Annotated in this window: 50 protein-coding genes and 1 pseudogene; 25 read left to right on the forward strand and 26 right to left on the reverse strand. The window is 64.0% G+C overall.

The features are described 5' to 3' along the window. Positions 1-184: 184 nt before the first annotated feature. From FJ423_RS22535 to FJ423_RS22565, 7 genes and pseudogenes are all read right to left on the reverse strand, one after another. Entirely contained in the window at positions 185-946 is a 762-nt protein-coding gene (locus FJ423_RS22535) for an ABC transporter permease (RefSeq protein ID WP_140845276.1), read from the reverse strand. After that, positions 943-1869: an ABC transporter ATP-binding protein gene (locus FJ423_RS22540; protein ID WP_140845277.1), complete on the reverse strand. Its 927-nt coding sequence runs from the start codon at positions 1867-1869 to the stop codon at positions 943-945. Before FJ423_RS22540 ends, FJ423_RS22535 begins: the two co-directional genes overlap by 4 nt. 617 nt (positions 1870-2486) lie before the next feature. Next, positions 2487-4187 carry a phospholipase D-like domain-containing protein gene (locus FJ423_RS22545; protein WP_140845278.1) on the reverse strand — a complete coding sequence of 567 codons (1701 nt, stop codon included), beginning with the start codon at positions 4185-4187 and terminating at the stop codon, positions 2487-2489. A gap of 977 nt (positions 4188-5164) precedes the next feature. After that, a complete protein-coding gene (msrA, locus tag FJ423_RS22550) occupies positions 5165-5908 on the reverse strand; it encodes a peptide-methionine (S)-S-oxide reductase MsrA (protein ID WP_140845279.1) in 744 nt (247 codons plus the stop codon). A gap of 311 nt (positions 5909-6219) precedes the next feature. After that, complete coding sequence (locus tag FJ423_RS22555; protein WP_140845280.1) at positions 6220-6504, reverse strand: hypothetical protein; 285 nt, start codon at positions 6502-6504, stop codon at positions 6220-6222. An 86-nt stretch (positions 6505-6590) separates the two neighbouring features. Further along, positions 6591-7298 carry a DUF1223 domain-containing protein gene (locus tag FJ423_RS22560; RefSeq protein WP_140845281.1) on the reverse strand — a complete coding sequence of 236 codons (708 nt, stop codon included), beginning with the start codon at positions 7296-7298 and terminating at the stop codon, positions 6591-6593. Positions 7299-7475: 177 nt separating this feature from the next. Then, a pseudogene (locus FJ423_RS22565) lies at positions 7476-7845 on the reverse strand (DUF559 domain-containing protein). A 146-nt stretch (positions 7846-7991) separates the two neighbouring features. On the opposite strand from FJ423_RS22565, the gene lepA reads away from it, so the two are divergent. The 15 genes from lepA (at position 7992) to FJ423_RS22650 (ending at position 23341) form a co-directional block, all read left to right on the forward strand. After that, complete coding sequence (lepA, locus tag FJ423_RS22570; RefSeq protein WP_095769428.1) at positions 7992-9797, forward strand: translation elongation factor 4; 1806 nt, start codon at positions 7992-7994, stop codon at positions 9795-9797. 285 nt (positions 9798-10082) lie between these two features. Next, complete coding sequence (locus tag FJ423_RS22580) at positions 10083-10628, forward strand: ABC-three component system protein (protein ID WP_210239572.1); 546 nt, start codon at positions 10083-10085, stop codon at positions 10626-10628. Further along, a complete protein-coding gene (locus tag FJ423_RS22585) occupies positions 10625-11146 on the forward strand; it encodes an ABC-three component system middle component 5 (RefSeq protein ID WP_140845284.1) in 522 nt (173 codons plus the stop codon). The genes FJ423_RS22580 and FJ423_RS22585 overlap by 4 nt, the downstream gene beginning before the upstream one ends. Then, a complete protein-coding gene (locus tag FJ423_RS22590; RefSeq protein WP_140845285.1) occupies positions 11133-13061 on the forward strand; it encodes an ATP-binding protein in 1929 nt (642 codons plus the stop codon). The genes FJ423_RS22585 and FJ423_RS22590 overlap by 14 nt, the downstream gene beginning before the upstream one ends. A 165-nt stretch (positions 13062-13226) precedes the next feature. Continuing rightward, positions 13227-13739, forward strand: coding sequence for a hypothetical protein (locus FJ423_RS33655; protein WP_181174871.1), 513 nt, complete (start codon positions 13227-13229; stop codon positions 13737-13739). Positions 13740-13750: 11 nt separating this feature from the next. Next, the gene (locus FJ423_RS22600; protein ID WP_140845286.1) at positions 13751-14224 is read left to right on the forward strand and encodes a hypothetical protein; all 474 of its coding nucleotides are present in this window, start codon (positions 13751-13753) and stop codon (positions 14222-14224) included. A 271-nt stretch (positions 14225-14495) separates the two neighbouring features. Further along, positions 14496-14843 (forward strand): hypothetical protein, encoded by a 348-nt coding sequence (locus FJ423_RS22605; protein WP_140845287.1) that lies wholly within the window; start codon positions 14496-14498, stop codon positions 14841-14843. 329 nt (positions 14844-15172) lie between these two features. Next, positions 15173-15544 (forward strand): hypothetical protein, encoded by a 372-nt coding sequence (locus FJ423_RS22610; protein ID WP_140845363.1) that lies wholly within the window; start codon positions 15173-15175, stop codon positions 15542-15544. 126 nt (positions 15545-15670) lie between these two features. Beyond that, a complete protein-coding gene (locus FJ423_RS22615; protein WP_348642921.1) occupies positions 15671-16228 on the forward strand; it encodes an endonuclease domain-containing protein in 558 nt (185 codons plus the stop codon). A 56-nt stretch (positions 16229-16284) separates the two neighbouring features. After that, a complete protein-coding gene (locus FJ423_RS22620; protein ID WP_140845288.1) occupies positions 16285-16911 on the forward strand; it encodes a CDGSH iron-sulfur domain-containing protein in 627 nt (208 codons plus the stop codon). A gap of 53 nt (positions 16912-16964) precedes the next feature. Then, positions 16965-17267, forward strand: coding sequence for a cupredoxin family copper-binding protein (locus tag FJ423_RS22625; RefSeq protein ID WP_140845289.1), 303 nt, complete (start codon positions 16965-16967; stop codon positions 17265-17267). Positions 17268-17598: 331 nt separating this feature from the next. Beyond that, complete coding sequence (locus FJ423_RS22635; protein ID WP_140845290.1) at positions 17599-19620, forward strand: hydantoinase/oxoprolinase family protein; 2022 nt, start codon at positions 17599-17601, stop codon at positions 19618-19620. Between the two features lie 243 nt (positions 19621-19863). Continuing rightward, on the forward strand, positions 19864-22032 hold the full coding sequence (locus FJ423_RS22640) for a malate synthase G (protein WP_140845291.1): 2169 nt from the start codon (positions 19864-19866) through the stop codon (positions 22030-22032). Between the two features lie 126 nt (positions 22033-22158). Then, on the forward strand, positions 22159-22740 hold the full coding sequence (locus FJ423_RS22645; RefSeq protein WP_140845364.1) for a DUF308 domain-containing protein: 582 nt from the start codon (positions 22159-22161) through the stop codon (positions 22738-22740). 13 nt (positions 22741-22753) lie between these two features. Then, positions 22754-23341, forward strand: coding sequence for a TetR/AcrR family transcriptional regulator (locus FJ423_RS22650; RefSeq protein ID WP_140845365.1), 588 nt, complete (start codon positions 22754-22756; stop codon positions 23339-23341). 28 nt (positions 23342-23369) lie between these two features. Here the strand turns inward: FJ423_RS22650 and FJ423_RS22655 are convergent, their stop codons facing one another. The 5 genes from FJ423_RS22655 to FJ423_RS22675 all read right to left on the reverse strand — a co-directional run bounded on the left by FJ423_RS22655 (position 23370) and on the right by FJ423_RS22675 (position 28695). Then, entirely contained in the window at positions 23370-24899 is a 1530-nt protein-coding gene (locus FJ423_RS22655; RefSeq protein WP_140845292.1) for a YifB family Mg chelatase-like AAA ATPase, read from the reverse strand. 251 nt (positions 24900-25150) lie between these two features. Continuing rightward, positions 25151-26218: a glycosyltransferase gene (locus FJ423_RS22660; protein ID WP_140845293.1), complete on the reverse strand. Its 1068-nt coding sequence runs from the start codon at positions 26216-26218 to the stop codon at positions 25151-25153. A gap of 64 nt (positions 26219-26282) precedes the next feature. Further along, positions 26283-27236: a glutathione synthase gene (gene gshB, locus FJ423_RS22665; protein WP_140845294.1), complete on the reverse strand. Its 954-nt coding sequence runs from the start codon at positions 27234-27236 to the stop codon at positions 26283-26285. An 80-nt stretch (positions 27237-27316) separates the two neighbouring features. Next, positions 27317-27691 (reverse strand): GtrA family protein, encoded by a 375-nt coding sequence (locus FJ423_RS22670; protein WP_140845295.1) that lies wholly within the window; start codon positions 27689-27691, stop codon positions 27317-27319. Beyond that, the gene (locus FJ423_RS22675) at positions 27691-28695 is read right to left on the reverse strand and encodes a glycosyltransferase (RefSeq protein WP_140845296.1); all 1005 of its coding nucleotides are present in this window, start codon (positions 28693-28695) and stop codon (positions 27691-27693) included. Before FJ423_RS22675 ends, FJ423_RS22670 begins: the two co-directional genes overlap by 1 nt. 128 nt (positions 28696-28823) lie before the next feature. On the opposite strand from FJ423_RS22675, the gene FJ423_RS22680 reads away from it, so the two are divergent. The 7 genes from FJ423_RS22680 (at position 28824) to FJ423_RS22710 (ending at position 37279) form a co-directional block, all read left to right on the forward strand. Then, positions 28824-30620: a GtrA family protein gene (locus FJ423_RS22680; protein WP_140845297.1), complete on the forward strand. Its 1797-nt coding sequence runs from the start codon at positions 28824-28826 to the stop codon at positions 30618-30620. A 246-nt stretch (positions 30621-30866) separates the two neighbouring features. Beyond that, positions 30867-32216 carry an EAL domain-containing protein gene (locus FJ423_RS22685; RefSeq protein WP_140635945.1) on the forward strand — a complete coding sequence of 450 codons (1350 nt, stop codon included), beginning with the start codon at positions 30867-30869 and terminating at the stop codon, positions 32214-32216. 268 nt (positions 32217-32484) lie between these two features. After that, positions 32485-33252: an SDR family oxidoreductase gene (locus tag FJ423_RS22690; RefSeq protein WP_140845298.1), complete on the forward strand. Its 768-nt coding sequence runs from the start codon at positions 32485-32487 to the stop codon at positions 33250-33252. After that, the gene (locus FJ423_RS22695; protein ID WP_140845299.1) at positions 33249-34184 is read left to right on the forward strand and encodes a 2-dehydro-3-deoxygalactonokinase; all 936 of its coding nucleotides are present in this window, start codon (positions 33249-33251) and stop codon (positions 34182-34184) included. Before FJ423_RS22690 ends, FJ423_RS22695 begins: the two co-directional genes overlap by 4 nt. Continuing rightward, positions 34181-34819 carry a 2-dehydro-3-deoxy-6-phosphogalactonate aldolase gene (locus tag FJ423_RS22700; protein WP_140845300.1) on the forward strand — a complete coding sequence of 213 codons (639 nt, stop codon included), beginning with the start codon at positions 34181-34183 and terminating at the stop codon, positions 34817-34819. The genes FJ423_RS22695 and FJ423_RS22700 overlap by 4 nt, the downstream gene beginning before the upstream one ends. Beyond that, on the forward strand, positions 34819-35691 hold the full coding sequence (locus FJ423_RS22705; protein WP_140845301.1) for an SMP-30/gluconolactonase/LRE family protein: 873 nt from the start codon (positions 34819-34821) through the stop codon (positions 35689-35691). The genes FJ423_RS22700 and FJ423_RS22705 overlap by 1 nt, the downstream gene beginning before the upstream one ends. Positions 35692-36226: 535 nt before the next feature. After that, entirely contained in the window at positions 36227-37279 is a 1053-nt protein-coding gene (locus FJ423_RS22710) for a D-alanine:D-lactate ligase-like protein (RefSeq protein ID WP_140845302.1), read from the forward strand. A gap of 297 nt (positions 37280-37576) precedes the next feature. On the opposite strand, the gene FJ423_RS22715 is transcribed toward FJ423_RS22710, so the two are convergent. The 9 genes from FJ423_RS22715 to FJ423_RS22755 all read right to left on the reverse strand — a co-directional run bounded on the left by FJ423_RS22715 (position 37577) and on the right by FJ423_RS22755 (position 47955). After that, complete coding sequence (locus tag FJ423_RS22715) at positions 37577-37846, reverse strand: DUF1330 domain-containing protein (protein ID WP_140845303.1); 270 nt, start codon at positions 37844-37846, stop codon at positions 37577-37579. 57 nt (positions 37847-37903) lie between these two features. Next, positions 37904-38587, reverse strand: coding sequence for an orotidine-5'-phosphate decarboxylase (gene pyrF, locus FJ423_RS22720; protein WP_140845366.1), 684 nt, complete (start codon positions 38585-38587; stop codon positions 37904-37906). Between the two features lie 23 nt (positions 38588-38610). Continuing rightward, positions 38611-39207, reverse strand: a complete 597-nt coding sequence (locus FJ423_RS22725) for an NADPH-dependent FMN reductase (protein ID WP_140845304.1) — start codon at positions 39205-39207, stop codon at positions 38611-38613. Between the two features lie 354 nt (positions 39208-39561). Continuing rightward, entirely contained in the window at positions 39562-40167 is a 606-nt protein-coding gene (gene pmtA, locus FJ423_RS22730) for a phospholipid N-methyltransferase PmtA (RefSeq protein ID WP_140845305.1), read from the reverse strand. Positions 40168-40313: 146 nt separating this feature from the next. Next, positions 40314-41441: a molecular chaperone DnaJ gene (gene dnaJ / locus FJ423_RS22735; protein WP_095769451.1), complete on the reverse strand. Its 1128-nt coding sequence runs from the start codon at positions 41439-41441 to the stop codon at positions 40314-40316. Between the two features lie 201 nt (positions 41442-41642). Further along, positions 41643-43559 carry a molecular chaperone DnaK gene (gene dnaK / locus FJ423_RS22740; protein ID WP_140845306.1) on the reverse strand — a complete coding sequence of 639 codons (1917 nt, stop codon included), beginning with the start codon at positions 43557-43559 and terminating at the stop codon, positions 41643-41645. Between the two features lie 521 nt (positions 43560-44080). Then, complete coding sequence (locus FJ423_RS22745; protein ID WP_095769453.1) at positions 44081-45049, reverse strand: substrate-binding domain-containing protein; 969 nt, start codon at positions 45047-45049, stop codon at positions 44081-44083. A gap of 18 nt (positions 45050-45067) precedes the next feature. Then, on the reverse strand, positions 45068-46363 hold the full coding sequence (locus FJ423_RS22750) for an ABC transporter permease (protein WP_095769454.1): 1296 nt from the start codon (positions 46361-46363) through the stop codon (positions 45068-45070). Continuing rightward, entirely contained in the window at positions 46360-47955 is a 1596-nt protein-coding gene (locus tag FJ423_RS22755) for a sugar ABC transporter ATP-binding protein (protein WP_140845307.1), read from the reverse strand. The genes FJ423_RS22750 and FJ423_RS22755 overlap by 4 nt, the downstream gene beginning before the upstream one ends. Positions 47956-48174: 219 nt before the next feature. On the opposite strand from FJ423_RS22755, the gene FJ423_RS22760 reads away from it, so the two are divergent. After that, on the forward strand, positions 48175-49194 hold the full coding sequence (locus FJ423_RS22760; RefSeq protein ID WP_140845308.1) for a LacI family DNA-binding transcriptional regulator: 1020 nt from the start codon (positions 48175-48177) through the stop codon (positions 49192-49194). On the opposite strand, the gene FJ423_RS22765 is transcribed toward FJ423_RS22760, so the two are convergent. The 4 genes from FJ423_RS22765 to FJ423_RS22780 all read right to left on the reverse strand — a co-directional run bounded on the left by FJ423_RS22765 (position 49184) and on the right by FJ423_RS22780 (position 53188). After that, entirely contained in the window at positions 49184-49984 is an 801-nt protein-coding gene (locus FJ423_RS22765; RefSeq protein ID WP_140845309.1) for an inositol monophosphatase family protein, read from the reverse strand. The two genes, FJ423_RS22760 and FJ423_RS22765, sit on opposite strands and share 11 nt — an antisense overlap. A 67-nt stretch (positions 49985-50051) precedes the next feature. Beyond that, positions 50052-51050: an LLM class flavin-dependent oxidoreductase gene (locus FJ423_RS22770; RefSeq protein WP_140845310.1), complete on the reverse strand. Its 999-nt coding sequence runs from the start codon at positions 51048-51050 to the stop codon at positions 50052-50054. A 3-nt stretch (positions 51051-51053) separates the two neighbouring features. Next, positions 51054-51875, reverse strand: coding sequence for an arylamine N-acetyltransferase (locus FJ423_RS22775; protein ID WP_140845311.1), 822 nt, complete (start codon positions 51873-51875; stop codon positions 51054-51056). A 146-nt stretch (positions 51876-52021) separates the two neighbouring features. Then, positions 52022-53188 carry an AI-2E family transporter gene (locus FJ423_RS22780; protein ID WP_140845312.1) on the reverse strand — a complete coding sequence of 389 codons (1167 nt, stop codon included), beginning with the start codon at positions 53186-53188 and terminating at the stop codon, positions 52022-52024. Positions 53189-53449: 261 nt separating this feature from the next. Here FJ423_RS22780 and FJ423_RS22785 point away from each other — a divergent pair, with 261 nt between their 5' ends. Further along, the gene (locus FJ423_RS22785) at positions 53450-54013 is read left to right on the forward strand and encodes a carboxymuconolactone decarboxylase family protein (RefSeq protein ID WP_140845313.1); all 564 of its coding nucleotides are present in this window, start codon (positions 53450-53452) and stop codon (positions 54011-54013) included. 138 nt (positions 54014-54151) lie between these two features. Beyond that, complete coding sequence (locus FJ423_RS22790; RefSeq protein ID WP_246680235.1) at positions 54152-54991, forward strand: helix-turn-helix transcriptional regulator; 840 nt, start codon at positions 54152-54154, stop codon at positions 54989-54991. Between the two features lie 27 nt (positions 54992-55018). Here FJ423_RS22790 and FJ423_RS22795 read toward each other — a convergent pair whose 3' ends face one another. Continuing rightward, positions 55019-56080: an LLM class flavin-dependent oxidoreductase gene (locus tag FJ423_RS22795; RefSeq protein WP_140845314.1), complete on the reverse strand. Its 1062-nt coding sequence runs from the start codon at positions 56078-56080 to the stop codon at positions 55019-55021. Positions 56081-56250 lie beyond the last annotated feature (170 nt).

Here is a 56250-nt window from a genome sequence, read left to right on the forward strand (position 1 = left end):
AAAGCTTGGCGCCTTTCCTCTCCCCCGTCGATCGGGGGAGAGGTGGCTCGGCGAAGCCGAGACGGAGTGGGGGTCGACCAGCGCTACGTTGGACAATGCTTGCGCCAAGCTGCCGTGCACGCTATCGCCAAAGGCCAGCTGCTCGGAATATGTGCATAGTGTAGCCATGGGGCGAGGAACTCCGTCAGTTTCTCAACCGGTATCCCGTCTTGAATATCCACGCGACGATCGCGATGCAGATGGCCAGGAACATCACCGTCATGCCGAGGCTGACGCCGACCGAGACGTCGGCCTTGCCGTAAAAACTCCAGCGGAACCCGCTGATCAGGTAGACGACCGGGTTGAACAGCGTGATCGTCTTCCAGATGCCGGGCAGCATGTGGATCGAATAGAAGCTGCCGCCGAGGAAGGTGAGCGGCGTGACGATCAAGAGCGGCACCAGCTGCAGCTGCTCGAAGGTCTTTGCCCAGATGCCGATGATGAAGCCGAACAGGCTGAAGGTCACCGCCGTCAGCACCAGGAAGGCGATCATCCAGAACGGATGCTCGATCCTGAGCGGCACGAAAAGCGCCGCGGTGGCCAGGATGATCAGGCCGAGCATGACGGACTTGGTCGCGGCACCCCCGACATAGGCGATGATGATTTCCAGGTAGGAGACCGGCGCCGACAAAAGCTCGTAGATCGAGCCGACGAATTTCGGGAAATAGATGGCGAAGGAGGCGTTGGAGATCGACTGCGTCAAGAGCGACAGCATCATCAACCCCGGCACGATGAAGGCGCCATAGGCGATGCCGTCGATCTCGGTGATGCGTGAGCCGATGGCCGAGCCGAAGACGACGAAATAGAGCGATGTCGAGATGACCGGCGAGATGATGCTCTGCAGCACCGTGCGGAAGGCGCGCGCCATCTCCACCCGGTAGATCGCCCATACCGCGCGCAGGTTCATGGCTCTTGCCTCAGAAGATTGACGAAGATCTCTTCGAGCGAGCTGTTCTTGGTGTCGAGGTCGCGGAACTGGACGCCGGCCGCCTCGAGGTCGCGGATCAGCGAGGCGACGCCCGGACGGTCGCTCTGGTTGTCATAGGTGTAGGTGAGCTGGTTGCCGTCGTCCGACAGCTCCAGTGAATAGTGCGAAAGCCCGTCCGGAACGGCGGCAAGCGGCGCGCGCAGCTCCAGGTTCATCTGCTTGCGGCCGAGCTTGCGCATCAGCTCGGCCTTGCCTTCGACCAGGATGACCTCGCCCTTGTTGATGACGCCGACGCGGTCGGCCATCGCTTCGGCCTCTTCGATGTAATGCGTGGTGAGGATGATGGTGACGCCGTCCTCGCGCAGACGCCGCACCATCGCCCACATGTCCTGGCGCAATTCGACATCGACGCCGGCCGTCGGCTCGTCGAGGAACAAGACGCGCGGCTCGTGCGACAGCGCCTTGGCGATCATCAGCCGGCGCTTCATGCCGCCCGACAGGGTGATCGCTTTGGAATCCTTCTTGTCCCACAGCGAGAGGTCGCGCAGCACTTTCTCGACGAAGGCCGCGTTGGGCGCCTTGCCGAACAGGCCGCGGCTGTAGTTCACCGTGGCCCAGACCGTCTCGAAGGCGTCGATGGTGAGCTCCTGCGGCACCAGCCCAATCAGGCTGCGCGCGGCGCGGTAGTCGCGGCCGATGTCGTGGCCGCCCACCGTGACAGTGCCCGACGAGCGGTTGACGATGCCGCAGACGATCGAGATCAGCGTCGTCTTGCCAGCGCCGTTGGGCCCGAGCAGCGCGAAGATTTCGCCGCGCTCGATGTCGAGATTGATTTCCTTCAGCGCCTTGAAGCCGGTGGCATAGGTTTTCGTGACACCGGAGATCGAGATGATGGATGACATGCTGAAATACGGCCGGCTGGAAAGGTGATCTCATATAGGTCGGATGCCGCCGGGTGCAACTGTCAATCGCCGCTGCTGCTGACAGTTCTGGACAGGGAGCGCCCAACTGGCCGCCTTGCGAGACCAGGTATACCGGCCGCGGCGACTGGAGCGCCGCCGCCCACGACAGATTCTTTCTCCCGATTTACGCCACGGCATGCACACAAGCGGCTGGTCTTTGGCGATAGCGTGCATGGCAGCTTGGCGCATGTATTGGCTAATGTAGCGCTGGTCGACCCCCGCTCCGTCTCGGCTTCGCCGAGCCACCTCTCCCCCGATCGACGGGGTAGAGGAAAGGCGCCAAGCTTTTTGCCGTCAATGCTCGTCCAGCAACGCTCCCTTCCTTTCCCTCCGGAGGGGGGAAAGGTGGCGCTGCGAAGCAGCGACGGATTGGGGGAACCACCTGGCAATCAAGCCTCGGCCTGATCAGTCGCGCCAGGAGAAATGCACGATAGGGCAATGAGGGGCGGCGCTGACCTGTCAGGCAGTTATGGGTCGGCGGTTAGCCGCAGATGCCGGCGCTGCCCCTCATCCGTCACTTCGTGACACCTTCTGCCCGTGGAACGGGGAGAAGGAAATCAGGTCTGCGTCCAGAACGCGATCTCCTGCGCCTTGGTCCTGAGCTCGGTCTTCAGCCACTGATCGTCGTCGTCGAGATAGCTCCACGGCGTCCTGCCTTGGGCCCGCATCTCGCGGATGTAGGAGCGGTAGCGGTAATGGCTGTAGACCGACATCGCATAGGTGGCATAGGCGGCGGCAAGCTTCCTGTGGCCGCGCACGATCACCAGGTTCTCGTCGTTCTTCTCGCTCGCCGGCGCCGAGAAATTATGGCTGCCGGTCACCACCACGCAGTCGTTCGAATGCGGGTCGGTCACCAGGATCTTCGAGTGCACGATGGCGTGGCCGATCTGCGACAGGAAGCTCCGCCGGTTGACCTCGGCGATCCACGGCCCGAGCGGCGCGTCGAGGCCCTGCGGCTGCGCCACCGCATAGCGGTCGGGCGTGAATTTCCGGTCGCTGCTCACCAGGTCGATGTCGAGGAAGTTCTGATCGGTGCCGCCCTCCTCCGCGCTCAGCGTCGAGACCACACCGCGCACATACATGCCCTTTTCCCTGGCACGCTGGCCGGCCAGCGTGTGCAGCCCCTGCTTGCCCGGCGTGAACATCAAGAACAGCACCGCCTGTTTGGCCGAGGCGATGACGTCGCGCAGCGCCGCCATGTCGGCGCCATCCGAGGTGCGGGTGAACCACACCGTCGTCTTGGCGGTCCCGACCGTGAAAGTCTTGGGCGCGTCGTTGTCCGCCATCAGCGCCGGCGTGAAATTGGCCGGGTCGGTCTTGGGCGGCGAGGCGTCCTTCAACAGGTCCCAATGCTTGCGGAAATGCGCCGCGACCGCCGCGTCCTCGATCAGCAAGCCGTTGTTGACCTGCGTGCACAGGCCGGTCGTGCTCCAGTTGGTGCTGCCGGTCCACGCCATCTTCGGCTCGCCGTCCTTGGACGCGACGACGAATTTGTTGTGGCCGAGGCCTTTCGATTTCAGCATCCGGTCGATGGTCGCGATGCCGTGGTCGTTGAGGTTCTTGCGCGCCTCCTTGTTGCCGTCGCCGCTTTTGTCGGAGCCGTTGGCGAGGATGAGATGGAGCCGCGGCCCGAGCCCGATCAGCGCCGTCTCCAGCGTCGCGTCGCCGAGCTCGTAGAGCGCGGCATGCAGCTCGTCGCCGGCGACCTGCGTCAGCCCGACCATGCGCAGCCCGAGATCGCCTTCGAGGAAAGCGCGGAATTTTGCGTCGCCATTGGTCTGCAGGCTCTTCTTGAAGGCCGCGGGCGACAGCTTGTTCTTGGCCATGTAGCGGGCGACGAATTGCGACAGCACCAGGCCGCGGTTGAAGTAGCAGGAAAAGCCGCCGCCGGCGTCGGTGGCGAGCGTCGCCCAGTCCGTCCAGTCGCTCGACACCCCCTTGGTCAGCGGCTTGCCGGGTCCGGCGCTCATCATCGCGGTCACCCGGTAGCGCACGACATTGCCGACATCGGCCGCATGGTCGGTCCAGTTGAAGCGCTGGAACGGCCAGACATCCGACGGCCTGTGGTCGCCCGATTTCGGCTTGTCCTTGGTGAAGCCGACGCGGTTCTCCACCGGCTCGATCCTCTCGCTCGCGCCGGCCTTGCGGCCGCGCTCGAGCAGAAAACCCCGGCACCCGGCGATGAAGTCGCTCGGTGCCCAGGCGACGAAGGCGTCGTCGCCATTGGTGTAGACGGAGACTTTTATGTCGATGGCCATCTGTCGTTCCTCCCCATCGTCGTCGTTCCCGAAGCGCGGCCGGCATGCCCGGCCCAACAATGCAGCCAACAAGAATCCGCCCCGGAAGCAGCGCTCCGGATCAGCTGAAACAGATTTTTCGAAAGAGTGACGGCGATGATTATGTGGCGGCAGAAGATCGGATGTCAATGTTTTGCAGCGTCAAGTATAATTCTATGAACTGCTTCACATTGTGTTCTGTTTGCCAGCAAAACAAAGGGCGATGGTTTTGCTACCATCCGGAGCCAGCCTCGTCATTCCAGGGCGGAGCAGCCGCGAAGCGGCGTCGCGCAGTCCCTGGAATCCGTGCCGTGGACCTTGATCGAAGGATGTAGCCGGGCAGAATTCTGCAGCGTTGCGGCGCTCGGACGTCACGGAATGGATCCTCGGGTCTGCGCGCGTCGCTGCGCTCCTTGCTCCGCCCGTGGATGACGATCGCGATGGGCGTTGCGGCCAATCGCCAAGGCATGCCACCCCAACGCGGACACATACCCCAGCCTCGTCATCCCAGGGCAGAGCAGCCGCGAGGCGGCGCCGCGCAGACCCTGGAATCCGTGCCGCGACCTTGATCGAAGGATGCAGCCGGGCAGAATTCGGCACCGTGAGCGGCGCTCGGAAGTCACGGAATGGATCCTCGGGTCTGCGCGCGTCGCTGCGCTCCTTGCTCCGCCCGTGGATGACGATCGCGATGAGCGTTTCGACCAATCGCCAAGGCATGCCGCCTGCCGACCGCGGACATACCTGACAGTCGAAAAATCCCAGCTTCGTCATTCCAGGGCGGAGCAGCCGCGAGGCGGCGTCGCGCAGACCCTGGAATCCATTCCGTGACCTTATGAAGGCTGCAGCGGAGCAGAATTCTGTACCGTAGCGGCGCTCATACGTCCCGGAATGGATCCTCGGGTCTGCGCGCGTCGCTGCGCTCCTTGCTCCGCCCGTGGATGACGACGAGCGGGTGTCGCTCAGCTCTTGCTGGAGGCCAGCACCAGCACCGGCTTCTCGCTGTAAAGCTTGGGGAACAGCGCCTTCAAATTCTCGATCTTGGGCAGGTCGTTGTAGACGATATAGGGATAGGTCGGGTTCAGCGTCAGGAAGTCCTGATGGTAATCCTCGGCCGGATAGAAGGTCTTGCCGGTTTCGAGCGTGGTGACGATCGGCTTGCCGAACACCTTGGCCTTGTCGAGCTGGGCGATATAGCTCTCGGCGACCTTCTTCTGCTCGTCGTTCTCGGCGAAGATCGTCGAGCGGTATTGCGTGCCCTGGTCCGGCCCTTGGTAGTTCAACTGCGTCGGATTATGCGCGACCGAGAAATAGACCTGCAGCAGCTGGCCGTAGGTGACCTTCGACGGGTCGTAGGTGATCTCGACGGATTCGGCGTGGCCGGTGCGGCCGGTGCCGACGACTTCATAGACGGCGTTTTCGGCGCTGCCGCCGGTATAGCCGGACACCGCCTTGCTGACGCCCTTGACGTGCTGGAACACGCCCTGCACGCCCCAGAAGCAGCCGCCGGCGAAGATCGCCTTCTCGGTGCCGCTTGCCGCTTTCTCGTCCAGAGCCGGCGGCGGGATCACCACCGCGTCCTCGGCCGAGCGGGCCGGTGTCTGCCACAGAGCCGCTGCCGCCACGGCCGCAAGGCCGAGCACTGCCAACGCGCTGCGGGCGAAGAATGGCGATCGCCGCGCGGCCTTTGCCTTTATGCCGTTCATGTCCTGATCTCCTGTTGTTGCTTCATTATATACGATCGAAACCGCGAAGCGGTTCTCACTTTGCCGTGCGGCCAATGGCCGAGGGCGCTCCCCCTCTCCGTCTCGGCTTCGCCGAGCCACCTCTCCCCCGCCTCTGGCGGGGGCGAGGAACCCAGGCGTACAAAGGCCGCGTCCTCCGCGATTGGCGTTTCCTCGCCCCCGCAAAGCGGGGGCGAGGTGGATCGGCGCGCAGCGCCGAGACGGAGCGGGGGCTGCGCTGCCCTGTGCGATTGCCTCGCAGGCCGGCGACGCAAGCGGATCGCAAGCTTACCTTACTGGGCGGTGGTGTCCGCTGGCTTCATGGCATCCGTCGCAGGCTTCATCGCATCCGCCGGCTTCATCGCATCCGTCGCGGGCTTCATCGCTTCGGTGCTCATCGCATCAGGCTTCATGGCATCGGCGGGTTTCATGGCGTCCGTCGCCGGCTTCATGGCGTCGGTCGCCATCGCGTTGGCGGGCTTCATCGCATTGGCCGTGTCGTCGGCGCGGGCGCCGGCGACGAAGACGGACGCGGAAAGCGCGAAGGCCAGCGCCGGCAGCGTGAGGAACTTGGACATGGGTCGTACTCCTTGGGTTTTGGCGCGTGCATGCGGCCCTGGTGAAGCGTTGCCGCGCATGCGGCCCCGCGCGAAGAGAAGGAAAATCAGTTGGCGGCCGCGGCCAGGATCGGTCCGCCGCGCGGCGCCTGCACCAGCACCGCGGTGCTCAAGCCGCCGGCGGCTGCCGGCAGCGGCAGCGTCGTCGCCGTGCCGTTCCAGCTGCCGAGCTTGGTCAGCGCATGAACGACATTGGCGTGCGGCAGCGTGCGGCCGGTGTTCTCGCCGCGCGCCACCGGCACCTCGACGACGCCTCTCGTGTAGCGCACCAGCCAGATGTCGGCGCCGCCGCCCGGCGCCTTGCCGGCGCCGATGCTGACCTTGCCCTGCCCAAGCGAAAGCTCCGGCCCCTGCGTGCGACCGCCCTTGCTGGTCTGACTTCGGGCGATCAGGCTCTGGATCTCGCCCGGCGCGGCGCCCACGCCGTCGCTTCTGCCGTTCACCACCACTTGCGGCGTGAACGGCCCGTCACGGCCGAGCGACGGCTCGTAGGTCACCTGGCGTTCCGTGAATTCCTTGCGGCCGAACGTGTCCTTCCAGCCGAGATAGTCCCAATAGGTGACGTTGAACGACAGCGCCAGCACGCCCGGCTGGTCCTTGACCTTGATCAGGTTGGCGTTGGCCGGCGGGCAGGATGAGCAGCCCTGGCTGGTGAACAGCTCGACCACGGTGAGCGGCTGCGCGGTCGCCGCGCCCATCGTGGCCGCGAGCATCGCGCCGGCGAGCAGGGCCATCCTTGTTGTCGTTCCGGCCATGGGAAGCAGTCTCCGTTGCGGGGTCATGCTTCATTTCGCCGGGATGGAGAGGTTCGTTACAGCCTCACTGGTTTGTGATGTTGAGCATTTCCCTTCTCCCCTTGTGGGAGAAGGTGGATCGGCGCGCAGCGCCGAGACGGATGAGGGGTGCTCCAGCGGAGTGAGACCTCCACCCGCTCACCGCCAGGGCTGCAGGCTAGTGTCCTTCACATAGGCGATGATCGTATCGCAGACGCCGTCCAGATCCTTCAGCACATCATCATTCCAAAAGCGCAGGATCCGAAATCCTCTCGCGTTCAATTCAGCTCCGCGGGCCAAATCCGATTCCGAGTCCGTGCTGGCTACCATCCAGCTCGACGATGAGCCGCGCCTCGAGACAAGCGAAATCGGCGACGTATTTTCCAATGGGCACCTGCCGGCGAAACTCGATCCGATCGAGCCTGCGGTCGCGCAATTCCTGCCACAGCTTGTGCTCAGCCTCCGTCATCTCACGGCGGAGCGTCCGGGCAAAGCTGCGTTTGGCTTGGGTGACGGGCTGGTGCGGCATTGCGCCAGACTAGCTGGCCGCTGAGTTCCGTCCAACACCCCTCATCCGTCTCGGCGCTGCGCGCCGATCCACCTTCTCCCACAAGGGGAGAAGGGAAAAAGGCGTTCCGCTTGCCCCTCAACCCCGCCCCTGCTAAAGCGCGCCGCATGACCACCCCGCTCGACCACATCCGCAATTTCTCCATCGTCGCCCATATCGACCATGGCAAATCCACGCTTGCCGACCGGCTGATCCAGCTCACCGGCACGCTGGAGGAGCGCGACATGAAGGAGCAGGTGCTGGACTCGATGGATATCGAGCGCGAGCGCGGCATCACCATCAAGGCCCAGACCGTGAGGCTCAACTACCGCGCCAAGAACGGCGAGGATTATGTGCTGAACCTCATCGACACGCCCGGACATGTCGACTTCGCCTATGAGGTGTCGCGCTCGCTCGCCGCCTGCGAGGGCTCGCTGCTGGTGGTCGACGCCTCCCAGGGCGTCGAGGCGCAGACCTTGGCCAATGTCTACCAGGCCATCGACAACAACCACGAGATCGTCGTGGTGCTGAACAAGGTCGACCTGCCGGCAGCCGAGCCCGAGCGCATCCGCGAGCAGGTGGAGGAGGTGATCGGCCTCGACGCCTCCAACGCCGTGCTGATCTCGGCCAAGACCGGGCTTGGCGTGCCCGACGTGCTGGAAGCGATCGTCCACCAGCTGCCGCCGCCGCGCGAGGGCGACATCGCGGCACCGCTCAAGGCCATGCTGGTCGACAGCTGGTACGATGCCTATCTCGGCGTCATCGTTCTGGTGCGCATCATCGACGGCGTGATGAAGAAGGGCCAGACCATCCGCATGATGGGCACCGGCGCGAAATATCTCGTCGAGCGTACCGGCGTGTTCAAGCCGGCCCGCGTCAATGTCGACGAGCTCGGCCCCGGCGAGTTCGGCTTCTTCACCGGCTCGATCAAGGAAGTGGCCGACACCCGCGTCGGCGACACCATCACCGAGGACCGCCGCCCGACGCAAAAGGCGCTGCCCGGCTTCAAGCCGGCGCAGCCGGTGGTGTTCTGCGGCCTGTTCCCGGTCGACGCCGCCGATTTCGAGGATCTGCGCGCCGCCGTCGGCAAATTGCGCCTCAACGACGCGAGCTTCTCATACGAGATGGAAACCAGCGCCGCACTCGGCTTCGGCTATCGCTGCGGCTTCCTTGGCCTGCTGCATCTGGAGATCATCCAGGAGCGGCTGGAGCGCGAGTTCAACCTCGACCTCATCGCCACGGCGCCGAGCGTCGTCTACCGTCTGAATCTGAATGACGGCTCGGTGAAGGAACTGCACAACCCGGCCGACATGCCCGACGTGGTCAAGATTGCCTCGATCGAGGAGCCGTGGATCCGCGCCACCATCCTGACCCCCGACGATTATCTCGGCGGCATCCTGAAACTCTGCCAGGACAGGCGTGGCATCCAGGCCGATCTTTCCTATGTCGGCAAACGCGCCATGCTCACCTACGACCTGCCGCTCAATGAGGTGGTCTTCGATTTCTACGACCGGCTGAAGTCGATCTCCAAGGGCTACGCCTCCTTCGACTATCATCTGACCGACTATCGCGAGGGCGACCTGGTGAAGATGTCGATCCTGGTCAACGAGGAGCCGGTCGACGCGCTGTCCATGCTGGTGCACCGCACGGCGGCGGAAAAGCGCGGCCGCGCCATGTGCGAGAAGCTGAAGGAGCTGATCCCGCACCATCTGTTCAAGATCCCGATCCAGGCCGCGATCGGCGGCAAGGTCATCGCCCGCGAGACCATCTCGGCGCTGCGCAAGGATGTCACCGCCAAATGCTACGGCGGCGACGTGACCCGCAAGCGCAAGCTGCTCGACAAGCAGAAAGAGGGCAAGAAGCGGATGCGCCAGTTCGGCAAAGTGGATATCCCGCAGGAGGCGTTTATCCAGGCGCTGAAGATGGGGGACTAGCTGCTTAACTAGTTCCAAAATAGAAAAAGGATGCTACATTGGGCTCGGGATCGGGAGGGTGATTCATGGCCGCAATTGCAGACTACATATCTGAAATAATAAGTTTCTTGGTAGGTGTAGGCGCCGGTTCGCTTATAACATTTCAAATTACCAAAAACCGAGCCGGTCCTGGCGGAAATGCCGTTAATCAGGCCGGAGCTACCGCTGGTCGTGACATGGTAGGACGTGACAAGTCGATCACGAAGTAACGTGTCGGTAAGGGCGCGTAGCGTGGCGGCAAGCACAGTGGATCAGTCGGGCGCCCACGCCGGTCGCGACATGGCTGGCCGCGACATCAATCATAACAACATCGCTGCAAGTCGCGTAAGCGCAGTCGAGAAACTCTTGCAGAAACTGGAGAGTGAGATTGCTCAAAATCAAGTCGCCAAGGACATGATCGACAGGCTCAAACGGTTCTACACACAGCGATCGCACGATGGTGTGCGGGGGCTGCAGGCGAAGTTGAGCATAAGCGGGCGTGACGATTCCTATGACGATGCGATCGAAATGAAGGAGATGTTTGTTAAGTTGCTGGAGCGCTGGTCTCTCTATTACTCCGCCCAACAGATAATTGTGCATTTGTTGGCAAGGGCGGAGCGTCAGTTCAACGATATAATACTTCCGCAAGTTGCTTCGTGCGATCGAGTCCAGATAAACACGTTTATGAACGACCTAATTGTGGCTCCAACTGTAGAGGATTGCGGCGCAAGTGTGTTGGAGGTTGACCACAATACCGCAATGGGCATGATTTACTGGCTGGCGGAACAATGCTTTGTGCGTTGGCATAAATGACTCAGCTTTCCTTTCAGCCTGCGTTTGATGCATTTCATGCAGTATTTAGGTTTTTGCGGTTGCGCAACGTGGCTGGATCTTCGGACGGGCTAGCCTACGATAAGTTGCGGATTCTGGATTTCTACCTTTTGTTCCCTCACAAAATCCGCGACATTAGGCTGACAGCTTCACATCAGAAGTTCAAAAAGCTCTCAGATAAATATGCTCATACCAAGCCCTACGGCGAGTTGCCCGACATAAGGCTGGTCTTTGAACGCATGCGGCCCATGCAGGCGGCTGCTATCCAAACCCTCGCCGCGAGGTCTTTGGTGAGCGCAGATGCGCTAAAACAAAGCGAGGTCATGGCGACTGAATCAACTGTCCCGCAGAGGCTCGCGCAACGAGTGGCAGAGATTAATGTGTCTCAGTCAGACCTTATGGATTTCTTAGCCACTCTCGCATCGGATTATCCGCTGCAGGGCGACAATGGGCTGAAGGCGCGAACCGGCCTAATGGAGCATCGATATGATGCGATATGAGCCCACACTAATAGTGACGCGGGTAGTGGTCGAGCGAGGTGAACTCGTCGTCTATAATGAACAATTTCACGAAGGCGTTAACGTCGTTCGAGGCGACAACTCCTCGGGTAAATCGACAGTCTTGAACTTTATTTTTTATGGCTTGGGCGGCGAGCTGGCCGACTGGAGCGCCGTGGCCCGACTTTGCACGAGAGTTGTGGTGGAGGCGCGTATAAACGGGCGCATGGTGACGCTCAGCAGAGAGATTTCCGAATCTGCTGGGCAGCAGCCAATGGAAATTTTTGGCGGCCCGTACGAGGTGGCGGTAGAAGCCCCGCGATCAGATTGGATACGCTACCCATACAAGAGTACGAGCAATCGAGAAAGTTTTTCGCAGGCAATTTTTAGCCTGCTGGGCATACCAGAGGTCTCTAGTGATCTTTCTGGAAACATAACTATGCACCAGATTCTTAGATTATTGTACGCCGATCAGCTAAGCCCAATAGAAGATATATTTCGTTTCGAGAGGTTTGACCAAGCAAATCTGCGGGACACGGTGGGTCGGCTGCTGTGTGGTGCATACGATAGTGCTCTATATGACAATGAGCAAAAGATTAAGGAATATGGTAAGGAGCTGGACAGGGTAATTGGGCAACTACACTCTCTATTTACGATATTGGATAGAGTTGGCGGGTCGGATCAGGGATTAACTGTCGAGTGGATTCAGGCGCAGCGAAATAGTCTCGAAAAGGAGAGAGATTCTGTTCAGGCGGCGATTGAACAAGCAGAAGCTGCACTTTTTTCAAGTGAGGTGAAGGACAAATTCACGCTCGACTCGCAAGAGGCAGCTTATCGCCGGGTGCAGGAGATCCAGTCGACCCTTGTGCGAGCCCGTCAAGAGCGTGATGCCCTCACATTGACGATCGCTGATTCAGATGCCTTCATAGTTAGCTTACGGAATAAGATCGAGGCGCTGAAGGACACCGAGAATGTAGCCGAAAACATTGGAGAGGTTAGCTTCCAATGGTGTCCCGCTTGTTACGCTCCGTTGGAGGATGAAGCAGCTCCACATTCCTGCCATTTGTGCAAAACGCCGTTCGACTCCGAACAGACGCAAGTGCGCATCTCCGCCCTGATCCTCGACACCAGTCTGCAGATCAATCAATCGGAGGAAATTCAACGGAGACGAGCCGACCGCCTATCTCAGCTGGATATTTCGTTGCAGCAATCGGAAGAGGAATGGCGCCGGGCATCTCAACATCTTTCCTCGGTACAGCGATTGCCTTCTACCTCATTGCGGGAGCGCATTGGAGAATTGCATAGACGGGCCGGCTATCTGGAGAGACAGGTAGAGGATTTGAACCAGAAGGCCAGGCTGGTTGACACGGTGCGCGAGCTTTCCAGTCGGCGGGAGGAACTGGAAGGGGCTATCACTGGGCTAAAATCCTTCAACGATGCCCTTCGTTCCCAGCAGCAGAGCAGGCTGTCGATTGCTTACACTCGCATCTCTGAAGAAGTTAAGGAGCTTCTCCGCAACGATTTAAGGCGACAAGACATTTTCGAGGATCCGGAGACCGTTAGCTTTACGTTTGGCCAGAACAAGGTCGCCGTCGACGGAGAGAATTACTTTTCAGCCAGCTCTAGAGCGATTCTAAAAAGCAGCTTCTACCTCGGGTTCTTAGCCGCTGCTACTAAAACGGAATTCTTCCGCCACCCCCGATTTTGTATGATCGATACACATGAGAATATGGGTGTGGAAGCAATCCGCAGTCAGAATTTCCAATTGCAAATTCTTCGAGTTTCGAAGGAAAGTAAGGTGGAGCATCAAATAATCTATGCAACTGCCATGATTGAACCTGCATTGGAAGACGATGCGTATACGGTCGGCGCATTCTCCACGAGCGACGAAAAGACAATTGGCATAAGGCTAAACTGATTTCTGGATGTCCATGGCCTACTTCCCGTACGACTGAGCAAAGGGCCACAAACGGAGATCACTCCATCCACTCCCTAGCTACGGGAGTACGATTGCTTCCTCCAGAGCCCCTTTCAGGTTGCAGCCCGCGTGGCGTATCCTGCCTCCAGCTTGGGGAGACATCACATGCGCTCCACTCTCGATCTCGCCGCTGCGATCGGCCTCGCCATCGGCGGCGCTTTTGGCATGGCGGGCACGTTCGTTGCCAGCGACGCGCTGCGCGAGACGGTCTGGGCCATTGACGGTGTCGGCATCGTCGTCGCGGCGGCGCTGCTCACGATGAAATATCAGCGGCTGGGCAATGACCTCGTCGCGGCCGGCTTCCTGACTTTCCTTGCCGGCGAAAGCCTGCTTCTGGCCGGCAACGCGGCGGGCCTGCAGGCCTCTGTGCCTTCCTATGCCGGCGGCATTGCGCTGTGGGCGGCGGGGCTGGTCATGGTCAGCGCGCAAGCCACATTCGCGCTGTGGGTGCGACTGACGGCGTCCGTCGCCGCTGTGCTGTTCGCCGCCTCGGCCCTCATGATCCTGTGGGGCGCGCCGCTTTTGCCCACCTCGGCGCCGCTGCCGGCGCTCGGCTATCCGTTCCTGGTGCTGACCTTCATCGGCTGGATCTGGACTTTGCTGAAGCCGGAGCGTTGAGCGCGAAGGCGATGGCCGCGCCGCTCGAAATCCGCAACAGCCCGTCGGGAAAGATCCTGCCCGCCGTCGGTCCGTTCCTGCTCGGCGGCATTTTCGGCTTCGGCGCGCTGCAGGGCGTGGCCTCGGGCGCGAACAGCGGGCATGTGCTGTGGATCGCGCTGCTCGGCGCCGCCTGCCTGGGCCTCGGCGCATCAATCGCGCGCGGTGCTTTCGATAGTTCGGTCAAGGTGGTGCTGGACAGCCAAGGCTTCCGCGATGCCCGCGCCGGCGACGTGCTGGTGCCGTGGAACAAGGTGCGGAGCATGCGGCTCGCCTCCGGCGGCAAGGCGCGGCGATGCTCAATTTCGAGCTCACCGAGGAGCCGCCCGACGCAATCCGCTATTCCTCCGCCAACGCCTTCGGGATCATGCCCTTTGGCCGGAACATCGTGCATATGGAAATCTCCTCGCTCGACGTGCGCGGGGAGGAACTGGTGGATGCGGTGAAGACATTCGCGCCGCATGTGGTGAGGCGCTGACTTTCCCTTCTCCCCCTGTGGGAGAAGGTGGCCGCGAAGCGGCCGGATGAGGGGTGTTGGAAGGAATGAGGCATCGGCGATTGGGTACAATGCGCCGCCTGCAACGAACGGCCTCGCCAAGCTGGAACACCCCTCATCCGTCTCGGCGCTACGCGCCGAGCCACCTTCCCCCACAAGGGGGGAAGGGGAGGTCGCGCCTTGCGCCCACCCATGCTCTACTTGCCCCGGGGGACCTCGCCATGATTCGCGCTCTGCTCGCCTTCCTTCTGCTCACCTCGCCGGCTTTAGCCGCCGACATGTCGGTCTTCGTGCGCAACCAGCGTTCGGACGGCGTCGCGGTCGAGCTGTTCAGCCGCGACAGCCAAAAAGTCTGGCCGGGCGACGACAAGGTGTTCCTCATCCGCCCGAAGGCGCGAAAGTCCGTGCCGATCTCCTGCGAGCCGGGCGAGCATATCTGCTGGGGCGCCTGGGTGAACGGCGACGATTCCGTCACCGCCGGCGTCGGCCCCGACAACGACCAGCCCTGCGACACCTGCTGCTTCATCTGCACCGAGCATTCGACCGAGACGGTGGATTTAGCGGAGTAGCGGGGCGTTGAAGCTGCCAATCTCCCCCCAAGAGGGGGAGATGCCCGGCAGGGCAGAGGGGGGCGCGAAGGATCGCGGCGTTTGTTGTTGTCGAAACAAGAAATCTTGGTCAAGGTTTTGATCTCAATTGGGTGGGAAGTCATCGCGAGGCGCCCCCCTCTGGCCTGCCGGCCATCTCCCCCTCCAGGGGGGAGATCGGCCAATCGCCACGGTCTCACCAATTCCCCAAATTCCGTCAGCCATTTTCGCCGCCGCCCCTTGGCATATGCGCCCGCCATGTCATCATCCAACCATCGGCCGTGGGGGCCGATTCGACCTCGGGGGTTCTCATGTCTTCCACCTTCGCGCGCCGCGTTGCCGCCGCGCTTTCGCTTGCCGTCCTCATCGCGCCCGCCGCTCACGCCGGCGACGTCACCTTCCAGATCAAGAACAATCATCCCAACGCCATGCGCGTCGAGCTCTACAGCCAGGACCGCGACTATGTCTGGCCGGGCGAGGGCAAGGATTTCTATCTCGACGACGGCGAGACCAAGCAATTGCCGATCTCGTGCAACGAGGGCGAAAAGATCTGCTACGGCGCCTGGGTCGACGGCGATGAAGAAACCTATTGGGGCGTCGGCCCCAACAACAAGGAAACCTGCGAGGACTGCTGCTACACTTGCAGCGGCGGCCAGACCGAGGAGATCGACCTGGAGGAGTAGCTCTTCTCCTTCTCCCCTTGTGGGAGAAGGTGTATCGGCGCGCAGCGCCGAGACGGATGAGGGGTGCTCCAGCGGAGTGAGACGCCGGATACTTGAGCGGTCACCTACATCGGCCAGTCTTCCGCCATGCCCCACCAACCCGTAACCCCGGCCAAAAGGAATTTCGCTCGGTCGATGCGCCGTGAGTCGACCGACGCGGAGGACCGTCTATGGCAGGAATTGCGCGGTCGTCGTCTCGACAACATCAAATTTAGGCGGCAAGTGCCTATTGGTCGGTTCGTGGCGGATTTCCTTTGCGCCGAGGCCAAGCTCGTCGTTGAGATTGACGGCAGCCAGCATGCGGAATCGCGCCATGACCAGGAACGCGATGCCGAGCTGAAAGTCAGGGGCTTTCGCGTGCTGCGGTTCTGGAACGACGATGTGCTGAAGGATTTGGATGCGGTCTGCGACACCATCATTGCCTATGTGAGGGATGAGAGTCTGCAACCCTGGCGGCAGCGGTGCATCGGCGTTCCTGCCAAGCTGGAGCACCCCTCATCCGTCTCGGCGCTGCGCGCCGAGCCACCACCCGGCCCTTCGCAGGCTCAGGGCGTTCGAAGCTCGAAAAGCCAAGCAATTGGCTTTTCGTCCGCTAACGCGGACCGCTTCTCACCCCACAAGGGGAGAAGGGGAGTTCATTCTTGACGCCCCTCTCACCATCGCCCTAGCCTCGTCTCAACCCAACAGGAGACCCCACCCACATGGCAGGCACGGTCGAAGGCGAGAAGATCGACGTTTCTTTCAGCGGCAAGCGTTGCATCCATTCGCGCAATTGCGTGCTCGGCAACCCGCATGTTTTCGTGCCCAACGCGCCGGGCGAGTGGATCCACCCTGACGCGGCCAGCGTCGAGCGGGTCGTGGCGCTGGCGGAAAACTGTCCGTCGGGCGCCATCACCTACACCCGCAAGGATGGCGGGCCGCAGGAGAGGCCGCCGGTGGTCAACACCGTGCGGTTGCGCGAGAACGGACCGCTGGCCGTGCATGCCGAAATCGTGCTCGGCGAGGAGACCCTCTTCCGCGCCACGCTCTGCCGCTGCGGCCTGTCGCAGAACAAGCCGTTCTGCGACAACAGCCACATCAAGGCCGGCTTCACCGCCACAGGGGAGCCGCCGCTGAAGGAGGCGCAGATGCTGGAAGCGCGGGACGGCCCGCTGACGGTCACCCCCACCGTCAACGGCCCGCTCAAGGTCGAAGGCAATGCGGAGATCGTCACCGGCACCGGGCATACCATCGCGCGGACCACCAAGGTGTTCCTCTGCCGCTGCGGGCATTCGGCCAACAAGCCGTTTTGCGACGGGTCGCATAAAAGAGTGGGGTTCGTGGCATGACAAACGCCGCGCCCGCCTTAGCTTAGGGGGAGGACTCTCAGGAGGAATCCGCCATGCGCACCATGCTCACCCTTGCCTTGCTTGCCGTCGCAATGCCTGCCTTCGCCGCAAACCACGCGGTCGAGATCAAGGACATGAAATTCCACCCGGCCAAGATCAGTGTCGCCGTCGGCGACACCGTGACCTTCACCAACGCCGATTCCAAGACGCACACCGCCACCGCGGATGACGGTTCCTTCGATACCGGCCAACTCGCCAAGGGCAAGCGCGCCAAGGTCAAGATATCGGCCGCCGGCGCGCATCCGTTCCATTGTGCGATCCACAGCTCGATGACGGGCACCGTCACGGCGAAATAGGAAACGCCGGCGCTTGAAAGACTGCTGCGCAGGCCGGCGCGAGGCCCCCCTCTCTGCCCTGCCGGGCATCTCCCCCTCAAGGGGGGAGATTGGCAGCTTGGACGCCGGCGCCCCCTTTGCGACGTTGGCGATTGGCGAAAGCGCCGGCGACATCTGATCTCTCCCCTTGAGGGGGAGATGGCCGGCAGGGCAGAGAGGGGGGCCTCGCGTCGACGTTTCCAATAAACCCCGGCGCCTCTCCCCCTGGCCCACCTCTCCCGCCTTTATCCGCCTGCCGGTATCGGCTAAGGGCTTCGCAACAAAGCCCTCGACCCTGGACCGCCTCGCAGAAATGACCGCCAAGCCTCCCCCTCTCTTCCTCGGCATCGACACCGGCGGCACCTACACCGATGCGGTGCTGTGGTCGGAGGAAGGCGGCCCGAAGGGCAAGGTGCTGGCCAAGGCGAAGTCGCTGACCACGCGCCACGACCTCGCCGTCGGTATTTCCGGAGCGGTCGACGCGGTGCTGGAACAATCCAGGACCGATCCTGCCTCGATCAAACTGGTTTCGATGTCGACGACGCTCGCCACCAACGCGCTGGTCGAGGGCCAAGGCGGGCGCGTGGCGCTGGTGATGATCGGCTTTTCAGAGGCAGACCTCGCCCGCGACGGGCTGAAGACGGCGCTTGGCACCGACCCGGTGGTGTTCTTGCCCGGCGGGCATGACGTGCACGGCAATGCGGCCAAGCTCGATCTTTCCGGACTCGAGGCGGCGCTGCCGGAACTGGGCGGCTCGGTATCGGGCTTTGCCGTCTGCGCCTATTTCGCCACCCGCAATCCGGCGCATGAGCTCGCGGCCCGCGACCTCATCCGCGACAAGACCGGCCTGCCGGTTACCGCCAGCCACGAGCTTTCCGCCAAGCTCGGCGGCCCGCGCCGCGCGCTCACCACTTTGCTCAATGCGCGCCTGATCTCGATGATCGACCGGCTGGTGGCGGCGACCGAAGGCTTTCTTGGCCAACGCGGCATCGCAGCGCCCCTGATGGTGGTGCGCGGCGACGGCGCGCTGGTGTCGGCGGCCTTTGCCCGCCAGCGGCCGATCGAGACCATATTGTCCGGCCCGGCCGCCAGCCTGGTCGGCGCGCGCCACATGACCGGGCTGGACGACGCCATGGTCTCGGATATCGGCGGCACCACCACCGATGTCGCCGTGCTCGATGGCGGCCGGCCGCGGCTTGATCCGGAAGGCGCCACCGTCGGCGGCTTCCGCACCATGGTCGAAGCCGTCGCCATGCGCACCTTCGGCCTTGGCGGCGACTCCGAAGTGGCGCTGGAAGACGGCGCGCTCGACCCGAAAATCCTGCTTGGGCCGCGCCGCCTGGTGCCGCTGGCGCTGTCCGGCATGGTGCATGGCGAGGCCGTCACCGCCGAGCTGGAGCGCCAGCTGCGCGCCCCCAATCCCGGCCGCATGGACGGGCGCTTCGCCCTGCGCACCGGCGTGCCGGACCGGCTCGCCGCCGGCCTCACCGGGCCGGAAGCGAAGCTCTACGAGACGATCGGCGCCGCGCCGCTGGCGCTCGACCGGCTGCTCGCTTCCAACGCGCAGAACGCCACGCTGAACCGGCTGGTCGCGCGCGGGCTGGTGCACATCTCGGGCTTCACGCCATCCGACGCCGCCCATGTGCTGGGAAAACAGGCCAATTGGCACGCCGCCACCGCCCGGCTCGGCGCCGAGCTTTTCGCCCGCCGCCGCGACGGCCGCGGCCAGACGATCGCAGCGACGCCGGAGGAGATTTCGCAGCGCGTGCTCGTCACGCTGACCCGCTGGTCGGCCGAATATATTTTGGAGACCGCCTTCGCCGAGGACGGGCTGGACGGCGCCGCCACGGTGGCGCATGCGCTGGTGCAGCGCGCCGTCGACGGCCATCCTGGCATCGCTCGCTTCACCGTTGCGCTCGACCGCCCGGTCATCGGCCTCGGCGCCTCGGCGCCGCTGCATTATGCCGGCCTGCCGCCGCTGATCGGCAATGGCTGCATCGTGCCGGAAGACACCGATGTCGCCAACGCGCTCGGCGCCGTCGTCGGCCAGGTGCGCGTCTCGGCCGAGGCCCGTGTCAGCCAGCCCAAGGAAGGCCTGTTTAGGCTGGCCTCGGGCCAGACGGTGCGCGATTTCACCGAGGAGGACAAGGCGATCGAGGCAGCGCAAGCCGATGTGCGGGCGCTCGCCGCCGATCGCGCCAAGGACGCGGGCACCGACAGCGCCGAGATTCACGTTTCCACCGAGTTCAAGGTCTCGACCATCGAGGGCCAGCGCATGTTCATCGAGGCGCATGTGGTGGCCGTGGCGTCGGGACGGCCGCGGATTGCGGTCTAGCGCAGCTTTCCCTTCTCCCCTTGTGGGAGAAGGTGTCGCCGAAGGCGACGGATGAGGGGTGCTCCAGGGAAAGTCAGCCTCCGCTGGAACACCCCTCATCCGTCTCGGCGCTTGCGCGCCGATCCACCTTCTCCCACAAGGGGAGAAGGAAAAGGCCGCGCCCCTCTACACCCTAAGCTGAATTGACCCCGCAACCCCAAACATGCCAAACGCCCGGCAAGCCACCTATCTGGAGACGTGCAGATGACCGACCGCATCGAGATCGCCGGGTTGCGGATTGCCCGGGAGCTCCACGACTTCGTCGCCGAGGAGGCGGCAGTCGGCACCGGCATCGACGCGGAAAAATTCTGGACCGGCTTTTCAGCCATCGTCCACGACCTCGCGCCGAAGAACCGCGCGCTGCTCGCCAAGCGCGACGCCATGCAGGAAAAGCTCGACTTCTGGTATCGCGCCAATGGCGCGCCGATCGACATGGAGGCCTACAAGAATTTCCTCAAGGAGATCGGCTATCTGGTGCCGGAAGGGCCGGACTTCAGCGTCAGCACGGAACATGTCGATCCCGAGATTGCGGTCGTTGCCGGGCCGCAGCTCGTGGTGCCGGTGATGAATGCGCGCTATGCGCTCAACGCCGCCAATGCGCGCTGGGGCTCGCTCTATGACGCGCTCTACGGCACCGACGTCATTGCCGAAACCGGCGGCGCCGAGAAGGGGAAGGGCTTCAATCCGGCGCGCGGCGGCAAGGTGATCGCCTGGGCCAAGGATTTCCTCGACCAGTCCGTGCCGCTGACCACCGGCAAATGGGCGGGCGTCAATGGGCTGTCGGTGGCGAATGGCGCGCTGAAAGCAGGCGAGGGCGCCGGCGCCACGACGCTTGCCGATCCGAGGCAGTTCGTCGGCTATCGCGGTGATGCCGCCACGCCGGAAGCGGTGCTTCTGGTCAAGAACGGTCTACATATCGAAATCGTGATCGACCGCGCCAACCAGATCGGCAGGACCGATCCGGCGGGTATCGCCGACGTCCTCCTCGAAGCCGCGTTGACCACCATTCAGGATTGCGAGGATTCGGTCGCCGCCGTGGATGCGCAGGATAAGGTCGTCGTCTATCGCAACTGGCTCGGCCTGATGAAGGGCGACCTCGCGGAAGAGATCGCCAAGGGCGGCAAGACCTTCGTCCGCAAGCTCAACCCGGACCGCACCTACACCTCGCGCGGCGGCGGCACGCTTACGCTGCCCGGCCGCTCGCTGATGCTGGTGCGCAATGTCGGCCACCTGATGACCAATCCCGCGATCATCGACCGCGACGGCAACGAGGTGCCGGAAGGCATCATGGATGCGGCGCTCACCGCGCTGATCGCGCTGCACGATATCGGCCCGAACGGCCGCCGGATGAATTCCCGCGCCGGCTCTATGTATGTGGTGAAGCCGAAGATGCACGGGCCGGAAGAGGTCGCCTTCGCCGTCGAGATCTTTGATCGCGTCGAAGCGCTGCTCGGCATGGCCAGGAACACCATCAAGATGGGCATCATGGACGAGGAGCGGCGCACCACCGTCAACCTCAAGGAAGCGATCCGCGCCGCGAAGGAACGCGTGGTGTTCATCAACACCGGCTTCCTCGACCGCACCGGCGACGAGATCCACACCTCGATGGAAGCCGGCCCGATGATCCGCAAGGGCGACATGAAGCAGGCCGCCTGGATTTCCGCCTATGAGGCCTGGAATGTCGACACCGGCCTGGAATGCGGGCTCGCCGGCCACGCCCAGATCGGCAAAGGCATGTGGGCGATGCCGGATCTGATGGCGGCGATGCTGGTTGAGAAGATCGCCCATCCCAAGGCCGGCGCCAACACTGCCTGGGTGCCGTCGCCGACGGCGGCGACGCTGCACGCCACGCATTACCACAAGGTCGACGTGCACGCCGTGCAGGCGGCGCTGAGGAGCCGGCCGAAGGCGAAGCTCGACGATATCCTGTCGGTGCCGGTAGCAAGGCGGCCGAACTGGACGCCGGACGAGATCCAGCGCGAGCTCGACAACAACGCGCAGGGCATCCTGGGTTACGTCGTGCGCTGGATCGACCAGGGCGTCGGCTGCTCGAAAGTGCCCGATATCAACGATGTCGGCCTGATGGAGGACCGCGCCACGCTGCGCATCTCCTCGCAGCACATCGCCAACTGGCTGCGCCACAAGGTGTGCTCGGAAATCCAGGTGAGGGACTCGCTGCAGCGCATGGCGGCCATCGTGGACCGCCAGAATGTCGGCGACCCGCTCTACCGCCCGATGGCGCCGGACTTCGACAATTCCATCGCCTTCCAGGCCGCCTGCGACCTGGTGTTCAAGGGTACGGTGCAGCCGAACGGCTACACCGAGCCGGTGCTGCATAAGCGGCGACTGGAGCTGAAGGCGCGCGAGCAGTAGCGCGGCGCAAGCGGGCGCCGATCACGTAAACGAGATATCGAGGTGATCGGCGACCGGCCCGCAAGGGCATTGACGATTTTCAATCTACCTACTAGTTGGTAGGCAATTGAAATGAAAGGAACCGTCATGCCTGCACGAATGAACCATGCCCAGTCCTCAAACGGCTGGCTCAAAAGCTACTATTTTCTGCGGTTTGCCGTGTCGGCGGCCTGGGTCGCGATAGCCGTCATCGTCGCGAAGTCGGTTCCGCCGCTCGCCGCCGTAATGCTGGTGGCCTACCCCGCCTGGGACGCGCTCGCGAACTATGTCGACGCGCAGCGCAGTGGCGGCTTGGGCCGCAACAAGTCGCAGCTCCTCAATTTCGCCGTCAGCATCGTCACCGCAATCGCGGTCGCTATCGCGCTTGGCCGCAGCATGAACGCGGTGCTCGCGGTCTATGGGGTCTGGGCGGTCGTCTCCGGCGCGTTTCAGCTTCTCACCGCGGCGCGTCGCTGGAAGAGTAACGGCGCCCAATGGGCGATGATCCTGAGTGGCGCGCAATCAGCGCTAGCCGGCCTCTTTTTTGTCAAGATGGCGGGCGGCGCCGAGGCCATCGGCATCGCCAATGTCGCGCCCTATGCAGCTTTCGGTGCCTTCTACTTCCTCGTGTCCGCCGTGTGGCTGTCGGTCAGCGATATCCTTCGCAAGTCGCCGCCGGTCGCGAGTTGAGGTAGGCATGTCCATGGACAAGCCCTCGAACACCGCCGATGACATACTGGCCGCCGCGCGACGCTTCATCGTCGCCGGCGGCTATAACGGGTTCAGCTACGCCGATATCGCCGACGTGGTCGGTATACGCAAAGCCAGCATCCATCATCATTTCCCGAGCAAGGTCGACTTGGTGCAAACCCTGGTCAGGCGCTACCTCGAGGATGCCGTGACAGGCATGACGGAGCTAGAGCGCAGTGTGCCTGCGCCGCCTCAGTTGCTGCGCACCTATGCCGACTTCTGGGCGCAGTGCATCGAGGATGCGAGCAGGCCGATCTGCGTCTGCGCGCTGCTTGCCAGCGAGCTTCCGGCCCTTCCGCCTGAGGTGGCCGCGGAGGTCCGGGCCTATTTCCGGTTTCTCTCGGGGTGGCTGACCGGCGTTATCGAGCGCGGCGCCGCGCAAGGCACATTGACGATCGCCGCCGCGCCGCACGTGGAGGCGGAAGCCTTCATGGCGACCGTGCACGGGGCGATGATTTCCGCGCGGGCCTATGGCGATGGATCGAGCTTCGCCATGATCCTGGCACCGACGCTGCAGAAGCTGATCCCGGCGCAAGATTGAAGAGGGATGAAAGCCCGATACGCCCGCTTCACGCCGCCTGCGCCATGCGCTCCGCGCTCATCCTATAGGAGATCGCCTCGGCGAGATGGATACGGCCGACGGTTTCGCTGGCGTCGAGGTCGGCCAGCGTGCGCGCCACCTTCAGCACGCGGTGATAGGCCCGCGCCGAAAAGCCGAGCTTTTCGCTGGCGTCCTTGAGCAGCGTCAGCCCGGCGCTATCGGGCTTGGCGATCTCCTCGATGATCGAGGGCGGGCAGTGCGCGTTGGTGGTGGCGCCCGCACCCAATCTTTCCAGCCGCTCGCGCTGCATGGCACGCGCACGTGCCACGCGCTGCGCCACCGAAGCGCTCGTCTCGGCCTTGTCCGGCCGGATCAAGTCGCTTGCCGAGACCGCCGGCACCTCGATCCTGAGGTCGATGCGGTCGAGCAGCGGGCCGGAAATGCGCGCCTGGTACTCGGTGCGGCAGCGGTCGCCGCGCAGGCAGCGATAGCCGGGCTCGCCCGACATGCCGCAGCGGCACGGATTCATCGCCGCCACCAGCTGGATGCGCGCCGGATAGGTGACGCGGTGGTTGGCGCGTGCGATCATGCAGTCGCCGGTTTCCAGCGGCTGGCGCAGCGCATCCAAGGTCTGCGGCGTGAATTCCGGCAACTCGTCGAGGAACAGCACGCCGTGATGGGCGAGCGAGACCTCGCCCGGACGTGCGCGCAGCCCGCCGCCCACCATCGCCGCCATCGAGGCCGAATGATGCGGGGCGCGGAACGGCCGCCGGTCGGTCAGCTTGCCTTCGCCGAGCTCGCCGGCGACGGAAGCGATCATCGACACTTCGAGCAGCTCCTTCGGCGCCAGCGGCGGCAGGATCGAGGGCAGGCGCTGCGCCAGCATCGACTTGCCCGAGCCGGGCGGCCCGACCATGAGAAGGTTGTGGCCGCCGGCGGCAGCCACTTCGACCGCCCGCTTGGCGCTCTCCTGGCCCTTGATGTCGGCGAGATCCGGCAGGTCGCGCGCGGCAAGCTGGATGCCGGCCTCGGGCCGCGACAGCACCTGCGTGCCGCGAAAATGGTTGGCGACGGCAATCAGGCTGCGCGGTGCAAGGATGTCGAAATCCTTGCCTGCCCAGGCCGCCTCCGGGCCGCAGGCGAAGGGACAGATCAAGCCCTTGCTTTCGGCATTGGCGCCGATCGCCGCCGGCAGTGCGCCGGCCACGCCAGCGATGGTGCCGTCGAGCGACAATTCGCCAAGCACCACATAGCCGGCCAGCATATCGCCCGGAATGGCGCCAAGCGCCGCCATCAGGCCGAGCGCGATCGGCAGGTCGTAATGGCTGCCTTCCTTGGGAAGATCGGCCGGCGCGAGGTTCACCGTCACCTTCTTCGACGGCATCGACAGGCCCGAGGCATGCAGCGCCGCCTGCACGCGCTCGCGGCTTTCGGCCACCGCCTTGTCCGGCAGGCCGACGATCTGCATGCCGACCTTACCCGGCCCGACCATCACCTGGACATCGACCGGCAAAGCTTCGATGCCCTGGAAAGCCACCGTGCGAACCCGCGCCACCATTTATCCAAAACCCCCGGCCTCAACGCGCCCGCATCCACCATCGGGCCGCGAGCGCGTACAGTCCAGACAACCATAGATTTTCGAAACACGCAAGAACATTACAGGAACATCTATCCGCGAAGATGATGGATTTCGGCCAAAGCTCCTTCTGGACTAAAAGGCCGAGGCGCGCCCGAGCAGCCGCTATCGCCGCGTGCTCTCGACCTGTTGAACAAGGCGAGCAGTCCCTCCGGCAATCGGGCTGTTGCCGTCTAGGCGGTGATGAAGGCATCGACCGTGCCTGAAAGCGATCGATCGATTGCGATGTGGGGTGGAAGCCACTCCATGACAGGATATCGGAAAGGCCAAGGCATGGCGAGCCGGCGCAAAGAGCCGCTTTCCAGAAAAATCTCATTTACAAGGTCTATGAACCGCCGGCGGTCTCGCTCAACTCGTTTCAAAGTTTGCGAACGAATATAAGCCCGGGGGATTCGTCGCTCCTTCAGCGCTAAGACAGCCTCCGCGATGGATCGAGGGTCGGGTGGAACTGTAAGCGAATATTCGTCATCGAGATAAAGGTCTCGACCACCATGGCTCGGGGTCGTGACAACAGGTAGCCCCGCGAGAAGATACTCTGTGCTGGCGAACATTGGTCCCTCTATTGCAGAGAGACAAATTCCCACGGCTGCACGATTTAGATGCATGTTCACATGAGCCGGCGCCAATCGAACAGGTTTGCCGGTGCTGTCAAACTCATTGATAAACACGTGACCCGGCGCGAGCTCCCTGTGCCGATTTACCCGCGCCCTTTCCGACTCCGTCGTGGATGACCCCACTGAATCACGATAAAAGACAAATGCACAACGCTCGATACCAAGGGACAAGTCGTGGCGTTTCCACGAAGCCAGTTGCGCATTGTATATTGCATCAAATTCTACAGGGATGTCCTCGAGGGGCCTGAATATGTATTCGGAGGTTGTTGAAGTCTTGTTATGCAGGACGGCGGCCTCACCGGACTGATTCAAGAGATCAGCCTCGGCTTGTGTGTTGGATAGGAAGATTAGCGAGTGACGGGGGTTCCCAAGTCTATGCAGAACGGCATAGGTCCGGATCATTTTGACGCTGGAATTGTTTTCGATGGACCAGGTTGGCGAGATGAGAAACCAGGCACGGTGACTGCGTGGAAGGAGAGGCATGTGACTTGCCAATCCAAGGGGCGTACCGGACATTCCCGAATAGGATATGAACGGATCGTCCGACAGCAAACTTGCCTGAAGAGCAGGTTGCGACTTCGCGGAAGAGTACCACTCTTTCCGGAGATAGCGGCGATGACGCAACATTGCTCCGACAATCTCGGATACGGTAGGAGGCCGATATCCGTGCTGCAGAGTCAACATGCGGCAATTACGCGGCCGACTTCAGCCGCTTCCCTTCCACGCAGTCCCAAAACAAGCTCGCGATATCCGCGCCGCCAAAGCGCTGCACTTCGCGCACGCCGGTCGGCGAGGTCACGTTTATCTCGGTCATGTAGTCGCCTATCACGTCGATGCCGACCAGGATGAAGCCGCGTTCCCTGAGCGCCGGTCCGATGCGGGCGCAGATCTCGCGCTCGCGCTCGGTCAGCTCGGTCTTCTCGGCGCGGCCGCCGACATGCATGTTGGAGCGGGAATCGTGCTCGGCCGGCACGCGGTTGATGGCGCCGACAGGCTCGCCGTCGATCAGGATGATGCGCTTGTCGCCCTTGCGCACGTCCTTGAGATAACGCTGCACGATATAGGGCTCGCGGAACAGTTGGCCGAACATTTCGAGCAGCGAGGCGAGATTGCGGTCGGCCTCGTGCAGATGAAAGATGCCGGCGCCGCCATTGCCGTAGAGCGGCTTGACGATGATGTCGCCGAACTCCTTGCGGAAGGCCGCCACTTCCTGGGGATCCTTGGTGATCAGCGTTTCCGGCATCAGGTCCGGGAATTCGGTGACGAAGATCTTCTCCGGGCTGTTGCGCACCCAGGCTGGGTCGTTGACCACCAGCGTCTTCGGATGGATGCGCTCCAATATGTGCGTGGTGGTGATGTAGTTCATGTCGAAGGGCGGGTCTTGCCTGAGCAGCACGACGTCCATCTCGGAGAGGTCGGTGCGCACCTTCTCGCCCAGCGCGTAATGGTTGCCCTTCTCGTCGCGCACCTGCATCTCCTCGACGCGCGCGAACACTTTGCCGCCCACCATCGACAGCCGGTCGGGCGTGTAGTGGAAAAGCTTGTGGCCGCGCCGCTGCGCCTCCAGCGACAGCGCGAAGGTCGTGTCGCCGGCGATCGACACGGTGGAGACATGGTCCATCTGGACGGCGATCTTCAACGGCATTTGCGGTCTCCGGGGAACTCAGACGCCCGATATAGGGAAATCGGCGGCGCCTGCCAATCGTGCTCGCTTGGTGCAGAGGTTCAGCGGTCGAAGACCAGCCTGGAGTAGCCGAGGAAGGACAGCGCCATCGCGACGATCGAGGCAAAGGCCAGCGCCGCCAGTGGCGGCAGGGCAGGCAGCGCGAAGAGCAGAGCGCAGTAGACTAGGTAATTGACGATGCTGGTGGCGATGCCGACGCTGCCATAACGCACGCCTTCCTGCGCGATGCCCCGGCTCGACGGCGCGAAGGTCAGATGGCGATTGATCTGCCAGGTGACGCAGAGCGCGAAGCCGATCGACAGCAGGCGCGCCGCCATCGGGCCGAGCGGCGTGGCGGCAAGCAGCAGCCAGAGCGCCGCGGCGTCGGCGACGAAGCCGATGCCGCCGGCAAGGGCGAAGCGGACGAGGCGATCCACTATGCCGCCCGCGAGGCCTTGCCCGGTTCGCCCTTGGGCGAGGCCTGCCCGGATATCCCGCGCTCGGCGCGGCCGGAGGAAATCGACAGATAGAAGATGCGCTTCTGCTCGGCCCGGCCGCGCGAGACGGAATCGAGGATCAGCCCGGTCATCATCGACAGCATGGCCAACAGCAGCATGCCGATCGACAGCACCCAGGTCGGCATGCGCGGCACCAGCCCCGTCTGCGCGAACTCGACCAGCACCGGGATCATCAGGCCGATGCTGGCCGCCAGGAAGAACAGCGCGAACGTGCCGAAGAAGCGCAACGGCTGCGTCTCCTTCACCAGCATGGCGAACATCCACAGTATCCTGGCGCCGTCGCGGAAGGTCGACAGCTTCGACGACGAGCCTTCCGGACGGCGGCCGTAATCGAGCGCCATCTCGCTCACCGGCAGCTTGAGCTGCGAGGCATGCACCGACATCTCGGTCTCGATCTCGAAGCCGCCGGAAACGGCCGGAAAGCTTTTGACGAAGCGGCGCGAAAAGACCCGGTAGCCGGAGAAGATATCGGTGAAGTCGGTCCCGAACAGACCCTTGTAGAGGCGGTTGAAGAGGCGGTTGCCGAAAGCGTGGCCGTTGCGGCCGGCATCGTCGCTCACGCCGCGCCTGGTGCCTACCACCATGTCGGAGCGCTCGGTCTGCAGGACGTTGATCAGCTGCGGCGCATCCTCCGGCGCATAGGTGCCGTCGCCGTCGGCCATCACATAGATATCCGCGTCGATGTCGGCGAACATGCGCCGCACCACATTGCCCTTGCCCTGCCGCGGCTCGCGCACGACGGTGGCGCCGGCGGCTCGGGCTTTCAGCGCCGTGAGGTCTTTGGAATTGTTGTCGTAAACATAGATCGCGGCCGAAGGCAGCGTCTCGCGGAAGCGCCGCACGACGTCGCCGATCGTCAGCTCCTCGTTGTAGCAAGGCAGGAGCACGGCGATGACCGGCTCGTGGCGGACTGCATGCGGCATGTCTGTCTCCGGACGCCCGATCCAGCCTCCGGCCGTGCTCATGCCGGCCCTGTCGAGCCGTTTTACTATTTATTGAAGCCGTTAAGGCTAGGTTTAAAACCGATCCTCTCCCTTCAAAGGCCACCGCAATGGGCACAGCCGAGACCGGCGCCGCCGCCTGGAAGTCCGATCTGGCGCTGGCGCTGCTTGCCGCCCTGCACGCATTCGCTATCAATGCATGGGCCGGCTTTGGCCAACTGACCGATGCCGGCGGCGACAACGACAATCTGCTGCGCCTCGTCGAGGTCCGCGACCTGCTCGCCGGCCAGGGCTGGTTCGACCTGCACCAATACCGGATGGGGCTGGAAGACGGCTTCGTCATGCACTGGTCGCGGCTGGTCGACGCGCCGATCGCCGCCATCGCATTTGCGGCCTCGGCGCTCACCGGCAGCAGGCCGCTCGGCGAGGACGTGGCGCAGGTGATCTGGCCGGCGCTGCTCTTCTGGTCGACCTTGTTCTTCACCGCCCGCGCGGCGCGCAGCTTCGGCGGTGGCGGCGCGGTGCTGCCCGCCATCCTGATCGGCGCCGCCGGCTATTATTTCATCGGCATCTACGACCCCGGCGCGCTCGACCACCACAACGCCCAGCTGACGCTCACCATGGCGAGCCTCGCTTTGCTGCTCGAGGCGCCCTCCCGACGCTGGGCCGCGTTGTTGTCCGGTCTCTGCGCCGCGCTGACGCTCGCCGTCGGCATGGAAACCGTGCCCTATGTCGCCACCATCGGCGTGTGCGTGGCGCTGCTGTTCGTCGCCGATCCAGGCGGCGAACGGGCGATCGCCCGGAATTTCGGCCTTGGCTTTGCCGGTGTCGCGGCGCTTGTCTTCGCCGTCACCGTTCCGCCTTCCGCATGGGGCGTGGCGCAGTGCGACGCCTTCTCGGTCGCGCAGTTTGTCATCGCGGCCATTGCCGGCGCGGGGCTTGCCGCTATCGCCTCCGTCGAGCCCGCCGCCGGCAGCTGGCCGCGCAGGCTGGGGTCGCTTGCGCTTCTGGGGGTCGTGCTCGGCGTGGTCGTGGCGGTGCTGTTCCCGCAATGCCTCTCCGCGCCTTATGCCTCCCTCGATCCGCGCCTCAAGGACCTGTGGCTCGACCATATCGACGAGGCCCAGTCGCTGTTTGCGCTGCTTGTCCGCGATCCGGCGCGCGTGGCGGCGCGTTACGCGACGCCGCTGGTCGCGATCGTCCTGATGGCACGGCACTTGCGCCGCGGCGGCTGGCGGCGGCAGGACAGTCTCGTTGCGGCACTGCTCGTCGTCGCCTTCGCGGTCGGCGCGTGGCAGGTGCGCGGCACCACCTTCTCGATCGCCTTTGCCGTCGTTCCGTTGTCGGCCTGGATCGAAAAATGGCGGGCGCGGGCCGAAGCCAGCTCCTCGCTCGGCGTGGCGCTGCGCCTTGCGGCCGTCTGGCTGGTCTCGATCAACCCGGTCTGGACGGGCGTCGCCGCGGCCGCCTCGGTGGCGTTCGAGAAAGGCAAGGCCGTCGCGGACGGCGGCGCCTCGGACAGGACTTGCCAGAAGAAGGCCAGTTTTGCGCCGCTCGGCGGCATGGCCGATACCACCGTGCTGACGATCTCCAATCTCGGAGCGCCAGTCCTCGCTTATAGCGGCCATCGCGTTTTCGCCGGCCCCTATCACCGCAACGTCGCCGGCAATCTCCTGGCGCTGGACGCCTTTCTCGGCTCGGCCGATGACGCGCGGGCAATCGTCGAGGCGCATCGCGTCGGCCTCGTCGCCATCTGCCCCGGCAATGTCGAGACCCTGATCCTGACCCGGAAGGCGCCGCAGGGTTTCCTTGCCGGACTGCTGCGCGGCTCCGTGCCGGACTGGCTCGAGCCGATCGGCGAGAAAGGCAGCCCGATCGAGCTCTATCGCTTAAAGCAAGCTGGCTAAAGCAATTCCCGAAGGTGCGAAACGGCGTTTGCTGCGCAATTGCATTCCAGAAGAGACCGTTCGATACTTATATTAGCAACTATGCATAAACGAATATTGGAGGTTGGGCTGCCATTTCTTGTCCAAAGCTGAGCCGGCGACGTGCCAAGCAGCTTCTGGACGATGGAAAAATCGATTTTCCGATACTTTTCCTAAACGCTTTGCTGCCACTCTGGCCATAAATACCGACATCAGAACAGAGGCATGATGCAAACGACGTTTGGCACCGGCCAGCCAGGCAAGGAAAATACGGATCTGGCCTTCACGGATTCGTTGACCGGGCTCGGCAACCATCGTCGCTTCTTCGACAAGGTCGATCGCCTGATCAGCGACCGCGCCGACGACCCCGCGCCCTTTACCGTCGGCATCCTCGACCTCGACGGCTTCAAGCCGATCAACGACCTGTTCGGCCACAAGGCCGGCGACGACATCCTGATCCAGGTGGCGATGCGGCTGCGCGCTTCGATGGACGGCTATTCCACGGTCTGCCGCATCGGCGCCGACGAGTTCGCCTACCTCTATCCGATGGTGTTCTCGGAGGAGCAGGCGGCCGAGACGTCGCGCATGCTGATCGAGATATTGTCGGCACCCTATGATGTCGGCGAGCGCACCGCAAGGCTTTCGGCCTCGGTCGGCTGCTCGCTGTTCTATTCCGGCGACGAGACCACCGAGATCCTTCTCAACAAGGCCGAGACTGCGCTCTATCACGCCAAGCGTTCGGGCCGCGGCCGCGTCGTCGTCTACACCCGCGAGATGGAAGAGGCGGCCAAGCGCGTCACCCGCATCGAGCAGGCGCTGCGGCGCGCCGTCTCGGCCGGCGAGGTCGAACCGCATTTCCAGCCGATCGTCGATTTGAGCAGCCGCCGCACGATCGGCTTCGAGACGCTGGCGCGCTGGACCGACCGCGACCTCGGCGTCGTGCCGCCATCCGTCTTCATCCCGATCGCCGAGGAACGCGGCATTATCGGCCCGCTGTCGCAGCTGGTGCTGCGCAAGGCGGCCGAGGCGGCGCGCAGCTGGCCGAAGGAGCTGTTCTTGTCCTTCAACCTGTCGCCCTCGCAGCTCGTCGACCAGAACACCGGCCTGCATATCCTGGCCATCCTCGACCGCACCGGCTTCGATCCACGCCGGCTGGAGATCGAGATCACCGAGACTGGCCTGATGAACGATCCGGCCTCGGCCGAGAAGATCGTCGAGGACCTGCGCCGCGTCGGCATCCGCGTCTCGCTCGACGATTTCGGCACCGGCCAGTCGTCGCTCGGCCGCCTGCGCGAGTTCCATTTCGACAAGCTCAAGATCGACCGCGCCTTCGTCTCCTCCATCCTCGACGACCGGCCGTCGGAGCACATCATCCGCGCCATCCTCGCAATGTGCGAAGGGCTCGGCATGGATGTCGTCGCCGAAGGCATCGAGGACGAAGCGCAGGCCGACCGCCTCGTCCAGTTCGGCTGCGCCGGCGGGCAGGGCTATCTGTTCGGCAAGCCGGCCGATGCCGACGCCACGCTCGGCTATCTGCGCGATTCCTATCGCGGCGCGCTGCACGCCAAGGCGATCTGACAAGGTCTGTTGGTATCAGGCGAGGCCGGTTTGCAAATGGCGGTCTCCTGCGCTTCCGGTGCTCACGTACTTTAAGTACGCCCCGCTCGGGTTCTCGGAACCCATTTTCGATTCGGCCTGACCTGTATCTCAACAAACCTTGAGCTGCTTCCGGGAGGCGGAGGTGCAGACCTCATTTGTCGGACATAAGCTACCGAAACCGCCATTTCGTCCTTGCTCCCGGGCCCGGCGTGGCTAGGATGCGCGCCGGCAAACGGGAGAACGGATCATGATGCCATCGGCGCGTTTCGCCGACCTCGACGGCGCCTCGGTGCTGATCACCGGCGGCGGTTCCGGCATTGGTGCTGCGCTCACCGAAGGCTTTATGCGGCAGGGCGCCAAAGTCGCTTTCATCGACATCGCCGACAAGCCAAGCACCGCCCTTGCCGACCGGCTGGAGAAGGAGCTCGGCCGCCGCCCGCTCTACCTCAGCGCCGACCTGCGCGACGTCGACGCGCTGCGCGCCGCCGCCGCGAAGGCGGCCAAGGCGCATGGCGACGTCACGGTGCTGGTCAACAATGCCGCGCTCGACGAGCGTCACGCAGTGGAAGACGTCACCGTCGAATTCTGGGACAACAACCTTGCGATCAACCTGCGCCCGCATTTCTTCACCGCCCAGGCCGTGGCGCCCGGCATGAAGCGCGCCGGCGGCGGCTCGATCATCAACTTCACCTCCACCTCCTATCTGATCAACCACCCCGATATGCCGGCCTACACCGCGGCCAAGGCGGGCATCCTCGGCCTGACCAAGGGCCTCGCCGGCAAGCTCGGCGCCGACCGAATCCGCGTCAACGCGGTGGCGCCAGGCTGGGTCATCACCGAACGGCAACGCAAGCTCTGGGTCACTGACGAGGCGCTCGCCGCCCATGTCGCCAAGCAGTGCATCAAGGATGTCATGCAGCCCGACGACATGGTCGGCACGGTGCTGTTCCTGGCGTCGGACGCCTCGCGCATGCTGACAGCCCAGATGCTGATCGTCGATGGAGGCTTCCTGTGAGCCCGGCACCAGCGGTCGCTGCGCTCGACTGGGGCACGACCAGGCTCAGGGCCTGGCTGCTCGACGGCTCGGGCAAGGTGCTTGCCGAGCGGCGCGGCGATGACGGGTTGATCACCGCCCGCGAAAAGGGCTTTTCGAACGTGTTGGAAGGCCATCTTGCCGCGATGGGCGCGCCGGAGGCGCTGCCTGTCATCATCTGCGGCATGGCCGGTTCGCGGCAGGGCTGGATCGAGGCGCCTTACGTCACCGTGCCGGCGCCGATCGGCGCGATCTTGCGCGGCGCCGCCCGCATCGCGGGCTCGGGCCGCGACATCCGCATCGTCCCCGGCCTCGCCCAGCGGCTGGCCGACGCGCCCGATGTGATGCGCGGCGAGGAAACCCAGCTTGCCGGCGCCGGTTTGCCGGCAAAGGGACGCCACCTCGTCTGCATGCCCGGCACGCATTCGAAATGGGTCGCGGTCGCGGACGGCGCGGTCACGGGCTTCGGCACCTGGCCGACCGGCGAATTATTCTCCGTGCTGGCAACGCACTCGATCCTGAAACACTCGCTGGGCGAACATCCCGCTCCGGTTGCCGCGGGCAGCCCGTTCTTCCGGCAATGGTGCGAGCGGGCTTTGAGCGAAGGCGGCGACGTCACCTCGAAACTGTTTGCCATCCGCGCCGCCGGGCTTCTGCAGGATCTGCAGCCCAATGATGCGGCGGCCTGCCTGTCCGGCCTACTGATCGGCGGCGAGATCGCCTCGGCAAGGCGCCGCTATGGCGCCAGCGATGCGCCGGTGGCGCTGATCGCCTCCGGCGCGCTGGCCGAGCTTTATGGCACAGTGCTGGGCCTAGCCGGCCTTGCCTTTCGCAGCGTGGACGCTGATGAAGCGGTGCGCGCCGGCCTCGTCGAAGCCGCGCGCGAGAACGGCATGATTGGAGGCGCTTCATGAGCCAGACCGCACCCTTCCCGAAGCTCAAGCGCGGGCTTGTCGCCATCCTGCGCGGGCTGAAGCCGTCCGAGGCGGTGGCGATCGGCCGGGCGGTCCACGACGCCGGCATCGAGGCGATCGAAGTGCCGCTCAATTCGCCGGAGCCGTTCCTCTCCATCGCCGATCTGGTCAAGGCGCTGCCGAAAAGTGCGCTGATCGGCGCCGGCACGGTGCTGACGGCGACGGACGTCGATGCCTTGCACAAGGCCGGCGGCAAGTTGCTGGTCAGCCCCAACATCGATGCCGAGGTCATGGGCCGTGCCATGCAATACGGCATGGTGACGATGCCGGGCGTGTTTACGCCGACCGAAGCCTTCCAGGCGATCCGCCTCGGCGCCTCGGCGCTGAAATTCTTCCCGGCAAGCGTGCTTGGATCGAGCGGCATCGCGGCGATCCGCGCCGTGCTGCCGGCAACGACGCTTGTCGGCGCCGTCGGCGGCGTTTCCGACAAGGATTTCGCCGGCTACAAAGCGGTCGGCGTCAGTGTCTTCGGGCTGGGATCGAGCCTCTACAAGCCGGGCGCGAGCGTCGAGGACGTGGCGCAGCGCGCCCGCGCCGCGATCGCCGCCTGGGATGAAGCTTTCGGAGTGGCGTGATGAATGGCGTTTCGGTTTTTTCCGACCATATCTGCGAGCTCGGCGAGGGCCCGAGCTACGATCCCGCCACCGACACGCTGTTCTGGTTCGACATCGTCAACGGCAAGCTTCTGGAAAAGCCGCTCGCCGGCGCGCTGAAAGTGCATGATCTAGGCGTCATGGCCAGCGCCATCGCGGTCATCGACGCCGACCGGCAGCTCATTGCCACCGAAGTCGGTCTGCAAGTCCGGGACGTCAAGACCGGCAAGCTGACGCTGCACACGCCGATCGAGGCCGACAATCTGCTGACGCGCTCCAACGATTCGCGCGTTCATCCCTGCGGCGCCTTGTGGACCGGCACGATGGGCAAGGACGAGCAGAAGGGCGCCGGGTCGATCTACTGGTTCTTCAAGGGCGAATTGCGCCGGCTGTTTTCGGGCATCACAGTCTCGAATTCCATCTGCTTCTCGGAGGACGGCAAAATCGCCTACTACACCGACACCGCGACCGGGCTTCTGATGCGCGTTGCCTGCGATCCGGCGACCGGCCTGCCGGCCGGCGAAGTGAAAGTGTTCGTCGATCATCGCTCCTCGAAAGGCTATGTCGACGGTTCGGTCGTCGACCGCGACGGCGTGCTGTGGAATGCCGTCTGGGGCGGTAAGGCGGTGAAGGCCTATGCGCCAGACGGCACGCTGCTGCGCGAGATCGCCATGCCGGTGACGCAGGCTTCCTGCCCCGCTTTTGTCGGTTCAAAGGCCGATCGGCTGGCGGTGACCTCCGCCTGGAAAGGCAAGGACGAGAAGCAGCGCGCTCTCGACCCGCAGGCCGGCATGACCTTCCTGCTCGACATTCCAGTCAAGGGGCGCTTCGAGCCGCGCGTGCTGATCGCATAATTTCTCGACACAGGGGTTTTGAAAGCGTTCCTGGTTGTCGGCAGGCAAGGTTTTACCGTTCATTCCATGAAATCAGCGCAAACCCTGGAGATTGGCCGAAGCCTCTCAAACTCGTCATTCCAGGGCGAAGCAGCCGCGAAGCGGCGTCGCGCAGACCCTGGAATCCATTCCGTGACCTGAGCTGTGGAGTGCAGCGGAGCAGAATTCTGCACCGTGAGCGGCGCTTCGACGTAACGGAATGGATCCTCGGGTCTGCGCGCGTCGCTTCGCTCCTTGCTCCGCCCGTGGATGACGATCGTGATGGGGGTTTCGGCTAATCTCCAAGGCCGCTCCCCAAGGCAAACATAGCCCGCGGTCAAATCCGTGCTGGGGTATTGGGAGCAATCTTCGCCGGAGTGTTCCATCCGGAATTGCATCAAGACAAGAGATGCGGCGGCCGGCTTACTGTCGCGCAATCGCCTCGGTTCGGTCGGTTTCCCGCAAGCCGGCCACTTCGGGCATGCGATGGTACGCGCCTGATTTCCCGGAGCTTTCGATGCCGCAGCCGACCTTGATCCTTGTCTACGAACCGGAAAAGGCCTGTTTCGACCGGCTGGTCGCCCAGGGTTATCCAGCGGAGCGCGCCATCGAGATCTCGTCCTATCTGGCGCAGTCGACCGACCTTGCGCCGGAATTCAACCAGCTTGCCGAGGCTTGCGAAAGGCGCGGCCTCGCCTTCAAGCCTGTCGAGCTCGACGACGCGGCGCCGGTTCTGGCGGAGGCCGATCCGGCAACGACGCTGGTCTGGACGCTCACCGACGGTATCGCCTACTTCCGTGGCGGCGCAGCACCTGCGCTGGCGCGGCTAAAGGGGCTGCGCACCATCGGCGCCGACGATTCGCTGTTCGCGCTCTGCCAGGACAAGCTGCGTTCCGGCGCCGTGCTCGGCGCGCTCGGCCTGCCGGCGCCGCAGGCCGGCCTTGCGCGCAACGGCACATGGCTGGTCGAGCCACCGGCCTCGCCCAAGGGCTGGTTCGTGAAACCCAACCGGCTCGGCGCCAAGATCGGCATTTGGCCGGATTCGCGCACCGCCGATCTCGGCCATGCGCTGGAGCTTAGCCGGCGTATTTTTTCGCATTACCGCGACGATGTCGTCGTCCAGCCCTATGTCGCCGGCCGCAACGTGCGGGCGAGCTTCCTCGGACTCAAACAGGAAACCGGCACGGACGCGCTCGGCATCGTTTTTGTCGATTCCGGCGGCGATTTCCAGACCATGGCCGATTCGATGGCGCTCTATGGCGGGACCGGCCAGGCGGCGAAGGATGCCGGCACCTATGCCGAGCCGGAGCTCGAGGCCGTCGGCGCGAGTCAGCCGGAGGCGGACCGAAAAATCCACGCTATCGCGCAGAAACTGATAAGCGGTCTCGGGCTGCGGGATGTCTTTTCCGTCGATTTCAGGGTCGAGGCTGACGACACCGTGCACCTCATCGAGTTCGAAGTCTGCCCCGGCCTGCCTTGCTTCGATTTCCGCGACTATTGCCGCAAGCAGTGGGGCCTGAGCCTCGCGGACGCTATGGCGGAGACGGCTGGCAACCGGCTCTTGGGTTAACAGGTCGACGTTATGACATTCACGATTGGCTGAGCCCTAACGACTTCGTCATTCCAAGGCGGAGCAAGGAGCGAAGCGACGCGCGCAGACCCTGGAATCCATGCCGCTACCTTGGCCACGGAGTGCAGCGGAGCAGAATTCTGGACGGTAGCGGCGCGTTGAAGTCACGGCCTGGATCCTCGGGTCTGCGCTGCGTCGCTACGCTCCTTGCTCCGCCCGTGGATGACGACAGATGGGCGTTTCGGCCAATCTCCAATGTATGCCGCGCAGCAACACCCGATCTGCCTGTTCGACGAACTAGACGCCCTCGACCAGCACGATCTCGCCATCGGCGACTTTCTGGCGGATGGCGGCGGCGCGCTGGTATTCCGGCGAGTGGTAGCAGTCATGCGCCACGGCCAGCGATTCGAACTCGATGATGACGTTGCGGGCGCGCCCCGGCCCTTCGGCTTTTTCGTGCTCGCCGCCGCGCGCCAGGAACTTCGCGCCGAAGCGGTCGAAGGCGAGCTTCGCGGCGGCGACATAGTCCTTGTAGCCCTCGGCGTCGCGCACATCGACACGGGCGATCCAATATCCCTTCGGATTCTTTTTCTCCTGTTGTTTTTCGCGAAAGAGGGCCGGTCCTCAGGCGGATTGCATTTCGGCGAGTATCGCCTCGGCCGCAGCGCGCCGGTCCGGCGCGGCGACGATCGGCCGGCCGACGACAAGGTGGCTGGAGCCGTTGCGGATCGCCTGCGCCGGCGTCACCACGCGTTTCTGGTCGCCATGGGCGCTGCCCGCCGGCCGGATGCCCGGCGTCACCACCGCCAGGTCGGGTCCGACGATGCGGCGCACCGCCTCGGCCTCCTCAGCCGAGCAGACGATGCCGCCCATGCCGGCATGCAGCGCCTGTTCGGAGCGCCGGAGCACCAGCGTGTGTGGGTCGTATTCATAGCCGGCGTCGATAACGTCCTGCTCGTCCATCGAGGTCAGCACCGTCACGCCAAGCAGGCAGAGCTCGCTGCCCCTGGCCGCCTCGACAGCCGCTCTCATGGTTTTTGGATAGGCATGCAGCGTCAGCATCGTTATGCCCATCTTGACGATGTTCTCGACGCCCTTGGCGACGGTGTTGTCGATGTCGAGCAGCTTCATGTCGAGAAACACCTTCGTGCCGCCGCTGGCGAGCTCCCGCGCGAAGTCCAATCCGCCGGCGAAGGCGAGCTGGTAGCCGATCTTGTAGAAGGAAACGGCGCCTTCGAGCTCGCGCACCGCCTTCTCGGCCTCTTTCAGCGTCGGCAGGTCCAGCCCAACGATCAGCCTGTCCCGCATAGTGTCGGCCTCCGCGAAATTGATCACGCCTCGATCCGGGTGGACAGCATGCGCGAGGTTTCGATCAGTGTGCGGCATAGGCGCTCCATCGATTGCTGTAGTCTGGCGTCCCTGAATTGTCCGTCCTCGGCGAAGGCTTCGCCGGCCTCGGAGACCGAGCATTCGGGCGTGATCACCTCCATCTGGCAGCGCACCAGCACCGCGCGCAGATGGTTGATGCAACGTATGCCGGCGAACTTGCCCCCTGAGGACGAACAGAGCCCGACAGGCTTGCCGGCAAGCGGCCTAAAGGTATGGCTGCCCTCGCGCCGTACCCGGCTCACCCAGTCGATCGAGTTCTTGAGCAATGGAGGGATCGAGCCGTTATATTCGGGCGTCGCGATCAGCAGCCCGTCATGCGCGGCGATCTGCCGGCCGAGCTTGATGGCGTTTTCGGGGATGCCTTTTTCCTTTTCCAGGTCCTCGTCCATGATCGGCAGCGGGTAGTCGCCGAGCGAGATGCGCGTCACCTCCGCGCCCTGCATGGCCAGTTCCTTCTGCACTACGTCGGCGGTCCGGCCGCTGAAGGCGCCGGTCCGGACCGAGCCGGCGAAGACGAGGATTCTTGGGATCACTGCCATTGGCCACCCTTGTTCGGGGACAGGTACAGCCAAGGAGCATTCAAATCAACGAGGGGTGGCAGAAAACGTTCGAGGATTGGTCGCCACCCACCAACTTCGTCATCCACGGGCGAAGCAGCCGCGAAGCGGCGTCGCGAAGACTCGAGGATCCATTCCCTTACCCCAATCGCCGAGCGCAGCGGAGCAGAATTCTGGATCGTCGCAACGCTTCGAAGTCACGGAATGGATCCTCGGGTCTGCGCCGCGTCGTTTCGCTCCTTGCTCCGCCCGTGGATGACGAAGCGAGGGGCGTTTCGGCCAGTCGCCAGCACGCTGCCGCCACTGGCGATGCCCGAAACACTTTCGCAAGTGGAACTAATGCGCCGCGCGCCGGTATATCCACAGCTGCGTCGGCGGGATGTTGCGGAAGATGAAATCGAAATGCTCGACCGTGTAGTCGCCGCGCCCGGCTGGGATCGGCGACAGCGGGCCATAGGTCAGTTGCACGATCGGCCGTCCGGCCGGAATGCGGTCGAGCAGGCTTTCGATATAGGCGATGCGCTGGGCAACGGGGAAATTGAGCAGCGGCACGCCGGAGACGACCGAATCGAACACCATGTCGCGCTTGTCGCCGAGCGTGGCATTGAGATTGAAAGCGTCGCCCTCGATGACGTTGACGCCGGGATAGAGCCCGCGCAGATGGCGCACGAAGTCGGTCGAATATTCGACCGCGTAGAGGTTTTCGGGCTTCACGCCCTGGGCCAGGATGGCGCGGGTGATGACACCGGTGCCGGGCCCGACCTCGAGCACCGGCAGGCCCGATCCCGGATTGACGATCGACGCCATCTTGCGGGCGGTGATGGAACTGGTGGGAACGATCGAGCCGACCGTTTTCGGCTTGTCGATCCAGCCTTTGAAGAACTTCAGCTCGTCGTCGAATTTTTCGGCCAGCGCTTTGCGCAACCCGGGACTACGTGCCATCACGAGCTCTCCTCAATGCTCAGCCTCCCGCCCCGCTACTTAGCAGGTGGGTGGGACAAGGCAAGGCTTCAAGCTGGCATAAGGTGTTGATGACGCTTGGGCACCGGATCGCCCCCGATGCCGTGCGAAATGCGCGCCTGCGGCAATCAGTTTTCGCCGAACGACTCGAAGAAGTCCTTCATGCGCGCGAAAAAGCCGCTCGATTGGGGCGAATTGTCCTTCGAGGAGATCTGCTCGAACTCTTCCAGCAATTCGCGCTGGCGGCGCGTCAGGTTCTGCGGCGTCTCGACCGCCGTCTGGATGTAGAGGTCGCCGACATTGGGCTGGCGCAGCACCGGCATGCCCTTGCCCTTCAAGCGGAACTGGCGGCCGTTCTGCGTGCCTTCCGTCACCTTGACCTTGGTCTGGGTGCCATCGAGCGTGGTGACCTCGAAGGAGCCGCCGAGGGCTGCCGTCGTCATCGAGATCGGCACCTTGCAATAGAGATCGGCGCCGTCGCGCTGGAAGAATTCGTGCGGCTTGACCGCCAGGAAGATGTAGAGGTCGCCGGGCGGTCCGCCGCGCAGGCCGGCCTCGCCCTCATTGGCCAGCCGGATGCGGGTGCCGTCCTCGATGCCGGCCGGGATGTTGACCGACAGCGAGCGTTCCTCGGTGACGCGGCCCTGGCCGGCGCATTTCGGGCAGGGGTCCTTGATCGTCTGGCCGCGACCCTGGCATTGCGGGCAGGTGCGCTCGATCGAGAAGAAGCCTTGCGTGGCGCGCACCTTGCCGTGGCCGTGGCACATGGAGCAGGTCACCGGCTGCGTGCCGGGCTTGGCGCCGCTGCCGGAGCATTCCGAGCAGGAGATCGAGGCCGGCACGCGGATCTGCGCCGTCTTGCCGGAAAAGGCTTCTTCCAGCGTGATTTCCATGTTGTAGCGCAGGTCGGCGCCACGCTCGCGGCCGCCCGACGAACGGCGCTGGCGGCCGCCCATCATATCGCCGAAAATATCCTCGAAGATGTCGGCGAAGCCGCCGGCGCCGAAACCGTGCGCTGCGCCGTTCATACCGCCCTCGAAGGCGGCGTGGCCGAAACGGTCATAGGCGGCGCGCTTCTGCGGGTCCTTCAGCGTCTCGTAGGCTTCGTTGATCTCCTTGAACTTGTGCTCGCAGGCGTGGTCGCCGGGGTTGCGGTCGGGATGGAACTGCATGGCGAGCTTGCGGAAAGCGCTCTTGAGTTCCTTGTCGTCGGCGCCTTTTTGCACGCCCAGCGTTTCGTAGAAATCAGCTTTCATTTTTTCCCGCTGTCCGGATGCTCAATGTCTTCAAGCATTGTTGGCGACGTTTGCCGGCACGTTCTTGGATTTAGGAGCGATGTTTCCCGGATGCTAGTACTAAGCCGGGCCGCTCCGGGTTTTTCTGTCACTTTTTCGACTGGGGTTGCAAAAAAGCCCGGCCTTCCGCCGGGCTTTTCGCATGATCCGCCGTCAGCCGGCTCAGGCCGACTTCTTCTTCTCGTCGTCTTCGTCGATTTCCTCGAAGTCGGCATCAACCACGTCCGAATCCTTGGCGGCGTCCGCCTTGGCGTCGGCTTCGGCCGCTTCCTTCTGCGAGGCCTCATACATGGCCTGGCCGAGCTTCATCGACACTTCGGCGAGCGACTGCGACTTGGCCTCGATGTCGGCCGGGTCGTCGCCTTCGGCCGCGGTCTTCAGCGCGGCGATCGCGTCCGAGATCGCGGTGCGGTCAGCCTCCGAGACCTTGTCGCCATAGTCCTTCAGCGACTTCTCGGACGAATGCACCAGCGCTTCGGCCTGGTTGCGGGCCTCGACGAGGGCACGGCGCTTCTTGTCCGCGTCGGCATTGGCCTCGGCGTCCTTCACCATTTTCTCGATGTCGGCGTCGGACAGACCGCCCGAAGCCTGGATGCGGATCTGGTGCTCCTTGCCGGTGCCCTTGTCCTTGGCCGAGACGTTGACGATGCCGTTGGCGTCGATGTCGAACGTGACCTCGATCTGCGGCACGCCGCGCGGGGCCGGCGGGATGCCGACGAGGTCGAACTGACCGAGCATCTTGTTGTCGGCCGCCATCTCGCGCTCGCCCTGGAAGACGCGGATCGTCACCGCCGACTGCGAATCCTCGGCGGTCGAGAAAGTCTGGCTCTTCTTGGTCGGGATCGTGGTGTTGCGCTCGATCAGCCTGGTGAACACGCCACCCAGCGTCTCGATGCCCAGCGACAGCGGCGTCACGTCGAGCAGCAGCACGTCCTTGACGTCGCCCTGCAGCACGCCGGCCTGGATGGCGGCGCCAAGCGCCACGACCTCATCCGGGTTGACGCCCTTGTGCGGCTCCTTGCCAAAGAACTGCTTCACGATCTCCTGGATCTTGGGCATGCGGGTCATGCCGCCGACCAGGACCACCTCGTCGATCTCGCCCGCCTTCAGGCCGGCATCCTTGAGCGCCGCCTTGCAGGGGTCGATGGTGCGCTGCACGAGATCCTCGACCAGGCTTTCGAACTTCGCCCGGGTGAGCTTCATCGTCAGGTGCTTCGGGCCGCTGGCATCGGCGGTGATGAAGGGCAGGTTGATCTCGGTCTGCGTCGTCGACGACAGCTCGATCTTGGCCTTTTCCGCGGCTTCCTTGAGGCGCTGCAGCGCGAGCTTGTCGGCCTTGAGGTCGATGCCCTGTTCCTTCTTGAACTCGGCCGCCAGGTACTCGACGAGGCGCATGTCGAAGTCCTCGCCGCCGAGGAAGGTGTCGCCATTGGTCGACTTCACCTCGAAGACGCCGTCGCCGATTTCAAGCACGGAAATATCGAAGGTGCCGCCGCCAAGGTCATAGACGGCGATGGTCTTGCCGTCCTTCTTTTCCAGGCCGTAGGCAAGTGCGGCGGCCGTCGGCTCGTTGATGATGCGCAGCACCTCGAGGCCGGCGATCCTGCCGGCGTCCTTGGTCGCCTGGCGCTGGGCGTCGTTGAAATAGGCCGGAACGGTGATGACCGCCTTCTCGACCTTCTCGCCGAGATAGGCTTCCGCCGTCTCCTTCATCTTCTGCAGGATCATGGCCGAGATCTGGCTGGGCGACTGCTTCTTGCCGCCGGCCTCGACCCAGGCGTCGCCATTGTCGCCCTTGACGATCTTGTAGGGGACGAGCTTCTTGTCCTTCTCCGTCACCGGGTCGTCATAGCGGCGGCCGATCAGGCGCTTGACCGCGAAGATGGTGTTTTCCGGATTGGTGACCGCCTGGCGCTTGGCCGGCTGGCCGACGAGACGTTCGCCGTCGCTCGAAATGGCGACGATGGAAGGCGTCGTGCGCGCGCCTTCAGCATTCTCGATCACCTTGGGGTCCTTGCCATCCATGATGGCGATACACGAGTTGGTGGTGCCGAGATCGATACCGATAACTTTTGCCATTGTTCTAATCTCTCCTCTAAGCAGGCTCTCTGGACCCTTCAAAAGGCGTTCCGACGAAAGCCCCTGTTCACAAGAAATCCCGTCATGGTCCCCGCTTTTTAGGGCTGGACGGCTGGCGCGTATATAAGAACAGGCGACACAAGGCGCAAGCATCCTGCGCAAGCTGTCCATCGTCTCGGCAGCGAGCCGGAAGACACCCGCCGCGCTCTGCGCCTGAGCCGGTCTGAGGTCGATCTATCTCACTGTTTCAGCTTGGTTTTTTTGAAACGGCGCCGCTTAGGGCACACAGATCTGCCGACCGCGAAGGTCAGGACTTGCTGTTTCGGGCGTGACTTTCGGTCGCGAAAGAGCGGAAAACCAGCATTGCGGCGACGCTTCGCGCATCCGGCGGCAAGCTGTGGGGAGCGCCTGGCGCTCGGGCAAACCCCTGCCGGGCGCGTGGCCCGGCAGGGGTTGCGGACTTCAAGCAATTCCACGAAAAGCCGCAGCGGTTTTCCGTTCGGAATTGCGTCAAACAGTATCTAGAGCCCGTTGTCCTTCAAGATCTTGGCAGCGTTGTCCTTGGTGATCTTTTCCGTCGGCAGGGTGATGGTCTTCTCGACCTTCTCCCCTTTCAGGAACTTGATCGCCTGGCGCAGGCCTTCGGCGCCCGGCGTGACATAGGTGAAGGTCGCGGTCAGCTCGCCCTTGTTCACCATCTGCACGCCTTCATTGGGCAGGCCGTCGATGCCGATGAACTTGATGTCCTTCTCGCGCCCGACATCCTTGGCCGCGAGATAGGCGCCATAGGCCATCGGATCATTGTGGCCGTAGACGAGATCGATCTTTTCGTTGGTCTTCAGCGCGTTGGCCATGATGTTGTAGGCCTGGTCCTGCTTCCAGTCGCCCGACTGCTGGTCGAGCAGGTACTTGATGCCCGGCTCCTTATCGGTGAATTCATGGAAGCCGTCATGGCGGTCATGCGCCGGCTGCGTGCCCATGCCGCCCCAGATCTCGACGACGTTGCCGGCCGCCTTGCCCTTGCCGCCCAGGAGCTCGACAGCATATTCGCCAGCCGCCCGGCCGATCAGCTTGTTGTCGCCGCCGACGAACTGCGTGTAGTCCTTGGTTTCGACATTGCGGTCGAGCACGAAGACCGGGATCTTGGCGTCGATCGCCTGCTGCACCACGCCGGTCAGGCCGGCCGATTCCTTCGGCGAGACCAGCAGCGCGTCGACCTCCTGGCGGATCAGGTTCTCGACGTCGGCGACCTGCTTTTCGGTCTTGTCCTCGCCGTCGGTGATGATCAGCTCGACCTCCGGGTGCTTGGCGGCTTCCGCGATGATGTCCTTGTTGAACTGGGCGCGCCAGGGTTCGATGGTCGTCACCTGCGAGAAGCCGATCTTCCACTTCTTGTCCTGGGCAAAGGCATGGTTGCCGGAAAAGAGCGCGGTGGTCGTCACAAGCGCCGCCGCGAAGGTGGCGAGCTTCAGCATATCACGTCGTTTCATGGTCCTGTTTCCTCCGGATTATAGAGACGAGGTCTCCTGTGACGGCCGCTTTGCCGCGGCCGTTTCCTTTTGCGCCGTCCGTCCGCCGGGCAGGCGCAGATAGCTGAGAAGATCGCCGGCGTTGCGCTCCTGCACGAGCACGGTGCCGATGATGATCGCCCCCTTCAGCACCAGCTGAAGGTTCGAATTGATGTTGTGCAGCTGCAAGATGTTTGACAGCAGGCCGAAGATCAGCACGCCGCAGAAGGTGCCGACCAGGCTGCCGCGCCCGCCCATCAGGCTGGTGCCGCCGATGACCACGGCGGCGATGGCGTCGAGCTCCAGTCCGGCGCCGGCATCAGGCTTGCCTTGGCGGTATTGGGCCACGTAGAGCACCGCCGCGATGCCGGCGAGCAGGCCCGACACCGCATAGGTGGCGATCTTGACGCGCCCGGCGGCGATGCCGGAAAGCCGCGCCGCCTCCTCATTGCCGCCGATGGCGTAGACATAGCGGCCGAAGGGCGTGAAGCGCAGCACCGCGCCGTAGATCACGACCGCGCCGAGGAAGAACAGGCCCGGCATCGGCACGATGCCGAACACCAGCGAGCGCAGGATCTCGAAATCGGCGGTGGCGTTCGAGCCGGTATAGACCGGCAGCACCGCGTTGTTCTGGCCGGCGGTGAGCCTGGCGATGCCGAGCGCCGTCACCATCATCGCAAGTGTCACGATGAAGGGCTGCAGCCGGCCGGCGACGATGATGAAGCCGTTGATGGTGCCGAACAGGAGGCCGACGCAAGGCGCCACCAGAAGCACGCCGAGCACGCCGAACTTGGTCTCCACCTGCGGCAGCAGGTACCACAGCGAAAGGCAGCACAGCGCCACGCCGACGACGCCCGGAATGATCAGCCCGCGCGCCTTGTCCAGTCGCGCGTCGCGTCCGGCTTCCGTCCCGGCGCGGGATTTCTCGATGTTGAGCAGGATGAAGCGGGTGGCCAGCACGCCGAGGCAAAGCGCCGCCAGCGCGGTCGTCGGCACGCCGAGCGCTGCCGACGGCGTGACGCCCGGCACGGTGAGCAGCATGGCGCATACGACTGAGCAGATCGCCATCAGCGAGCCGACGGAAAGATCGATGCCGCCGGTCAGGATCACCGCCGTCATGCCGGTGGCGATGAGGCCGGTGGTCGACACCTGGCGCAGCACGTCGAGCAGGTTGCCGTAGGACAAGAAGATGTTGTTGCCCTTGGAGCTGATCGGCGAGCCGAACACGCCGATCAGGAAGATGGCGATCAGCCCCCAGTACAGCTTGGTGCGGGAAACAAGGCTGATGAGGTTCATGCGGCTGGTCTCGCTGCCCGTCTTGGTGTGGCAAGTCTTGGCGCGGCAAGCCGCATGATCGCCTCCTCGCTGGCCTCGGCGCGGGACAGGATTCCACGCTGGCGGCCCTCGGCCATGACCAGGATGCGGTCGGCCAGATGCAGAAGCTCGGGCAGTTCGGAGCTGATCACGGCAATCGCCAGCCCGTCGCCGGCCAGCTTGAAGACGAGGTCGTAGATTTCGCGCTTGGCGCCGACATCGATGCCGCGCGTCGGCTCATCGAGCAGAAGCACGCGCGGCCGGGTCGCCAGCCACTTACCGATCACCACCTTCTGCTGGTTGCCGCCGGACAGCGTGCCGGCGGCCTGCTCGATGCTTTCGCAGCGTATGCCGAGCGCGCCGACCGCGTCGCGTGCCAGGCCGCGCTCGCCCGAGCGCGAGCGCAAGCCGAAGCGCGCCAGCGCGCCGACCAGAGGCAGCGCGACATTGTCGGTGATCGAGGCTTGGAGATGCAGGCCTTGCGTCTTGCGGTCCTCGGTCACCAAAGCAATGCCGAGCCGGCGGGCCTCGCGCGGCGAGCCGATCTCGACCGGCACGCCGTCGAGCCGAATCTCGCCGCCGGTACGGCCGTCGCTGGAGCCGAAGATCGCCTCCAGGATCTCGGTGCGGCCGGAACCCAGCAGCCCGCCGATGCCGAGGATCTCGCCGGCCGCAAGGTCGAAGCTGACGCCGTCGATCATCGTGCGCCAGCCATGCCGGTCGGGCTTCGACAGCGACAGGTCCCTGACCGAGAGCACCGCTTCGCCGCCCGGGCCGCGCTCATGATCGGAGGAAGCGAGAAGGTCGCGCCCGACCATGGCGGAGATGATGGCGTCTTCGTCCAGCTTTGCCATGTCCCGCGTCAGCACGTGGCGTCCGTCGCGCAGCACCGTCACCCGGCTGGCCAGATGCATGACCTCGTCGATGCGATGCGAGATGTAGACGATCGCAACGCCGCTTGCCGCGAGCTGGCCGATGATGCGGAATAGTCTCTGGCACTCGGCCGGCGACAGCGCCGAGGTCGGCTCGTCCATGATCAGGATGCGCGCCGACTTCGACAGCGCCTTGGCGATCTCCACCAGTTGCTGCTCGCCAACCCTGAGCGTGCCGACACGCGCCTCGGGATCGAGCTCGATGCCGAGACGCTGCAGCAACGCGCTAGCAGTGCGGCTGCTCGCCTTGCGGTCGACGACCAGCCCGGCGATCAGCTTTTCGCGGCCGAGGAAGATGTTGTCTGCGACGCTGAGCTCGGGGACGAGGTTGAGCTCCTGGTGGATGATGGCGATGCCGGCGTCCTCGGCGTCGCGGACGCCGGTGAAGCGGACTGCCTGACCATCGATCGCCACGGCGCCTTCGTAGTCGGTATAGACGCCCGACAGGATCTTCATCAGCGTCGACTTGCCGGCGCCGTTCTCGCCCATCAGCGCATGCACCTCGCCGGGCCTGAGGTCCAGGCTCACATCGGACAGCGCGGCGATGCCGCCGAACCGCTTGGAAATGCCGGTCGCGCTCAGGACGACGGTTGGACCGTCGGCGGCCGCATTGCCAGTCGTGGTGGAATCAACGCGCTGCATGGCAAAGGACGGCCTCCCTCCGTCGTCTTCGATTGTTTGAGACGCTAATCTAAACGTTTCGAATGTGTCAAGCGCATATCTGGTTGCTGAGGATTGATGCATTTCAATTCTTGCGAAAAAAGCCGGGTTTGCGTAGGTTTGGCCAAATAGGGGCAGTTAAACGTTTCGAAAATGATGGTGTCAGGGCGGAAAAAACAGCGAAAATCCACGGCGCCGACCATGCTGCATGTGGCTGAGGCGGCGCGTGTGTCCGTGGCCACCGTGTCGGCAGTGCTCAACGGCACCGCCACCGTCAGTCCGGAGCTTACCCAGCGCATCGAGCAGACGATCCGCGACATCGGCTACAAGCGCAACGCCATTGCCCGCAGCCTCAAGATGGGCACCACGCGGACCATCGGCCTGACCGTGCCGCATATCACCAACCCGTTCTTCACCGATGTCGTTTCGGTCATCCAGCAGGCGTTCGACCGCGCCGGCTATGCCGTCATGCTGTGCTGCACGGACGAGGACCTGAACACGCAGGACGACCAGATCCGGCTGCTGCTCGACCGCATGGTCGACGGGCTGATCGTAGCGCGCGTCGGCGACGGCGGCATCCTGAAGGGCATCGTCGGGGACGCCAACGTGCCGGTGGTGCTGCTCGACCGCCTCTGCGAAGGCGTCGACACCGATGCGGTGGTGCTGGACAACCAGCGCGCCGTGTTCGACGCCGTCACCTATCTGATCCATCTCGGCCATCGCCGCATCGGCTATATCACCGGCGCCTCCGACATATCCCCCATGCATGACCGCATGATCGGCTACCGCGAGGCGCTGCAGGCCGCCGGCCTGCCAGTGGCGGAGGAGCTCATACGCTCCGGCAATTTCCACGAGATCGACGGCTATAACGCCACAATGCAGCTGCTTTCGCTGCACGACCGGCCAAGCGCGATCTTCTCGGCCAACAATCCGATGGTGATCGGCACCATGAAGGCGATCCGCGACATCGGTCTCAGCTGCCCCGAAGACATTTCGGTCGCCTGCTTCGACGATTTTCCCTGGTCGGACGTGTTCGTGCCGCAGCTGACCACCGTGGCGCAGCCGGTGCAGGCGATCGGCGAGCAGGCGGCGAACCTCCTGCTCGACCGGCTGGCCGGCAACAGGGAGGCGCCGCCGCGCAAGCTCGTGCTGAAGGGCCGGCTGATGATCCGCAATTCCTGCCGGCCGCTGGGCGCGCTCGCGCAGAGCGTCAGCGCGTAAATCCGAAGGAGCTCTCGCCTAGCAGCTGCAGCCTCGGAAAGATGCCCCGGCCGCCGGCGACCACACGGGTGCCTTTGCCGATCACCGTCTTGGGGTCCGCTTTCAGCACCGTGCCGCCGGCCTCTTCGACCAGCAGCATGCCGGCCAGGCAGTCCCAGGCGTTCATGTGCTCCTCGAGATAGCCGAGCAGCCGGCCGGCCGCCGCATAGGCAAGCATGAGCGCTCCGGACGCATTGCGGTAGAAGACGCCGCCCTCGCCCATGATCAGGCCGATGAGAATGACGACATTCGTGGTCGAGGCGCGGTTGGAGAGCCCGGTGCCGACGGCGCCGTCGGAAAGCGACGCCGCATTGCTGGCCTTGATCGGCTTACCGTTAAGAAAGGCGCCGCCGCCGCGGCGGGCGTAGAACGTTTCGTCGGTCGAGGGTTCGTGGATAACGCCGACGATCGTCTCGCCATCCCTGGCGCAGGCGATCACCACGCACCAGGCGGGAATCCCGCGCACGAAATTGGCGGTGCCGTCGATCGGGTCGATCACCCAGACATGACCGGTTGTTCCGGTCACCGCCGCGTGCTCCTCGCCGACGATGCCGTCTTGCGGATAGGCCTCGGCGATCGCGGCGCGGATGAACAGCTCAACCTCGCGGTCGGCCTCGGAAACCAGGTCCTGGTGGCCCTTGCTCTCGACGGCCAGGTTGTCGAGGTCGCGAAAATATTTCAGCCCCAGCTCGCCGGCGCGCCGCGCCAGGTCGATAGCAAAATGCATGCGGTCGTCGAGATCATGGGTCATGTGCAGGCTCGCGCGTTGGCGGTGAGCCTGCCCTTAACAGATGGGTATGTCAGAAGCCATGGCGCCGTCAGGCCGCCTTCGACATCGATTTGTGCACGTCAGCGAGGATCTCGAAGGAGCGCACGCGCGCCGCATGGTCGAAACACTGCGCCGTCACCATCAATTCATCGGCGCCGGTGCGGCTTATGAAGGCGTCGATGCCTTGGCGCACCGTCTCCGGCGAGCCGACGACAGCGCAGGACAGCGCCTGGGCAAGCATGGCTTTCGCCGCAGGGTCGAGGTCGCGGTCGTAATTCTCGACCGGCGGCGGCAATTGGCCGGGCCGGCCGCTGCGCAGATTGACGAAGGCCTGCTGCAGCGAGCTGAACAGAAGCTTCGCCTCGGCGTCCGACGGCGCGGCGAAGACATTGAGGCCGAGCATGACATAAGGCTTGTCGAGTTGCGCCGACGGCTGGAAGCGCGTGCGATAGACCTCCAGCGCATGATCGAGCTCGGCCGGGGCGAAATGCGAGGCGAAGGCGTAAGGCAGGCCGAGAAGGGCTGCGAGCTGCGCGCCATAGAGGCTGGAGCCGAGGATCCAGACCGGCACGCTCTGGCCCTCGCCGGGCACGGCGCGGATGCGCTGGCCTTCCTCGGCTGGCTGGAAATAGCCCATCAGCTCGACGACGTCCTGCGGGAAATTGTCGGCGCTTTCGAGATTCCGTCGCAACGCCCGGGCGGTCAGCATGTCGGTGCCCGGCGCGCGGCCGAGGCCGAGATCGATACGGCCGGGGAAAAGTGCGGCCAGCGTGCCGAACTGCTCGGCGATCACCAGCGGCGCATGGTTGGGCAGCATGATGCCGCCGGCGCCGACGCGGATCGACTTCGTCCCGCCGGCGACATGCGCGATCACGACGGACGTCGCCGCGCTCGCAATGCCCGGCATGTTGTGATGCTCGGCCAGCCAGTAGCGCCGGTAGCTCAGCCGCTCGGCATGGCGGGCAAGGTCGAGCGAATTGGCAAGCGACTGCGAGGCGGTGCTGCCTTGCGTGATCGGCGACAGGTCGAGAACCGAAAGGGCCGTCATTGGTCAGGTCTCCACGATGCGTTTTTCCCGCAGTCTCGCCTCGAAGGCAGCGCGGTCGGGAATGACGATGGCGAGCTGGCTCTCCAGCACGCCGGCGAGCTCAGCGGCCGTCGCGATCTCGCGCTGCTCGCTGCGGCCGCCGGCATGATGTGTCGACAGCCGGTTGTTGCGCAGCGCATAGCGCCGGTCGGGCAAGGCCAGCGCGGCAACCAGGGTCGACAGGAAATGTGAGCTCGGATGCGTCGACAGGAAATGGCTGCCGACCAGGTAGTCGACCTCATAGGCCTGACTCATGTCGAAGCGGTAGAGCGTGCGCCAATCGCTGCCAATGCCTGCTTGCAGGCGAAGATCGTCGCCGGTCTCGACGATGCGGAAGGCCTCGTGCAGTGTCTGCTGCACCAGCCCGGGCTCAAGCAGCAGCGGCGCCGTCAGCGTCAGTCCGCCGAAGCCGACATCGGCAATATAGGTGCGGCCGCCGAGCTCGACGCGCAGCAGCATATGGCTGCGCGCTGTGACGGCATCGTCGGGCTGGCCCCACAACACGCGCGCCGCCAGCCCGCTGGTCGTGAAGCCGAGCGCCTTCAGCGCATGCATGAAGATGAGATTGTGCTCGAAGCAATAGCCGCCGCGGCCCCGGCCAAGAATCTTGTCCTGCAGCGAGGCGATATCGAGCCCGACGGAAACGCCCATCAAGGCGTCGATGTTCTCGAACGGGATCGCCTGCGGGTGGGTTGCGTGCAGCGCCTGCAGCGTGGCGAGCGCAACGTCGGTCGGCCCGTCATAGCCGATGCGGGCGAAATAGCCATCGAGATCGAAGTCGCTCATTCAGGGCAGGTCCGGCTTGACCGGCCCGATATAGGCACTGCCCGCCAACGCTGCAAATAACGGCCATGCTTTGCGATTGGGCCACATGCCAATGCATGTCGCCCGGAAATGCGCAGCGGTTCTCGGACTTTTCAGCGCGACGTGCTTCAGGCCGGTTTGTGATTGTTTTCGGCCGGCTCTTCCTCGATGGCCATGGACTGCTGCGCCGCCAGGAAGTTGCCGACATGGCTCAGGCCCTCGAAATGGTCGCAGAAGACTTTGATGACGACCAGCAACGGCACCGCCATCAGCGCGCCGACGAAGCCCCACAGCCAGGACCAGAAGGCGATGGCGATAAAGATCGCCACCGCATTGATCTCGAGGCGCCGCCCGACCACCGTCGGCGTCACGAACTGGCCTTCGATGATGTCGCACAGCACCACGAAGGCCGGCGCCAAGAGCGCATAGGCGATCGTGTCGAAGCTGATCAGCGCGATGATGGCGACAATCACGACCGTCATCAGCGCGCCGACATAGGGCAAGAAATTCAGCAATGCCGCCATCGCCCCCCAGACGAGCGGGTTGGGCATGCCGAGCCCCCACAAGCCCAGCCCGATCACCGTCCCGAGACTTACATTGATGATGGAGACCGTGAGCAGATAGTGCGAAATCTCGCGCTCAACGTCATAGACGATGCGCAGCGCCCGCTTCTTCTGCGTCATGCTGGCGAAGGATTGGACGATCTTCTCGTAGAACAGCGTGCCGGAGGCGAGCAGGAACAGCGACAGCACGAAGACGATGGTGATCGCGGTGCCTGCTTCCAGGATGTTGCTGGCCGCCGTGGACAGGATGCCGGAAGGCGCTACCGCGACCCGCTGAAGGCCGGGTTCCTGAGATGTCTCCGTCAGCGCCTCCAACTGATGTGAGAGGTCCGTCATTCGTTCGAGCGGCCGCTTGAACGGCGCCAGCCGCTCGGTGAGCTGCTGGCCGATCGAATAGCTGTTGTTGATGAGGTCGATGACCGGACCGCTGAGCAGATAGCCTGCGGCGGCGAAGACAAAGATCGAAAGCAGCACCAGCAGCGTCGCCGAGACAACCTCAGGGATGCCGTGCTTGCGCAGCAAACGCACGATCGGCGTCAGCGTCAGCGCCAGCAGAAAGGCGAGTATCACCGGCATGAAGAAGGCGCGCGCGAAGTACAGCGCCGCCGCCGTCATCAGAATGAAGATCCCGATCACCAGCGACCGCGTCAAGCGCATGTCCGCCCGGGTGCTAGCACGCGGATCAGGGCTTTCGGCAACGCTCGCGCCCGAAACGATCGGCTCGGCTTTCATCGGTTCCCCTTGCAAGCCCACCACCCAAACAATGAATGCATGGCAGGCTTCCGGGCGAAACGCGGGAGTTCCGGGCAAGGTTCCATGAGCCGGCTGTCCGCGGCATCGCACATGCGGTCGCGCTATTACATGACGCGTAATTGAGCCGCTGCGCCGGCCAGGCCTAATACGGGGCAGGCTTTTGCGACGACAGAGCAGAAGGCTGGCGCGGCGACGACTTCGTCCGCGCGATCACATCCGATTTTGCAAGAGGACGTTACAATGCAAAGGTTCAACCTCCAGACGATCAGCTCGGCACCCGAAAAATCCAGGCCTGCGCTCAAGGCGTTGGAAGAGAAGTTCGGCTTTCTTCCGAACGTCATGGCGACTATGGCCAACAGTCCGGTGCTTCTCAACGGATTCGTCGCCACCTTCGGCAGTTTTCACGGCGGCAGCTTCGATGAAATCGAAAAGCAGGTCCTGCTGCTTACCAATGCGGTAACGATCAAGTGCCCCTGGACCGTTGCCGCGCATTCGACATTCGCCATCGAAGACGGCATCGACGAGGGCGAAGTCCAAGCGATCCGAAAGGGCAGGCTGCCAGCCAACCCGAAATACGCGGCGCTCTCGGCGTTGACGAAGACGTTGATCGAAAAAAAGGGAAACGTCACCGATGCCGACATCGATGCGTTCACCGCGGCGGGTTACTCGAAAGCCCAAGTTCTGGAGGTGGTGACCGGCGTCGGCGTTTCGACAATGGCGGCAACCACGACCAACATGGCCGGTACGCCGATCGAGGAGCGCTTCCGGGCGCAGGCATGGTCTCCGCTCGCGGTGGCAGCCTGACCCGCATAAAAACCGAGACCTGGAGCGCGACGCACTTCAGCGTGATTGGCGGCGCATGGATCGGCACGATCCCTGCGCCGCCAAAACTTGAGCCGGATTGAAGCGTATCGCAGCGGCGGTGCCCGAGGATTGCTGACCATGAACCCGTCGAAAATCAGGACAGGCATGACGCCCGATCTGGGTGTGCTCTTGCGCCACTGGCGCGATTTGCGCGGCACAAGCCAGCTCGATCTGTCGCTTGATACCGGCATCTCCCAACGACAGATCAGCTTCATCGAAAGCGGACGCAGCGTGCCCAACCGCGAAACCCTGATGGCTATCGCCCGGGGGCTTGATGTGCCTTTACGCGAGCGTAACACATTGCTGCTCGCCGCGGGCTATGCGCCGATGTTTTCCGAAAGCGCGTGGGATTCGGTGGAAATGAAAAGCGTTACCGACGCCCTGACGCGCATCCTGCGGCAGCACGAGCCCTTTCCAGCAGTCGTGATGGATCGCTACTGGAACGTGCTCATGGCCAATGAATCCGCGCCGCGCTTCTTCGGCTGCTTCATCGACATGTCCGCCCGCCAGGGACCGCGCAACATGTTGCATCTGATGTTCGATCCGCAAGGCATGCGTCCGTTCATCGCCAATTGGCCCGATGTCGCCAGGAGCCTGTTCGAGCGTGTCTATCGCGAATCCATCGGCCGCGTTGTCGACGAGAAGACGAAGGCCCTGCTGGCGGAATTGCTCGCCTATCCGGATGTTGAAAACGAATGGAAAAACCCGGTGGCACTGGGCTTCACGCCAGTCATTCCGCTGGGGTTCGTCAGGGAAGGCAGGGTTCTCAACTACTTTTCGATGGTCACCACGGTCGGGACGCCGCAAACCGTCGCTGCCCAGGAACTGCGTGTCGAGTGCATGTTCCCGGCCGACGAGGCAACCGAGGCGCTTCATGCCAAAATGATGGCCGTCGGCGCCGGGCATCCAGCGGCCTAGCATCTGGAGACCGGCGTCGACTGCCGCTCAGTCGACCGGCGCCGCGGTGGCGGGCGCGGTTTTGGCCGTCTCCTTGCGCACGATCGGCGCCACCCTGGTGCCGTAAAGCTCGATAGCCTTCATGATCTTGGCGTGCGGCATGGTGCCGATCGCCATCTGCAGCAGGAAGCGGTCGTTGCCGAAGATCTTGTGCTGGGCGACGATCTTTTCCGCCACGGCCTCAGGATTGCCGACGAAGAGGGCCCCACTGGGACCCCGCGCGTGATCGAAATGCGCGCGCGAGGTCGGACCCCAGCCGCGCTCGCGGCCGATGCGGTTCATCACCTCGGCCTGCGGTCCGTAGAAATCGTCGGCCGCCTGTTCGGTCGTCTCGGCGATGAAGCCGTGCACGTTGATGCTGGTGGCGAGCCTGGCCGGATCGTTGCCGCCGCGCCGCGCCGCCTCGCGATAGATATCGAACAACGGCGCGAAACGCGCCGGCTCGCCGCCGATGATGGCCAGCGCCAGCGGCAGGCCGAGCATGCCGGCGCGCGCGGCGGATTGCGGCGTGCCGCCGATGGCGATCCAGACCGGCAGCTTTTCCTGCAACGGACGCGGATAGACGCCGCGGCCGTTGATCGGCGCGCGCAGCTTGCCCTGCCACGTCACTGTCACCTGATCGCGGGTGGCGAGCAACAGGTCGAGCTTCTCGGCGAACAGCTCGTCATAGTCCTCGAGATTGTAGCCGAACAGCGGGAAGGATTCGATGAAGGAGCCGCGCCCGGCCATGATCTCGGCGCGGCCACCGGACAGAAGGTCGAGCGTCGCGAATTGCTGGAAGACGCGCACCGGATCGTCGGAGGAAAGCACCGTGACCGCGCTGGTCAGACGGATGCGCTTCGTGCGCTCGGCCGCCGCGGCCAGCGCCACCACCGGCGCCGAGGCGGCATAGTCTGGGCGGTGATGCTCGCCGAGGCCGAACACGTCGAGGCCGACCTGGTCGGCCAGCTCGATTTCCTCGACGAGGTTGCGCAGCCGCTCATGCGGGCCGATCGCGCCGGGGCCCGGCTCCGGGCTGACATCGGCGAAAGTGTAGAGACCGAGTTCCATCTGGTTGCGTCCTCAATGTTCATGTCGGCATTTGTTGTCGGCGCTAGAGGTAGCCATCCGCCGTTCTGCCCGCCAGACGCGCGATCTGTGAACAGTGCATCGCGCTGCCGGGCCGTACCCCTGCGGCAACAAGCCCGGATTTTTCATGGCTGCCATACCGTTTTGGCGCT

It is taken from the genome of Mesorhizobium sp. B2-8-9 (genome assembly GCF_006439475.1).
In the GTDB taxonomy this organism is placed as follows: Bacteria; Pseudomonadota; Alphaproteobacteria; order Rhizobiales; family Rhizobiaceae; genus Mesorhizobium.

What these genes read in the sequence shown, in the direction of transcription:
- FJ423_RS22725 (WP_140845304.1), bottom strand. Translation starts at nt 39,207, where the DNA reads ATGGCAGTGATCCCAAGAATCCTCGTCTTCGCCGGCTCGGTCCGGACC.
- FJ423_RS22785 (WP_140845313.1), top strand. Translation starts at nt 53,450, where the DNA reads ATGCAAAGGTTCAACCTCCAGACGATCAGCTCGGCACCCGAAAAATCC.
- FJ423_RS22620 (WP_140845288.1), top strand. Translation starts at nt 16,285, where the DNA reads ATGGCAGGCACGGTCGAAGGCGAGAAGATCGACGTTTCTTTCAGCGGC.
- FJ423_RS22795 (WP_140845314.1), bottom strand. Translation starts at nt 56,080, where the DNA reads ATGGAACTCGGTCTCTACACTTTCGCCGATGTCAGCCCGGAGCCGGGC.
- FJ423_RS22705 (WP_140845301.1), top strand. Translation starts at nt 34,819, where the DNA reads ATGAATGGCGTTTCGGTTTTTTCCGACCATATCTGCGAGCTCGGCGAG.
- gshB (WP_140845294.1), bottom strand. Translation starts at nt 27,236, where the DNA reads ATGCCGTTGAAGATCGCCGTCCAGATGGACCATGTCTCCACCGTGTCG.
- dnaJ (WP_095769451.1), bottom strand. Translation starts at nt 41,441, where the DNA reads ATGAAAGCTGATTTCTACGAAACGCTGGGCGTGCAAAAAGGCGCCGAC.
- FJ423_RS22555 (WP_140845280.1), bottom strand. Translation starts at nt 6,504, where the DNA reads ATGTCCAAGTTCCTCACGCTGCCGGCGCTGGCCTTCGCGCTTTCCGCG.
- FJ423_RS22745 (WP_095769453.1), bottom strand. Translation starts at nt 45,049, where the DNA reads ATGAAACGACGTGATATGCTGAAGCTCGCCACCTTCGCGGCGGCGCTT.
- FJ423_RS33655 (WP_181174871.1), top strand. Translation starts at nt 13,227, where the DNA reads ATGCGCTCCACTCTCGATCTCGCCGCTGCGATCGGCCTCGCCATCGGC.
- lepA (WP_095769428.1), top strand. Translation starts at nt 7,992, where the DNA reads ATGACCACCCCGCTCGACCACATCCGCAATTTCTCCATCGTCGCCCAT.
- msrA (WP_140845279.1), bottom strand. Translation starts at nt 5,908, where the DNA reads ATGAACGGCATAAAGGCAAAGGCCGCGCGGCGATCGCCATTCTTCGCC.
- FJ423_RS22700 (WP_140845300.1), top strand. Translation starts at nt 34,181, where the DNA reads ATGAGCCAGACCGCACCCTTCCCGAAGCTCAAGCGCGGGCTTGTCGCC.
- FJ423_RS22690 (WP_140845298.1), top strand. Translation starts at nt 32,485, where the DNA reads ATGATGCCATCGGCGCGTTTCGCCGACCTCGACGGCGCCTCGGTGCTG.
- pmtA (WP_140845305.1), bottom strand. Translation starts at nt 40,167, where the DNA reads ATGGCACGTAGTCCCGGGTTGCGCAAAGCGCTGGCCGAAAAATTCGAC.
- FJ423_RS22675 (WP_140845296.1), bottom strand. Translation starts at nt 28,695, where the DNA reads ATGCCGCATGCAGTCCGCCACGAGCCGGTCATCGCCGTGCTCCTGCCT.
- FJ423_RS22680 (WP_140845297.1), top strand. Translation starts at nt 28,824, where the DNA reads ATGGGCACAGCCGAGACCGGCGCCGCCGCCTGGAAGTCCGATCTGGCG.
- FJ423_RS22770 (WP_140845310.1), bottom strand. Translation starts at nt 51,050, where the DNA reads ATGACGGCCCTTTCGGTTCTCGACCTGTCGCCGATCACGCAAGGCAGC.
- FJ423_RS22640 (WP_140845291.1), top strand. Translation starts at nt 19,864, where the DNA reads ATGACCGACCGCATCGAGATCGCCGGGTTGCGGATTGCCCGGGAGCTC.
- pyrF (WP_140845366.1), bottom strand. Translation starts at nt 38,587, where the DNA reads ATGCGGGACAGGCTGATCGTTGGGCTGGACCTGCCGACGCTGAAAGAG.
- FJ423_RS22775 (WP_140845311.1), bottom strand. Translation starts at nt 51,875, where the DNA reads ATGAGCGACTTCGATCTCGATGGCTATTTCGCCCGCATCGGCTATGAC.
- FJ423_RS22610 (WP_140845363.1), top strand. Translation starts at nt 15,173, where the DNA reads ATGTCTTCCACCTTCGCGCGCCGCGTTGCCGCCGCGCTTTCGCTTGCC.
- FJ423_RS22790 (WP_246680235.1), top strand. Translation starts at nt 54,152, where the DNA reads ATGAACCCGTCGAAAATCAGGACAGGCATGACGCCCGATCTGGGTGTG.
- FJ423_RS22625 (WP_140845289.1), top strand. Translation starts at nt 16,965, where the DNA reads ATGCGCACCATGCTCACCCTTGCCTTGCTTGCCGTCGCAATGCCTGCC.
- FJ423_RS22540 (WP_140845277.1), bottom strand. Translation starts at nt 1,869, where the DNA reads ATGTCATCCATCATCTCGATCTCCGGTGTCACGAAAACCTATGCCACC.
- FJ423_RS22590 (WP_140845285.1), top strand. Translation starts at nt 11,133, where the DNA reads ATGATGCGATATGAGCCCACACTAATAGTGACGCGGGTAGTGGTCGAG.
- FJ423_RS22585 (WP_140845284.1), top strand. Translation starts at nt 10,625, where the DNA reads ATGACTCAGCTTTCCTTTCAGCCTGCGTTTGATGCATTTCATGCAGTA.
- FJ423_RS22655 (WP_140845292.1), bottom strand. Translation starts at nt 24,899, where the DNA reads ATGGTGGCGCGGGTTCGCACGGTGGCTTTCCAGGGCATCGAAGCTTTG.
- FJ423_RS22605 (WP_140845287.1), top strand. Translation starts at nt 14,496, where the DNA reads ATGATTCGCGCTCTGCTCGCCTTCCTTCTGCTCACCTCGCCGGCTTTA.
- FJ423_RS22750 (WP_095769454.1), bottom strand. Translation starts at nt 46,363, where the DNA reads ATGAACCTCATCAGCCTTGTTTCCCGCACCAAGCTGTACTGGGGGCTG.
- FJ423_RS22755 (WP_140845307.1), bottom strand. Translation starts at nt 47,955, where the DNA reads ATGCAGCGCGTTGATTCCACCACGACTGGCAATGCGGCCGCCGACGGT.
- FJ423_RS22685 (WP_140635945.1), top strand. Translation starts at nt 30,867, where the DNA reads ATGCAAACGACGTTTGGCACCGGCCAGCCAGGCAAGGAAAATACGGAT.
- FJ423_RS22600 (WP_140845286.1), top strand. Translation starts at nt 13,751, where the DNA reads ATGGCCGCGCCGCTCGAAATCCGCAACAGCCCGTCGGGAAAGATCCTG.
- FJ423_RS22545 (WP_140845278.1), bottom strand. Translation starts at nt 4,187, where the DNA reads ATGGCCATCGACATAAAAGTCTCCGTCTACACCAATGGCGACGACGCC.
- FJ423_RS22710 (WP_140845302.1), top strand. Translation starts at nt 36,227, where the DNA reads ATGCCGCAGCCGACCTTGATCCTTGTCTACGAACCGGAAAAGGCCTGT.
- FJ423_RS22560 (WP_140845281.1), bottom strand. Translation starts at nt 7,298, where the DNA reads ATGGCCGGAACGACAACAAGGATGGCCCTGCTCGCCGGCGCGATGCTC.
- dnaK (WP_140845306.1), bottom strand. Translation starts at nt 43,559, where the DNA reads ATGGCAAAAGTTATCGGTATCGATCTCGGCACCACCAACTCGTGTATC.
- FJ423_RS22760 (WP_140845308.1), top strand. Translation starts at nt 48,175, where the DNA reads ATGCTGCATGTGGCTGAGGCGGCGCGTGTGTCCGTGGCCACCGTGTCG.
- FJ423_RS22660 (WP_140845293.1), bottom strand. Translation starts at nt 26,218, where the DNA reads ATGTTGCGTCATCGCCGCTATCTCCGGAAAGAGTGGTACTCTTCCGCG.
- FJ423_RS22645 (WP_140845364.1), top strand. Translation starts at nt 22,159, where the DNA reads ATGCCTGCACGAATGAACCATGCCCAGTCCTCAAACGGCTGGCTCAAA.
- FJ423_RS22780 (WP_140845312.1), bottom strand. Translation starts at nt 53,188, where the DNA reads ATGAAAGCCGAGCCGATCGTTTCGGGCGCGAGCGTTGCCGAAAGCCCT.
- FJ423_RS22615 (WP_348642921.1), top strand. Translation starts at nt 15,671, where the DNA reads ATGCCCCACCAACCCGTAACCCCGGCCAAAAGGAATTTCGCTCGGTCG.
- FJ423_RS22535 (WP_140845276.1), bottom strand. Translation starts at nt 946, where the DNA reads ATGAACCTGCGCGCGGTATGGGCGATCTACCGGGTGGAGATGGCGCGC.
- FJ423_RS22650 (WP_140845365.1), top strand. Translation starts at nt 22,754, where the DNA reads ATGGACAAGCCCTCGAACACCGCCGATGACATACTGGCCGCCGCGCGA.
- FJ423_RS22765 (WP_140845309.1), bottom strand. Translation starts at nt 49,984, where the DNA reads ATGACCCATGATCTCGACGACCGCATGCATTTTGCTATCGACCTGGCG.
- FJ423_RS22635 (WP_140845290.1), top strand. Translation starts at nt 17,599, where the DNA reads ATGACCGCCAAGCCTCCCCCTCTCTTCCTCGGCATCGACACCGGCGGC.